Genomic DNA, 57,671 nt, shown 5'->3' with positions numbered 1-57,671 from the left:
GTACATGGTCGGTCAGGGCAAGTCCGTGTGGTGTGACAAGTCTCCTTCGTATACCGAGGACATCGATGTACTTTGTCGCATGTTTCCAGACGCCCGTTTCGTGCATCTGGTGCGCGATGGTCGCGATGTTGCGATGTCCCAGCTGGCGATTAGCTGGGGCTCGAACAACCTGCCGCGGATAGCCCGCGACTGGCGCTGGCAAACCATGGTATGCCATAAAGTGGGGGCGGTGTTGCCGGCGGACCGGTTTATGGAGCTGCGCTATGAAGACCTGGTGCTCGAGCCGGAGCAGCAGTTGCGGCGCATTTGCCAGTTTCTGAACGTGCCCTTCGACCCGGGCATGCTCGATTACCATCGCTCCGCGGACAAAGCGGTGCCCCGGGAAAGCCTTCAGTGGCACAGGAATTCGGTCAGCAGGCCGAATGTGGAAAAAGTCCTGGCCTGGAAGACGACCATGCGTCGTTCCGACAGGGTTATCTTTGAACAGATAGCCGGGGACGCGCTGGCTTCCTTTGGTTACGAGTGTCTCCGGGAGCCGGCCGATATCCGCAGCCGCCTCAGAAACCTTTACTTCAATGTTATCGCCCGCTACTGAGCCCTCAGTGGGACCCCGCGGGTGGACTGACGACCATGACTGACGGCATATACAAGCATCTTGCCAGGGGCGCCGCGTGGTCCATTGGCATGAAATGGACTATGCGCCTGATCGGCATGGTCAACATCGTTATCCTGGCCCGATTGCTGACGCCGGCGGATTTTGGAATCGTGGCCATGGCCATGGTGGCGATTGCCTTCGTGCAGAGCTTTACCGAACTCGGTCCGGACCAATTGCTGATTCGCGATACGGACCCGGATACCGACCATATCAATTCCGCCTGGACCATAAAAATTTTACAGGGCGCCCTGGTCGCCTTGTTGCTGCTTGCGGTGGCTCCATTCGCGGCGGCCTACTTTGGCGACCCGCGACTGGTTGGCGTTCTGTATGTGCTGGCGCTGGCCCCGTTGATCGATGGCACCTCCAACATCGGTATCACGCTCGCGCGCAAGCAGCTGAATTTCCAACTCGATTTCTGGGCGGAGGTTGTGACGCGAATCATAACTTTCATTGTGACACTGGCGCTGGTTTTGTGGCTGCGAAGCTATTGGGCCCTGATCATCGGCCATGTGCTCAATTCGGTCGCCTACGTGCTGGTCAGCTTTCTGCTTCACCCCTGGCGCCCGCGGATTTGTTTCGCCTATTTCAGGCGCTACCTTGCCTTCGCGGGCTATATACTGCCGATACGTATCGCCAAGTTTTTCAACGGCCGGATGGGGACCATCATTGTCGGCGGGATGGGAAATGCGGGCCTGCTGGGGATATACAAGATGGCCGCGGATCTGGCGGAAATGGTGACCGGCCAGATCGCCACGCCGCTAAGCAGGGGCCTGTTTCCCGGCTATGCCCGACTGTCGAATGACCCACCGGCCCTGGCCACGGCCTTTCGCAATGTACTGGCAGCCTCGGCGATGGTGATGTTTCCGATTGCCACCGGACTCGCCGCCGTGGCGCAGGATTTCGTGCCGCTATTGCTGGGCGATCAATGGTTGGCAACGATCCCCTTGATGTCCTGGCTGTGCCTGTATGCAATGTTCAGTGCGATCAACCGCTTGATGACAACCCATATCCTGATTGTCGCGGGCAAGGAGCGCCACTCCGCATTGGTCGCCTGGTTTCGGCTGGCCATCCTGTTCCCCGCGGCCTATCTCGCATCCAGGGAATACGGAGTGATTGGCGTGGCGATAGCCTGCGCCGGCGTGTCCGTGTTCATGCTGCCGGTCTCGGGGTGGGTGTTGTCCAGGGCGATACCGCTGGGCTTTGGCGGCGTGCTCGCTGTCCTTGCGCGGCCGGCCATTGCCAGTATGGCGATGTACTGGTGCGTCGCGCATTGGTTGGTAGCGGTGCTTGAGCCCGGTTTGTTCCGGTTGGTTGCGGGCGTTGTTCTTGGCGTGGGCATCTATGCCGTGATCATACTGTTGGGCTGGGTAAGTGCCGGTCGACCGAGCGGGGTCGAATCATTGTTGTTGGCCGCTACCAGAAAGTACGCCAGACTGGGTTCTGGCCAAAGCGGTTCTTAGCAGGGAAGCGGCGATGCCTCAGCTGTTCATTCATATCGGGTTGCATAAAACGGGAACGACCTTCCTGCAACGGGAGGTATTTCCCCTGTGGAAGGGGGTCAATTATCTTGCCCAGGACAAGCTGGAGTACCTCACCCGCATGCGGGAGGGTGAGCGTTACCTGCTGTCGCGGGAGGGTTTGTCCGGCGTCAACTGGGCCCGTTCGGCCGACCGAATACGCAGTATCGAAAACCTGGGACGGCTTTTCCCCCAGGCCCGCGTGATTATCAGTTTCCGGCAGCACGCCGGGTATATCGCCTCCTCCTACAACCAGTACCTCCAGCGCGGCGGAAGCCTGTCTTTTCCCGAGTATTTCGAGCCCGTAGGGGGTGGCGGGCTGTTGAAAATCGAAGACTTTATGTACCGGCCCAAGTTGGAGGCGGTGCGCAGGGCCTTTGTTCACGAACCACTTGTGCTGTTGCACAGCGATATCGTTAGCGATCTCCCCCTTGTACTGTCCCTGCTTGAGTCTTACGTCGGTGGGCGGGCGCCGTCCGTCGACGCGATCCGCAATCGCCGGCACAACCAGAGTGTGTCCTACTATCCGGCGAAAGCGCTGCGCTATCTCAATGCCCGCAGCCAGTCCGCATTGAATGCCGAGGGGCGTTGGCCCCTGTATCATTGGCGCCTGCAGAGGCTCGGCCTGGATCCACGAAGCATTTGCCAGGCGTTGAGTCGGCGCCTTTTCACCCGGCCGCTGCTTGTCGCCAGCGACCTCGACGGCGTGGACGATCTGTTCGCGGAGGATTGGGCCTACATCCGTGATCAGGCGGAGACCTGGCGTTCAGCGGTGTCATGATACCCTGGGCACTGAAACAGGGAGTGGCTAGGTGGCTGCGACGGTGGCCGTTTCGGCAGCGTGACTTCACGCCGTGCTATGACGTGGACTTGCAATCGCTCGGCGGTGATTGCGGAAAGCACGAATCTGGCAAGGAACCGTCACAGCGGGTCGCGAGCAGCGCTCATGAGTCGCTGCCACTTGCCCGTTGTTTCCACAGTGTGACCGGCATGCGAGGCTGGTTGGAGCAGGCGAAAGTCCGCCATCCCGGGTGGCTGCAACGCGCCGCAAACCAGGCCAGGGCGGACCTGGAAGAGAGTCTCGCGCTCTACGGAATTGATGGGCCCGCACTGGAGGCGGGGTATCCCTGGGGCGGGGCCGTTAGCGGCGATATCCTGTTTCGTCTGCGTCCTCATCGTTTTTTTTTCCTGCCCTGTCATGCACTGGGCTCGCATCACGACCCTTCCCTGTTGCCGCGTATCGAGGCGGTGATCGATGATTGGTGCCGGGCCGCCGGGGGGGCGGCGAACAGCGTCGCGTTCGCGTCGGGGCTGTTGGTGTTGCAGCGACTGCTCGCCTGTCACTGGGCCTGGTTGTTCATCGCCGCGCACCCCGATGACCCCGTTGCACGTCGGATCGACGTCAAGCTGATGGCCGTAATGCGTGAGGATGTTCGCTTCCTGCAACGGCATCCGGAGTCATCGGCAAGCAATAATCACCTGTTGGCGGACCGCTTTGCCGATTGGTATTGCGGCGCCGCGTTCGGGCCCTGGCTGGAGGATTCCCCGTCGCGCGAGCAGCTGGAGGCGCGCTGGCTCGATGAGCTTCGCCGCCAGGTCGATGAGTCGGGGTGGACTTTCGAGGCCTCCCACCACTATCACGAATTTGCCCTCGACATGGCATTGATCTACCTGCGGATAAAGCAGGTTCGCGATGAGCCGCTCGCGGCGGATTTCCTGGCTCTTTTGCGGGCGATGCTGCGGGTTCAGGTGGATACCGCCGGACCATCGCTGGTGGACTGTTGCATTGGGGACGCCATCGAGGACAACCTACTGCCACTGGGTATCCACCGCGGCGCCGGCGCCGGGTTTTACCGCGAGGCGTATCGCCGCCTGTTCGAGCCGGCCTTGCAGCCAGCCCCCGTCGACGTCGCGTCTGTCGAGGTATGTTTCTGGTTGCTGGAAGGGCTGGCGGAACCCCCCTCGTCTCTCCCGGCCGATCTCCCGGCCGATCTCCCGGCCGACCAGTCCGGCGAGGCTTTGCCGCCCACCGAAGGCGGGCTCGTACAGTTCCCGGCCAGCGGTATTCATGTCTTTGCCGATGCACACAGCGCTGCAAGGACGGTGTTTCGCAGCGGGCCCGCGAAGGGCGCGGCCGTGCATGGCGGCCACATGCACAGTGACTGGCTGTCGGTCATGGTGTCGATCGATTCGAGGGCGCTGCTGGTCGACCCCGGCACCTACAGCTACCGCTCGCGTGAAACGGGCGCCGGCGACAAGCAGTCCTGGCGGGACTATTTTCGCGGTCGCGGCGCGCACAACGCCCTGACTCTCCGGGGAAGTGTGTTCCCGCCCCTCCTGCAGGGGGACTTCGGGCCGGCTGCTTACGTAGAGCGAATAACAACCACCAGGGCCATTGCCGCCGACAAACTCCGCCTGGTGGAGGCCGGGTTTGACGGGGACGGCGGATACAAGGGCTATCGGCGCGGCGTGCTGCACCTGTCGGGTGAGTACTTTCTGGTCTACGACCTGCTGCCGGACAGGCATGAGGGCGGGACGGTAAGCTATCAGTTCGCCGAGGGTTGGCAGCTGAATCGGCGAGAGGGCGGATTTCAGGTAGTGTCCGATCAGGGAGATACCGGCGGGTCGCTCGTCTCGACACTGGCTACCGGGGCCACGAGCGAGGCAGCCAGTGTACTGCTGGGCAGTGACTGTCCCCGGGGCGGATGGGTTTCCACGGAGTATGGAAGGAAAGTGCCGGCGCCGCAGCTGGGCCTGGCGGTCCCGGCACACACCGACTGCGCGGCTACATTGATTGCCCCGGGTCGCGAGCTGTGTGGCATATTACACATGAGCCGCGAGCCCGATCATGTGGCGCTGTTGCTGGAAGCGGATAATTTTAGCGATCACTTTTTTATCGCTTCGGAGGCCGGTCGTTCCGGGATTCGGGGAGCACAGATATCTGGCCGCTTCGGCGCGGTATGGCTGCGGCGTTGGAAGAGCGGGGCGATTTCGCTGCGGGGAGCGCAGGTCAGCGACCTGGACGTGCCGGATATCGTCAGTGTTTCATTCGCGCGCTGCGAGCCGGAGCTGTCCGTTGAGCAGGCTCCCGGTGAGGAGCCGCGGCTGACTACTTCGCGCGGCTAGTGGGCGGGCGGTGGTGGATTGTATGAACACGAAGCAGGACACTGTAATGGCCACTTTCAGCCAGCGTTTCATCAGCGCGGTATTGCCCAGGGTTCTGGGCACGGATTCGCCGCGTCGATTGTCGATACTGCTCTATCACCGGGTGCTGGCAGAGAGGGATCCCTTCCTTTCCCAGGCGCCAACCATCGCCGAGTTCGATTGGCAAATGCGCTTGCTGGCCAGTCATTTCGCACCGCTGCCCCTGTCCGAGGCGCTCGAACGAGTCGAGGCCGGGACGCTGCCCCGGCGTGCCGTCGCGGTTACCTTCGATGACGGTTATGCCGACAATCTGCTCAATGCCCTGCCGGTACTGAATAAATACGGTGTCCCGGCCACGGTCTTTGTCTCCACACGGTTTATCGATGGCGGTCTGATGTGGAACGACGCGGTAAGGGAAAGCCTGCGCGGGATGCCCCCCGGGCGACTGGAGCTCGCCGACTTGGGCCTGGGGGACTACAGCGTCGACGACATCGACTCGCGCAGGGCGGCAATCAGGGAAATCACCCGGGAGATCAAGTACCGCACCCCGGCCCAGCGCCAGGCCGTTGTCGACGCGCTTGCCGCCAGGGCCTCCGAGCTGCCCAGCGACCTGATGTTGAGCCGCGCGCAGCTACAGGCGCTCGCCGCCGCGGGGGTTGAAATCGGCGGCCACACGGTCAACCACCCGATACTTGCGACGCTGGAGGCGGATGAGGCTGAGTGGGAAATAGCGCAGGGGCGCAGGGATCTCGAGGCCTTGCTCGGGAGTCCGCCCGGGCTGTTCGCCTATCCCAATGGCAAGCGCGGGGAGGATTTTCTCGATATCCACGCCGACCTGGTCAGGCGCGCCGGCTACAGCGCCGCGGTAACGACGGATTGGGGAGTGAGTACCGCCGCCAGCGATCGCTACCTGCTGCCCCGGTTCACCCCCTGGGACGCGACTGCGCAGCGGTTCCTGCTGCGCATGCTGTTGAACGAGCGGCACATGCGATAGCCGCGGCCGGGCCTACCAGGCGCCTTTTTGCTGTAGCTGATTCTTGAGTCCCGGCAGGGGAAAGCCGTTGGCGTACAGTTTGGTGGCGTAGCTTTTTGCGCGCTCCAACTGCCCCAGGTCAACGAGCAGCAGCGACATGTTGTACATTACCTGCGGATTCTCCGGGGCCAGTTCGTGGGCGGTTTCATAGGCCTCGAGCGCCTTGTCGCGGTGACCGGTCTTGTGCAGGTAGATGGCGTACAGCAACGTGGCGGTGGCGTCTTTGGGGCTGTAGTTCAGCGCGCGCTGGAAATAGCATTCCACCGGGGAGTAGGGCGGTTCGCTGCGCTGCTTCCTGTGGAATTCCAGGCCGTATCGCGAGATTGAGTTGAGCGCCCGGTGGTGGTTGGGCCAGGCGCGCAGGGTATAGTCGAGGTCGCCCTGGATTTTCCCGGTGGAGCCCCCCTGCAACAGCTCGACCTTTTGGGTGAAGTGGCTGCGTTCAACCAGCATGAGCTCATGGCTATAGGAGAAGCGCTGGGTGTAGTCATAGGGGCCGTAGCCCTGGGGTTGGCCGGTGCACGGCCCGCCCGCAAGCGTCTCGCCCACCCAGGGGGCCCCCTGGGCGAGGGCGCCGGCGGCGGACAGCAAGCCGGCGACGAGGGCCGCAAGCCGCGGCAGGTTCCTGATTGCTGTGGAGCGATTGTTCATCGGGTCATGGCCATACCGACCTCTAACATCGATACAGCTTAGCAGAATGTGATCCCGGCGACAGAATCCGGGTGCTGAAACTGTGATTTATCGCAAACCGCCGGCTTTGCACCCATAATGGGGGCATTGACCTGGATCGATCCCGGAGAAGATCCGTTGAGCTTGAAACACAACCTGCTTGCTTGCGCCAGACTGCTGGGGCTGTTCCGGATGGCGCGTTGGCTGACCCGGGGTCGCCCGCGCATTCTCGCCTATCACGGTATTTGGCTGGGCGACGGACATTTCGGCAACCACCTGTTCATGTCGCCGCAGCGCTTTTGCCGGCGGCTGGAGCTGCTGGCTCAATGGGGCTACCCGGTCGTTTCCCTGGAAGACGCCGTTTCGGCGTCGACCCCGATTCCTCCCGCCGCGACGGTCATCACGATTGACGATGGGTGGGTGGGCACGTATCGGCATATGGTGCCGGCGCTGGCGCGGCACGGTTATCCCGCCACGGTATATCTCGCCACCTACTACAGCCAGAAGCAACGGCCGGTTGTGGACGTGGCGTTGCAGTACCTGTTTTCCGGTGAGTGTGATCTGCCCCCGCATATCGACATACCCGGCGCCACCGCCGGTTCGGTGCCACTGGGCACGCCACAACAGCGCGCGGAGGCACAGAGCCGGGTGGAGGCCTTGATGGCGGCGCTGCCGGACGATGACCAGCGCCAGGCCCTGCTTGAGAGCCTGGTGCGGGAAGCCGGGCTCGATTGGTCGCGGGTATGGAAGGACAGGTGGTTTCACCTGATGTCCGCCGAGGAGGTGGCCGACGCCGCCAGTCGTGGTATCTGTTTTGAATTGCATACACATCGACACCGGGTGGTGAGCGCGGGTCACAGCTGCCTGTCGCGGGAAATCGCCGACAACCGGGCCGTCATTGTCGCGGAAACAGGCAGGGAGCCGAGGCATTTCTGCTACCCCAGCGGCATCTATGACCGGTCGATGTGGTCCGAGCTGGAGTCGGCCGGAGTCGCCTCGGCGACGACCACCGCGATGGGCTTGTATCGCCGTGGCGATAATCGTTACGAGATACCCCGGATTATGGATGGCGAAGCGGTCAGCGAGCTTGAATTCGAGGCCGAAATGTCCGGCGTGCTCGAATTGCTGCGCCTGCTGCGTCGGTCTTTGCCGATCGGGGCCGGGGTTTCTGGCAGTGGCGTGGAGGCGGAGCGCGCATCGTCGCCTTGAAGTCAATGTCGATAGTCAACGCCTTCAAAAACGTCGGTCGAATGCTGGCCACCGAAGCGCGAGAGACGCGGCGGCCTGTCGCGGCGTTGTGGCTTGAAGTGGCGGAATTCTGCCTGCGGACCAGGCTCGGCCCCCGGTATTTCGTGGTGGCCGGCATGGCGCGGCCGGATTTTCCCCGGCACGAGCGCTGGCATCACATTTCCGACGCGCAGTTTCATCGTGCCGTGGACATACTCAACCCGCCCGCATACCGCAAACTGACCCAGAGCAAGCTGGCGGAGAAGGGGCTTTACGAACTGCTCGAAATTCCCTCGCCGAGGATGCTGGCGCACTACCACCCCGAGACCGGCTACGCCCGGGAGTTCGGCGCCCTGTGCAGCCCGGAGGCATTGGATGCGTGGTTGCTTACGCAGGTGGGGCGCCGCCTGTGTGTGAAACCCCTGGAGGGCTGGGGTGGCAGGGGGGTGCTGGCGGGGGACGTCGAACTCGATCGCAATGGTGCCGCGATGGTGGGAATCCTGCATTCCAGCGAGCGAATCGCGGCGCGGGAACTGGTGGACAGATACGCCGGAAACGGGGGGATGTCCAATTTCCTGGTGGAGGCGTATTTGCGGCAGTCGGTGGAGTTTTCGCGATTCAACAGCAGTAGTCTCAATAGCATCCGCATTTGGGTTATCCAGCAGCGCGGGGAGGTGCGCGTACTCGGCGCCTACCTGCGCGTTGGGAGAGCCGGGGCCCTGGTCGACAATGGTTCCGCCGGCGGGATAATGTTTCCCATTGACTGCCGCGATGGAACCCTGCTGCCGGGACTGTTGAAATCCACCCCTCACCGGGGGGACATTATCACCCACCTCGACAGCGGCGAGACCATCGCCGGGGGCCGGCTGCCCGACTGGGACCTGATCGGGGACTTCGCTTGCGAGGCCCTGCGCAAGCTCCCGCACACGCGCTTTGCGGGTCTGGACGTTGCGGTGTCGCACGGTGGCGAACCCATGCTGATAGAGTGCAACCCGGTGCCGGACAAGGACGGCGCCGCGCACGCCCGCATTCCCTCTATCGAGTTGAAACGAGCCGCCCGGCTGCAGCGGAAGGAAAGCGAACAATGACGACCGACGTACCTCGAACAGACCCGCCACGGCCTCTGAATATAGGCAACTGCGAGGAACGCGTCGAGGAAGCGTCGCGCCGTTATCGGGCTTCGGTCGACGGCGAGATAGTCGAAATTTCACTGCCACTCGAGCATCGCCTGTTGACGCCCGGAGATGCCTTCCTGGCGTTTGCCCTGCTGGATGCCATGGTGTCCCGCAGGGAGATCCACCTCGACGATACGCTGCCCGTCAACTCGGCCCTGCTCGATGGCCTCGGGGACCTGCAGCGGATGTACCATATCTGGAACCGGAAACTGCAAGCGGTTGTCATTCGGGCGCAGAGCCAGATTGACAACGCGGTCCGCGAGGGTTGCGCGTGCTTCTATTCGGCGGGAGTCGATAGTGCCTACAGCCTGGGATATTACCGCGACCAGGTCACCCATCTCGTTACCATGAACAGCTTCGAGGGCTGGCGCGATGAACAGCAGTGGTCGCGCTTTATCGATCGCCAGCGCTCCCTGGCCAGCAGTATCGGCGTCCAGTTGGTAACTATTAGCGGCAACTTTCGTTTGTTTGCGGAGAATCGTGGAATATCCCACCATTTCCAGCACGGGCTGGAGCTGGGGGGGATCGCCAGTGCCCTGGGCTTTCGCCGCACATTGATCCCTTCGTCTTTCGCCGCGGACTCACTGCATCCCTGGGGAAGTCATCCGCTGACCGATCCGCTCTGGGGCGGTGGGGGCCGGGAGGTCATCCACCACGGCTGCCAGGCTTTGCGAGTCGATAAAACGCGGTTTCTCGGCCAGCACCAGGATCTGTTGGATAATTTGCAGGTTTGCTGGGCGCGGACCGACAGCAATTGCGGCAACTGTTCCAAGTGTTTGCGGACGCGATTGGCGCTCGGGCTGTTGTCCCTGCACAGTGCGGCCCTTCCCGATCTGACGGACTACTCCGAGGCCCGCCGCCTGAAGGTGCCAAACCATTTCGCATTGCCTTTCGCGCGTGAGCTGGCGGATCTCGCGCGCGATATGGGGCAAGAGCGACTGGCGCGTACCCTGGCGGGGAAAATCCGGCTGTTCCGGCTCAAGAGTTTGAGCACCGACCTCGTCAATGTGGCGACCAACGACCGCCTTCGCGTGCTGTATCGACGGATTCGCCGCTGGGAGTGGGCGCAATACCGGGTCACGATGACGTCGGGAGAGAGTGCGAATTGACAGGTAATCGACTGCTGCGCGGGCTCTGTCTGGGGTGGCTGGCCCTCGCTGTTTTTTCCCTGCCCCGCGCGCTGGGCGCCGAACCGGCGAAGGGGGCCCGGTGGAGCTGGTTTGAAGTGCCCGACTCTGCAATGGACAGTGTCTTCGATCCCGGGGTCGACGAACAGTGGCGCGATCGGGACGGGCGCAAGCCGGGCAATAGCTGGGGGGCGATCCAGTATGCCTGGAGCGGGGGCGCGGTGTCGCGTGACAGGCTGTACGTCACGGGCGGAGGTCACGGCGACGGCGCCCACAACGGCGTACTGTCGGTGGATGGCTGCGGGCGCTGGCGCCGCGTGACCGAACCCTCGCCCGTCTGGGAGCCTGGAGCCTGTCCCGATGGCTACTGCCAGTCCCCCGCTGGCCGGTGCCGCTATAGCCGGTGCACCACCTTGCCGGATGGCGCGCCGGCCGCCATCCACAGTTACAACGGCCTCGCGGCGGACGACGCTTTCCTGTACCGCAGCGGCGGTTCGATCTGGTCGCATGGCAACCTGGGCGACGGCCCCGTGAACTGGAGGCTCGATCTGGCCAGCGGGGAATGGCAGCCGTTTCCGGAGTCGGGGCTCGAACGCATCATGACGAACCTTGTCCATGTGGATGGTTACCTCTACCAGGCATCGTCGCGTGGGTACGGGGTGTTCAATATCAAGCGCGACCAGTGGGTCGGCAAGATACAGCGCGGCGGCTTCAACGCTAGAAAGCGCATGGTTTACGATCCGGAGACGGACCGGTTTTTCGTATTCGGTGATGGCATGGCGGCCTGGCAATCCCGCAATCACTACGGCAAAACCTGGCAGGATATTGCCGACCCGCCCTCGATCGTCGACGAGCGCTATCTCGGCGTGGCCAGGTGGCGGCGTTCCATCTTTCTGTGGCACGCCGGGGCGGAGTTGATTCGCTACGATATCGATACGGGAAGCTGGCACGCCTTGCAGACCGACGGCGACCCGGGGGATGAGGCCGGTGTCGGTACTTTCGGGCGGCTGGCGGTGCTGGATGATCGCCTGGTTCTGGTCAACGGTGTGAACAGGAACATGCTGTGGTTGCTCGGGCCCGGGGAGCAGCCTCCGGCTTCCGCGTGCCAGGTGTCGTCGAGGTAATGAAGGTCGCTATGCGCAAGCAATCCCGCCCGGAGCATCGCAACGGAACCATTCCCGTCCCTGGCCGGCGCCATGGGGCGCTGTACCTGTTGACGCGCGCGCTACGGCGCTTGATTCCCGGCGTCTCCATTCGCTATTACTGGCTGGTGGTGCAAGCGGTTGCGGATTCGCCGAGGCTTCCGCGGAAGGCGTCGTCCAGGGGCCTTGGTGTCGAGGTTGTGCCCCAGTCCCAATACCAGGCCCAGTGGTTTCCGCGCTCGGAAAAAATAGTCGCTTCACGCTATGCCCAGGGCGCGGTGTGTTTTGTCGCCTTTGCCGGGGACGGACAGGCGGCCGGCTGTATATGGATCGTGCCCGGCCGCTACGATGAAGATGAAGTTCGCTGTCGCTTTGTACCCGCGCCCGAAGGCGAGTCGGCCTGGGATTTTGATGTCTTCATACACCCGAAGTATCGACTTGGCAGAACATTTCTGTATCTGTGGGACGCGGCGGATGACTGGATGCGCAATAGGGGAATCCACTGGAGCGCCAGCCGCATCGATGGATTCAACGCCGAGTCACTGAAGGCCCACCGGTCGATGGGGGCGCGGCGAGTGGGGCGCGCATACTTCCTGTGTATCGGCAATCGCTATCTGAGCACGGGCGACAATGGCTGGCAGCTGGCTTTCCTGCCGGGCTTTCCATGGATTCACTGTTCCCGCACACGCAGGCCGGAGGTCTTGGTGGATGCCGGGCGGGACGGGTAGGCTAGAAATCGACCCCATGGCTCTGCATCCACAGCTCCAGCACCGTTAGAATCCACACCAGTTCGCCATAGTAGGCCGCGTGACGACTGCGATGCAGTTCGATGGTGTTATCGATGAACTCGGGGCGAAACAGCGGCCGTCGTTTGAGCTGTAGCAGGGTGTCATAGGCCAGCTCGCGCAAGGGAGCGTATTCCTGCATCCACACCCCAAATGGCAGTCCGAACCCCTGTTTTTTCTTGCGCAGTGTCTCCTGGGGGAGCCAGTCGGCCAGCGCGTTCTTGTAGAATTGCCGCAGCTTTTGTCGCGGCAGCTTCCAGTCGTCGGGCAGTGTGCAGGAAAACTCCAGCAGGTCGTCATCCAGCATCGGAAAGCGCACGCCGATGCCTGCCAGGGCACAGGTGTGGCTGACCTTTCTCAGGTCGTTGTCGGCGAGCGTGATCTGCCAGTCGAGGTAGAGCATGCGGTCCAGCTCGGTCGCGTTCGCAGGCCGCCGATAGATCGCGCGCAGCAGTTCCAGTGGTTGGTTGGTGTCAATCCGTGACAGTACATCGCTGCCGAACAGCTCTCCGGGATCGTGCCGGTGCAGGAAGTTGTAGCTTTGCAGGCGGTCGGGGAGTGGTGTTGTGGCCTGGTCGACATAGCTGCGGGCTTTTCCCGCCAGGGGCGTGCTCGCGGGCAGCGCGCGCAATACCGGCTCGAGCAGCTGGTTTCTCAATACAGACGGAAGCTGGTGATATACCGAGAAGACTTTCTGGCGGGCGTAGCGCTCATTGCCCGCGAACAACTCGTCGCCGCCATCACCCGCGAGCAGGCAGTCGATGCCGTGATTGCGGGCGACGCGGGCGCAAAAATAGGCCGGCAGGGCGGAAGAGTTGCCAAAGGGCTCCTCGAAGCTGCCGGCAATCAGCGGCAGGGCCTCGACCACATCGTCGGGTGTTACATAGTATTCATGCAGGGTTACGCCAAAGTGGCGCGCGGTCGTGCGGGCATAGGCCATTTCATCGTAGCCTGGTGCGTCGAAGCCGATGGCGAAGGCGGGGGCCTTGCCGCCGGTGGCCTCGGCCAGGAAACCGGTGACCGTGGAGCTGTCGAGGCCGCCGCTCAGGAAGGACCCGGTGTTCATGTCGGCCGCCATGCAGCGCCGCACCCCGGCGCGAAGCCGCTCGCGCAGTTCCCCGCAGTTTCGCTGGTAGTCGCTCACTTTCCGCGGGCGGTTGAAATCCGGCTCCCAGTGACGCTGCCTGTGGATACCCGAGCCGTCAATGCGCACAACCTCGGCCGCCTGCAGTTTGCCGATACCACGGAAGATGCTGCCGGGGCCGGGCACCATGTGGAAGTAGCAATAGTTATACAGGCCCTGGATATCGGCGGTGGCCTCGAAGCCGTCATCGTCTAGCAGCAGCGTGGGCAGGCTCGACCATCGAACAACGCCGTCTTCACCGCAAGTGAAGTAGAGCGGGTGGGACGCGTATTTGTCCACCGCCAGGGTCACGCTATTGTTCGCCGGATCAACAACGCTCAGGCAGTAGTCGCCGCCAACACCCTCGAGGAAGCGGTCCCGGTCGCTTTGAAAGCGCGCGGCAAGCGCGTGGAGGGTATCCTCGATGGAGGTGGCGCAAGAGGCGGGTAGTCGCGGGTTGCCGCACAGGGCCAGGCCCAGGCCGCCGATGTCGCTTGCGCAGGAGCCGGTCGAGGCCAGCGCCAGCTTGCCAGCCTGCCGCTGGGTGAATGCGGGCGCGGCGTGACCAGAGAGCCGCGACAGGGGCAACTGGGCCGCGGTGCCCCCGGGCAGCAAGCAACCGGCGATCGCGGGAAACTGGAACTGGTTCACAGAAGCGCCCGACCCCGGTTGTGGAGCATTGTCCATTGCTTCCAGATCATTTATTTCTTTCATGGCGTGGTGCTATCATCCCGTGGTTTGACAGGGCCTTCGCCCCGGAAAGCGCCTGCTCGATATTACAGGAGATTGAGGATGGTTACACTTGAGGATATCAAACGCATCGTTGGCGACGTCCTGCAATTGGGGGATCGTACCGATGCCTTGACCGCCGAGAGTGGCCTGCTGGGCGAGGTACCGGAGTTTGATTCGATGGCGGTGGTTTCTGTGCTCACCGCCCTGGAAGAAGACCTGGGCATTACTATCGAAGACGACGAAGTCAGTGCGGATATATTCCAGTCTATTGGCCAGTTGCACGAATTTGTAGCGAGCAAGGCTAGCTGACACACGCGGTGCCCGGGGATCGCCATGCCTGTCACCACCTGTCAACTGGCGGGCCCTGCCGGCAAGCTGTTTTCCACACTCTACCTTCCCGGGCGCGATGATCTTCCCGCGCGCTGGGTGGTGCATGTGCCGGCGTTTTGCGAGGAAATGAACAAAAGCCGGCCCATGGTGGCGGCGGCGGCGCGGGGCATGGCGGCCAAGGGCTGGCATGTGCTGGTACCCGACTTGCACGGCACCGGCGACAGTGAGGGTGAGTTTTCCAAGGCCAGTTGGTCCACCTGGCGCGATGAAATCGTCTATCTCGTCAATACACTCCGCGCCGCCAATGCCGTCGAGGTCCGTCTTTGGGGGCTTCGGCTGGGTTGCCTGCTCGCCCTGGACGCAGCGGCGTTGCTCGGGCAGTCGGTGCAATCCCTGATTCTATGGCAGCCCGTCACCAGTGGGGCGCAGTATCTCAAGCAGTTTCTTCGCCTGCGGGTGGCCGCCCGGCGGATGCGCGGACTGGATGAGTCGGTGTCGCAATTGATGGCGAAGCTCGATGCCGGGGATTCGGTCCGGGTGGCCGGATATACCTTGCCGTCGCGCATGGCCCTGGAGCTTGCCGCGCTGGAAATGCCGGCGATGGCGCCTGGCGCCGGCCAGCAGGTACATTGGCTCTCGGTACGCAATACCGGGGGCGGGTGCACACCGGTCGAGCAAAAAGTCATCGCGGCCTGGCAAGCCGCGGGGGTGGGCGTCGAGGCGGAATCGCTGCCAGGCGAGAGCTTCTGGGCCACCACCGAAATCAGTATGGCGCCGGAACTGGTCCAGCGTACCGCGGAACTGTGTCCGCCGGCGACAGCGGCCAGTGCCGGCAACGGGCCGATCATCCCGGGAGGAGTTGCTTGCAGTGACGAGCAAGGCGTCGCGTTTCAATGCGACGGCGATACCCTGCTCGGCGTTATCCATCGGCCTCCGCGGGGGATTGAGCGCGGGGTTCTCATTGTCGTTGGCGGGCCGCAGTACCGTGTCGGAGCCCACCGGCAGTTTGTCAATCTTGCCCGGCACCTGGCCGCGGCGGGTATCCCCGCCATGCGTTTTGACTATCGGGGGATGGGGGACAGCGAGGGGAATTTCCGCGGGTTTCAGCACGTGTCGCGCGATATCGGTGCCGCCATGGACGAGTTTTTCGCCCGGTTGCCGCAGATGAAAAGCGTCGTCCTGTGGGGGCTCTGTGACGGTGCCACGGCGGCAGCCTGTTACGCCGTCGACGACCGCCGGGTTAGCGGCCTCGCGCTGGCCAACCCCTGGGTGCACTCGGAACAGGGCCAGGCCAGGGCCTTTATCAGGCATTACTACACCGCGCGTCTGTTCAACCGTGGCTTCTGGCGTCGTTTGCTGCGAGGGGAAGTGGGGGTTGTTCAATCGCTGAAATCGCTGCTGGCCAATTTCCTCAGGTCCCGGCGACCGGGGGGCGCGCAGCGGCAAACGCAGGCGCCGGAGACCTCCCCGCGCGGACAGGCGCTGGAGTCAGCCGGTATTTCCGATGACCTGGTTGGGGCGATGGAGGATGCATTGGTGCGTTTCCCGGGTAAATTACTGTTGTTACTGAGCGGCCGGGACCTCACTGCCGCTGAATTTGCCGATGCCCTCGGGCGCTCGCGGCGCTTGCGCAAGGTGATGGCCAGCGATCGGGCGCGGCGTTGTGATTTCGCCGAGGCCGACCATACCTTCGCGGCCTCCGCCAGCGAGAACAGTGCCAACGAAGCCACCGCGAACTGGGTGCGTGCGCTGTGAAGTCGGTGCTATTGATCGCTTTCCACTTTCCGCCGGTACAGGTCAGCAGTGGCTTGCAGCGTACCCTGGCGAATGCGGCCTATCTCCCCGAAAACGGCTGGCGGCCGCTGGTGTTGTCGGCCGCGCCCCGCGCGTATCCGCGGACCAGCGACAACCAGCTGAACGACATTCCCGAGGGCACCGTGGTCGAGCGCGCGTGGGCGATGGATACCGCCCGGCACCTCAAGGTTCGGGGGTGGTATCCCGGCTGGCTGGCCCTGCCCGACCGCTGGGTAGGCTGGGCTGTCGGGGGGCTGGTTTGCGGTTGGCGTTTGTTGCGGCGATACCGCCCGTCCATCATCTGGTCGACCTACCCGATCGCCACGGCCCATCTCATTGGTCTCGGGCTGCACAAGGTCAGCGGCCTGCCGTGGGTGGTGGACTTTCGGGACTCGATGACCGAGGACGACTACCCTCCGGAGCCGCGCAAGCGCCGTGTCTATCGCTGGATAGAGAAACGGGCCATGCGCCATTGCAGTCTTGCCGTATTCACCACGCCGAGCGCCGCGGCCATGTACCGGGAGCGTTACCCCGAGCTGCCGCAGGACCGCTTCCTGGTGATTCCCAACGGCTATGATCATCGTATTTTCGACGAGGTGGAGGGCGATGTGGCGGCAAGCCCGGAGCCCGAGCCGTCGCGCGGCAATTGCCTGCTACTGTTGCACAGCGGCGTGATCTATCCGCAGGAGCGCGATCCGGAGCCGTTCTTTACCGCACTGTCGATGTTGAAGCGGGAGGGTTTGATTGATGCCGGGTCGGTGCGCGTGCGCCTGCGCGCGCCTGGCCACCGCTCTGTCTTCGAGCCGATGCTGGGGCGACTGGATATCGAGGATATGGTGGAGCTGGCTCCAGCCCTGCCGTACCGGGAAGCCCTGGGTGAATTGCTGCGGGCCGACGGCCTGCTCGTGTTCCAGGCGGCCAATTGCAATCACCAGATCCCGGCCAAGATTTACGAGTATTTCCGCGCTCGAAAGCCTGTCCTGGCGCTGACCGACAGCGCTGGAGACACCGCGTCGGCCTTGAGGCAGGCCGGCATCGACAGTATTGTACCGCTGGATAATGCGCAGGCTATTGCCAGCGGGCTGGTGGAGTTTGTCGCCCGCTTGCGTGATCGGACCGCCGGTATCGCCGCGGAAGAGGCGGTTGCCCAATCCTCGCGAAAAGCCGGGGTTGCGAAGTTGGCGCGCGCCATGAATGCCCTGGTTGATACCCGCAGTCGCCCCGGTTAAACGGCAAGGCTTCGCTGTTGCGCTTGTCTTTCCCGGCTTCCCAGGCGCAACCCCGCGATGCCCGAGAACAGGAAGAAGTGGAACAGCCATGAGACTCTGGCGCTGATCAGGGGGCTCTCCACCAGGCCGTAAAGGCACAGCGCGCAAACCGCGCTCAGGTAGACCGGCGCCAGGGACCGCCTGGCATGCGGTTGAACGGAATTGCGCACCAGCATTGCGATCATGGCCAGCATCAGCGCCAGGCCCAGCCACCCGTACTCCAATATCCACTGCAGGTACATATTGCGCGTTTGTCCGGGATAGTTTTCCGGTGCGTCAAGGTAAAACCAGTGATCGAACCCGTCTGAAAACGAGCTGTTGCGCAGGCGATTGATGTCGTTGAGCGTGAGCGCGATAAAGTCGATTTCCACCGCGCCGCTGTCGGATATGTTGGCCACGGTTAGTTCCGCGGGCCAGAGACTGAGATTCGGCGTGCCGCCCACGTTCGACGAGTTCAGTTCCAGGTCCAGCGCGGTGAATTCCCCGGGATCTGCGGGCACCGTGAGGTTTGCGAAAGCGCACTGCGCCTGCCTGTCGACTTGCCCGGCGAGCCCGCGGTTACACAGGCGCAACGCGAGCGTGCCCCCGCTGGCGGAACGCGCGCTCAAAATCAGGTTGTAGGGGGTCTGTGGCTGAATGCGCAAGCGCTGGCCAATACGCAACGCGGGGTTGGCGGGCAATTGAATGACGCTGCGCGGAGAATTGTTGTGCACCAGGAAGTCGCTGGGGGAAAGGTGGCTCGAGGGAGCGGCATTCACGTAGTGCAGGGCGGCGCGTCCAGCTCCGGAGCCGGCCATCAATGGCCCGCTGTTGCTAAATGCCGCTTGCCAGCGCTCGTAGCGCTCGGCCATGGACAGCTCGCGCCCCTGGTCGAGCAGCAGTACTCCGAGGCTTATGGCGAGACATGCCGCGGCCAGGGACAGAAAGGCGGTACGCGGCGCCAGGGGCAGGCGCCATTGCCGGCGCAGTTGCGCGCGACCCTCCAGCAACAGGTACAGGGCGGCGGCGACCGTCGCGCCCACCATCACCAGGGCATCGCCCAAAACCAGCATCGCGCCGATGAGACTGGCGGTGCCAAGCCCCCCCAGCCAGCGCGTCGCGCCACGGCCATGGTATGCCCCGTGGAGCGTTGCGGAGACCAGCAGGGGGATGAGGGGCTGCATCGGGTCGATCGGCCTGGCGGCCTCCGCCATTGGGCCGACCCCCGACAGCAGGCTCAGCAACACGGCCATGCCGGCCAGCGACAGCCCGCGTACCAGCGCGTCGACGCTCGCTCCCTTGTTGGTGGCCAGCGCGTGCCCCCACATGGGGACCAGCAGCAGGGCCCAGAACATGCCCTTGGCAACGGCATAGCCGTAGTACTCCGTGAGCACCGGATTGCTGTACAGGGGCCCCGGCGGCGCGACAAAGGCGTGCCAGGCGGGAAAGCTCAACGACACAATGGCGAGCAAGCCCGCCAACAGGGCGATGACCGGCGTGGGGCGATAGACTTGCAAACGAAAGCGGTGATACATCAGCCCCGCGCTGACCGTCAGCAGGAACAGGAAGTCGAGTTCATTGAACAGCACGCGACCGGTCAGTGGTTCCAGGCCGAGAACGACGGTGCAAAGTGGCAGCAGGTAGATCCACAGCCGTGGCAAAAAGAGCAATAGCAGCAGGTAGCCCACCCCCAGCGGCAGCAGCCAGAACTCGAGTACCGGATAGCGGAAGAAGGGTGGCACGGTGAGCGACAGCAGGATCCAGCCGGCTAAAAAGCGCACCACGTTTTCCGGCTTCGGGGAAAATACGCCGTTGTTCTTCCAGCGCTCGCGGTTTGGCGTGGACATTGTTATTTTCCCCATATCCTTTTGGTGGATTCCTATGGGCTATGCTCTACGCGGAAGGGGATTATGTCACAATTCCCCGGCGGATCGTGCGATTTGGTTCACGTGAGCGGTGTCGCGGGCTGTACTCACCCGCATCCTCGTGCTAATTATTGTATTTTCGGTAGCAGCGAAGCAAATGGTAAACCAAGTCCACGAATTGATAGCGCGCCAGGCCGCTTTGCGGCCCGACAGTCCCGCGCTTTTCCACCGCGATGAACGGTGGAGCTATGCCCGCTTGTGGCAGGCCAGCGAGAAATTCGCCGCGGCCTTGCTGTGCGCTGGCGTGGGGCCGGGAGAGCGGGTGGCGACTTACCTGCCCAAGCAGCCCGAGCTCGTGGTGGCGTTGATGGGCGCGTCGGCCGCGGGGGCGGTGTTCGTGCCCGTGAACCCGCTGCTCAAGCCGCGCCAGGTGGGTTATATCCTCGGGGACTGCGACGTAACGGTTCTGGTGACTTCCGCGGCCCGCCTGAAACTGCTTGCCGATGTACTCGCCCAGTGCCCCTCCCTGACCCGGGTGGTCGTCGTGGATGAACAGCCGCCCGCGGAGTTGACGCTCGGTCTGGGCGTGCAGGCCTGGGGTGAATTCTGCGGCCAGGCCGCCAGCTGCGCCCCGCACCGGCGTATCGATGTCGATATGGCCGCCATACTCTATACCTCCGGCAGCACCGGCCAGCCCAAGGGGGTGGTGTTGTCGCATCGCAATATCGTTGCCGGAGCCGAGAGCGTCGCCAGCTATCTGGAAAACACCGAGGAAGATCGCGTATTGGCGATACTCCCCCTCAGTTTCGATGCCGGTTTCAGCCAGTTGACCACCATGTTTCATGTCGGTGGCAGCGCGGTGCTGATGGACTACCTGTTGCCGGCGGATGTCCTCCAGGCTTTGGAGCGTTACCAGGTCACCGGACTGGCCGGGGTTCCCCCGATCTGGAACCAGCTGGTTGGCCTGGAGTGGCCCCCGGCGGTCGTGGAAAACTTGCGCTACATCACCAATACCGGCGGCGCCATGCCCACAGCCACAACACGGGGCCTGGTGGATGCGCTGCCCGGTACCAAAGTCTTCCTGATGTACGGCTTGACCGAGGCCTTCCGTTCCACCTACCTGCCCCCCGAGCAGGTATCGGTGCGCCCGGATTCCATTGGCAAGGCCATTCCCAATGCCGAGATTCTGGTGATCAACGAGCGCGGCGAGGAGTGCGGCCCGGATGAGCCCGGCGAGCTGGTCCATCGCGGCGCGCTGGTGGCCATGGGGTATTGGAACGCGCCGGAGCGCACGGCGGAGCGTTTTCGCCCCCTGCCCAACCGCGGGGATGAGCTGACAATACCGGAATTGGCGGTCTGGTCGGGGGACCGGGTTCGCAAGGACGGCGAGGGCTACCTCTATTTCGTCAGCCGCGAAGACGAAATGATCAAGACCTCGGGTTACCGGGTGAGTCCGACCGAGGTGGAGGAAGTCATCTACGCTGCCGGCGGCGTGGCCCAGGTCGCCGCCTTCGGCGTGCCGCACCCGATGCTGGGGCAGGCCATCGTGGTGGTGGTCAGCCCCGCGCAGGGCGCTGACGAGGGGGAGCTTGATAGGCGGCTGGTTCAGTACTGCCGGCGCGAGCTGCCCAACTTCATGGTGCCCCAGGCGGTGCTCGTGAGTCGCGATATGCCGCTCAACCAGAATGGCAAACTCGACCGCAAGGCCCTGGCGAATCAACACACGGCGTATTTCCAGGAGGGGAAATGAGCGGCGAGGGCGAATCATTGAATGCATCCGCGGCACGCTTTGGCAGTGACGACAACCAGTTGCTGGTGGGCGGCCACACGCTCGGCGACCTCGCCGCGCGGGTGGGGCAGACGCCATTCTACGCCTATGATCGCCGCCTGATCACCCAGCGCGTGGCGGAGTTGCGTGACGCCATTCCCGCGTCCCTGCACTTGCACTACGCGATCAAGGCCAATCCTATGCCGGCGGTGGTGCAACTGCTGTCGGGCCTGACCGACGGCCTGGACGTGGCCTCGGCGGCGGAAATGCAGGTGGCCCTGGACACCGGCATCGCCCCGGAACTGATCAGTTTCGCCGGGCCGGGCAAGACCGATACCGAGCTGGCCGCGGCGGTCGCCGCCGGCGTTATCGTCAATATGGAATCCGAGGGCGAGATGCGGCGCCTGGCGGCGATCGGCGACAGGCAGGGGCGCCGTCCGGTGGTGTCGATCCGGGTCAATCCGGCCTTCGAGCTCAAGACCTCCGGCATGAAAATGGGGGGTGGCCCCAAGCCCTTCGGCGTCGACGAGGAGCGCGTGCCGCGGATGCTGGCCGAACTTGCCGCGCTCGACCTCGATTTTCGCGGCTTCCATATCTTCGGCGGTTCCCAGAATCTGCGGGTCGAGGCGATTGTGGAGTCCCAGCGCAGCACCCTGGAGTTGGCGACGCGCCTTGCCGCGCACAGCCCGGTGCCGATGCGCTGGTTGAATATCGGGGGCGGCCTCGGCATTCCCTATTTCCCCGGCGAGAAGCCCCTGGACCTGGCGCCCATTGCCGACAACCTGTCCGACCTGTGCGAGCGCGCCGCTCGGGAACTGCCGGAAGCCACCCTGGTCATGGAGCTGGGGCGCTACCTGGTGGCGGAGGCCGGCATCTACGTCAGCGAAGTGGTCGATCGCAAGGAGTCGCGGGGAGAGGTGTTCCTGGTCACCAATGGCGGCCTGCATCACCATCTCGCCGCTTCCGGCAATTTTGGCCAGGTGATCCGCAAGAACTACCCGGTCTGCCTGGGCAATCGCCTTGTGTCGCCGGACACCGAGCGCGTCACCGTGGTGGGCCCGCTGTGCACCCCCCTGGATATCCTCGCCGACAAGGTGACGCTGCCCCGGGCCGAATCGGGCGATCTGGTGGTGATCTTCCAGTCCGGTGCCTACGGTTACAGCGCCAGCCCCCACCTGTTCCTGAGTCACCCGGTCCCGGCGCAGGTGCTGGTTTGATCGTCGGACGGTATCGCAACCGAGGGTTGCCCGGGAGAATGCCTTGCGCACGGTAAGCCTGTTCAACCACCATGTGCACGCCGTCTACTACCTGCTGGCCCTGGTGGAGTTGTTGCTGTTCTTCGCGGCGTTTCACCTGGGGGCACAGCTGTACTTCGTGCAGCAGCAGGAACTCATGTCGGACCACGTCGCCTCTGTACTGCCGCGGGCCGCGGTTTTTTCCGCGGTGACGGTAGCCGCCATGGCCGCCATGGGCTTGTACAAGCCGCAATTGCGAGAGGGCTCCAGTGGCATCCTGTTGCGCCTGATGAGTGCCTTTGTCATCACCATTCTGGGCATGTCGCTGGTCTTCTATTTGCTGCCCGACTTGCACCTGTGGCGCGGTGTTTTCGCCCAGACAGTCCTGGTGGCCTTTATCTTCAGCCTGATCAGCCGCTGGTTGTTCATGCGCGTGGTGAACAACGAACACCTCAAGTCCCGGGTGCTGGTGCTTGGCGCCGGGCAGCGGGCCAAGGCCGCCGCGGGCTGGTTGCGCCGGGGGACGGACCGCCGGAGTTTCACCTTTGTCGGTTTTGTCCGTTCCAACGGCGAGCCGGTACAGATTGAAAACGAGGCCGTGGTGGATTTGGACGGGCCGCTCGATGAGTATGTCGAAGCCAAGAAGATCGACCAGATCGTGGTGGCGCTTGACGACCGCCGCAAGGCGCTGCCGGTCGACGAGCTGGTCAAGTGCCGCCTGGACGGCGTCGAAGTGCTGGAGGTGGCCACCTTTTTCGAGCGCGAGTCCGGCAAGCTGATGCTGGACTTCCTCAGTCCCAGCTGGCTGGTATTTTCCAATGGTTTCGGCATGGGCAACTGGCGGGCTTTCAGCAAGCGCCTGTTCGACATCGGCGCCAGTCTTTCCCTGTTGATGGTGGCCTGGCCGCTGATGTTGGGCACGCTGATCGCGATCTGGATCGAGGATGGCTTTTCCGCCCCGGTCATCTACCGCCAGCGCCGGGTGGGCCTGTACGGCAAGGAGTTCGACCTGCTCAAGCTGCGCAGCATGCGGGTGGACGCCGAGGGTGACGGCAAGGCGCGCTGGGCGGCGCAGAACGACAATCGCATTACCCGCGTTGGCGCTGTTATCCGGCGCCTGCGCATCGATGAGTTGCCGCAGGTGCTGAATGTGCTGTACGGCGACATGTCACTGGTGGGGCCGCGGCCGGAGCGCCCCGAGTTCGTCCATCAGCTCGAGCAGCGCATCCCCTACTACAGCGCCCGGCACCAGGTGAAGCCCGGTATTGCCGGCTGGGCCCAGCTGCGCTACCCCTATGGCGCGAGCGAAGAAGACGCAAAGCAAAAACTGCAGTATGAACTCTACTATGTGAAGAACCACAGCCTGTTCCTGGATTTCATGATCATCCTGACCACGGCCGAGGTGGTCCTTTTTGGCGAGGGTGTTCGCTAGTTTTATTCTAGACATGCCAGTTGGCTGTCAACTAATTTAACACCAGCTACTTCGCATCGTCGGAGATGCTTGCTACTATTCACGTAACTGCTTGCGCGGAAGCGGCTTTCCACTTCCGGCACAAAATTTGCTTCGTTCTAAATAAGAAAAGCTAGGCCAACGAGAGCGCGGGTCACGGACTTCGCACTAACAGCAATAAAGCAGACAATCGGGGACGGTCGGCACCATGGAAGCAGTCGTCTATATGCTGGGTGGCATGGGGGTAACAGCACTGTGCCTATCGGCTTTTGTGTTCGTTACCGCGGCGCGTTTTTACGTGTCGGGTGATGGCGGCGCGGCCGGCGGGGGGCGTGACCCACGCTATTTCGTCAAGCGCTCACGCAGTGACCGACGCCGCCGCGCGTGCCACAGCTTTCCTTTTGAAATCAATGGGGTAGTGGTGGAACGGGATCGCCGTTCCGGCCGCGAGCGGCGCCTTTTCACCCACTGATACGCTTTTTAAGGGCGGTTTGCGCAATGCCCGGCCCGGGTAGGCTGCGAACTGCCCCACAAATTTTCATCAAATTCCTGCAAATTTCCCCAAACCGTCTATGCTTCTAATCCCACTCGCAATCAGCGGACGATGCAGGGGAAGGATTAATATGAGAGCAGTCAGTGAAACGCTGCCCGGCGTGGGTGGCGGCAAGACAAACAATGTATTGAAACGGCGGTATAAGCGGCCAGCGTTGATGGCGCTGTTGCTGCTGGCGGTCTACCTGTTGTTGCGCTGGGTTCCCCTGGAGGCGGCCGAGGGCCAGGAGGGAGGTATTCGCCTGGAGCTCGTGCTGTTGTGGTGCCTGGGGGGAGTGGTGACACTGGTCTTCCTGGCCATCGCCGGACGCCGGTCCTGAGTTTTCCGCGGGGGCGCCTGCCGCCCCCCGTCTTCATGTATTCCGATTGAACGCCCCGTTCCCTCCCGGCTAGCCGGCGGACCGGGGCGAATCCAGGCATTGGTATCGCACCCGGGGGGAAGCCGGTACACTCCGTCCTTGCCCTCATGGCTCCGGGCTGTCCCGGTAGTCATCACACGATGCCGTTTATGCGCGACAAGGACATCACCACCGGCCTGCTGGCCGGCATTGCCGCCTTCCTGTTCTGGGGAGTGGCGCCCCTGTATTTCAAGTTGTTGGAAGGTATCCCGGCGCCGGAGATCCTCGCGCACCGCAGTATCTGGGCGCTGGTGTTGGCGCTGCTGGTGCTGGCCGCCATCGGCCGCTTGTCCGACCTGGGGGCCACGCTGCGCGATCCGCGGCGCATGGCGACCCTGACGCTTTCGACCCTGCTGATCGGCAGTAACTGGCTGGTGTTCATCTGGGCCATCACCAACGCCCGGATCGTGGATGCCAGTCTCGGGTACTATATCAACCCGCTGATCAATGTACTGCTGGGCGTCGTGTTCCTCGGCGAGCGCCTGCGTGCCCTGCAGCTGCTGGCGGTGGCGCTGGCCGCCACCGGAATCGCCCACGAGCTGTGGCAATTCGGGCGGCTTCCCCTGGTGGCCCTGTATGTCTCGCTGTCCTTCGGTTTCTACGGGCTGGTGCGCAAGCGCGCGCCGGTGGAGAGCCTGACCGGCCTGGCGGTGGAAACACTGTTCATGTTGCCCCTGGCGCTGCTGTACCTGTGGTGGAGCGACAGCCCCACCAGCAACCTGGCCACCAACGACGCCGCCTTCAATGGCCTGTTGATGCTGGCGGGGCCGGTCACCCTGGTGCCTCTGCTGCTGTTCAATATCGCCGCGCGGCGCCTGAACCTGTCCACCGTGGGCTTTTTGCAGTACATGGCGCCCACCATCATGCTGTTGCTGGCGACCGGCCTGTTCGGGGAGCCGTTCAGCGATGACAAGCTGGTGACCTTCGCGCTGGTGTGGTGCGGGCTCGTGATCTACAGTGTCGATGCAGTACTGCAACGCAGGCGTCTTCGCGGCCAGCCAGCCGCGCCGCTTTAGCGCCGGTATTGGCCTCCCTGCCGGCCCCCCGGCGCGGTCGGGTTCGCGCCGGCTCGCCGCCGCTGCTGGCGTGCCCGGGAATGATTTTGGCGTCTCCGGCTATTTCGGCGGGCGGCCATCGACTCTAGCCTTTCTGTAACAACTTTCGCCGGGGCCGCCATTGCTGTCCCCGGACTCCGGCTCCGGGCAGGGCCGCTCGCGGTGGCAATTGCATCTCGGCAAGCGTGCGCAAAGCACGTAACATGCCGGTAGTCGGTGTGATTGGAGCCGGGCGGCGCCCCGGGCCGACGAAGGTCCTCAGCCAATAACATAATATCGGGAGCCCCAATGTCTAACGCCCACACGGCGACCGCCGGCCCTTCCTATACCGGGGAGGGCTTCGGTACTCCCGCCTACCGCAATTTCGTACTGTATAGCCTGACCCTGGTCTACACCCTCAACTTTATCGACCGGGTGTTGATCGGGGTGGTGGCGCAGCCCATTATCGAGGAATTCCGGCTGCAGGACTGGCAGTTCGGTCTGCTGTCCGGCTTCGGCTTCGCGCTGATGTATACCCTGATGGGCATTCCCATCGCGCGGCTGTCGGAGCGCTACAACCGTGTTCGTATCATCGCCGCCAGCGTCGTGCTCTGGTCGGGAATGACAGCCCTGTGCGGGGTCGCCGGTGGATTCCTGGCGCTGCTGGTGTTTCGCATCGGCGTGGGTATTGGCGAGGCCGGCTGCACGCCGCCGGCCAACTCACTGATTGCCGATTACTTTCCGCCTCGCAGTCGGGCGCGGGCGCTGGCCGTCTATTCGCTGGGGATCACCATCGGCGGGGTACTGGCCAACGCCTTCGGCGGACCGGTGGCGGAGATGTTTTCCTGGCGCGAGGCTTTCCTGGTGCTGGGCATTCCCGGGGTGATCATTGGCATCGCGGTGCTGTTTACGATCAAGGAGCCGCCACGGGGCTACGCGGATCCCCCCGGCACGCCGGTGGTGGCGCCACTCAGTTTTCGCGATACCCTGGGGGAGCTGGCAGGCAAGCGCACATTCTGGCTCAACACGGTGGCGGCCTCCGCAGTGGCCTTTGTCGGCTATGGCCTGATCAACTTCCAGGCCGCGTTTTTCCAGCGCGTGCACGACATGTCGGTGGGCGAGGTGGCAACCCAGGTGGCGGTGCCGCTGGGCCTGGCGGCCTCGCTGGGCGCCTATGCCGCGGGCTACCTGACCGAGCGCGCCAGCCTGCGCTACCACAACGCGGTGGCCTGGATTCCCGGTGCCGGGCTGCTATTGTCCGTGCCCTTTTACCTGCTCGGCTTGAGCGCCGACGGCCCGTGGACGGCGCTGGGTTTCATGCTGGTGGGCGCGGTTCTGCACTACAGCTATCTCGGCGCCCAGTACACCATCTGCCAGGGCGTGGTAAGCACGCGTTCCAGGGCCACCGCGGTGGCGGTTTTCCTGTTCATCGTCAACCTGATTGGCTATGGACTGGGACCCCTGGGGGTCGGTGTGCTCAGCGACCTGCTGATGAACGCCCGGCTCGCCGCGTCCAGCTTCGCTGCCGAGCTCACGATGGAAGCCTGCAAGGGGAGTGAGTATGCCCTGGTCACGGCCCTGGGGCAGGCCAGGGCCGAGGCCTGCCTGGCGGCGAGTGCCGGCGGGCTGCGCCAGTCGCTGACCACAACGGTGTGCATCCTGGGGGCCGCGGGCTTGCTGTATCTCTACCTGTGCCGTGGCCTGCAGCGGGACCTGGTGGCGAAGATGCACTGACCGCCGCGCTCCCGGCATGCCTGGACGCCAGCTGTTGTTCGACACCCGGCTATCGCCGCAGCTCCGCCCTTACCGTGGCGAGTAACTCGGTAAAGATACGGAAGCTCTCGTCGGCGGCGAGCTTCTCTTCGATCAGCAGGCCGTAGGCCCGTACCTCCAGCGCCCGCAGTTCCTCGAGAAGGTCCTCCGCCGGTTCGTGGTAGGCGCGTTCGCGCACGGTCAATAGCGCGCTGTAGAACGTATCGATGCGGTCCTTCTTGCGCAGGCTGCGCCAGCGAACAAAACCGGCCACGCCGGTTGCCGCGAGGATGCCCAGGTACACCAGTAGATTGATGGTCTCCGCGTAGCGTTCCAGCGGACCCGGTTCGTCCCGTTCCAGGTAGCGGCGCGCGCCCTCGTGCAGGGGGAAATTCAGCTGCTCACGGTCAAAGTGCTCACTGACCCAGCTGAAGATGTCGGGCTCCAGTGCCGCAAACAGGGCCTTTTGTTCCACCAGTGTGCGGGTGAGGTGATAGACCTGTGACGCCGATGCCTGCTTGCGAGCGACCAGCAGGGTCGACACCTGGAGGGATTGCAGGGAGCGCTCGTTGCCCGGCAGGCGATAGGTCAGGGGGGGAATGGTGGTGGCCTGCATCTGCGGGACCAGCAGGGAGATGCCCTCGCGCAGAAACTCGGCCGCGGTGGGGCCGGCATCCGCCAGTGAAGCCAGGTGGTAGCCCGGTTGGTACCAGGGCGTTGTGCTGGGGTTGATCGGGCCGAAGTACACGATGGCCTCGGGTTCACCCTGCACCAGCGTGTCCAATACGCGCACATTGTCCGCCAGGATCCTGGTACGTGCCGCGACAAGGTCGACGAAGGTTCTCCCGGCGTGGGAATCGTTGACCACATAGATGCCCACTTCCTCGCCCGAATTTCGGAGTTGTTCGAGCGAAACATCGTCCCGGACAAGCAAGTGCAGTACGCTTTGATACAGTGGGATGACCGTGCGAACTCCCCGTTCAAAGGGCGTGCTGTTCTCCACGGTGGTCAGGTCCGCGAAATCACCGGTGAGTAACTGCAAGGGGGGCATGCCGGGAGCCAGCTCCACCGGAATGATATCGAAGTCGTTGTTATCGATGGCGCCGCGTAGCTGCGCGACGTCCAGGTGCTGGTAGGCGAGTGCGTGCATTCGCAGCGGCGCCTCTGGATCACTGCACCCGGCCAGCGCCACTGTGAGCAGCAGGTAAACCCACACGCGTATTGGTGTTGCCTTCCCCAGTTGCCCGCTCTCCCCGGTTGTTGGCTGGTGCGAATACTCCCGCTGTCGCCGAGCATACCCCATGCGGTCGCGGTAGAACACCACGGCACGAGCGGGCCGTGACTCACGACACTAGCGCGAAGCGAGCGATAACCCGGCGAAGGGGTTGGGGGCAAGTCCACCGGCGTGGGGCGCGGTGTCGAAGGCGCCCGTCCGCTTGATCCACTGGTGATCGAGTACGCGCGTCAGGCTGGCGTGGTGCAAGGGCGAGGCATTGGTGAAAACCCGCGCAAATTTTCGCGTCGCCTCGGATATGGCCGCTGGCACCTTGTCGCTCTCCGATACCACCAGCGCCACCCGATCGCCCTGCTCGAAGCGGAATTCCATGTAGGGCAGGGTGGGGAAGGCCCCGCGCAATAGGCGCCTTGCCGTGGACGGGGAAGATTGCAGCACGCTGCGGTCCCCGCCGTGGTGGCTGGGTATTTCGCTGAAGGCCCGGTGCAGGCATTCCTCGGCGGTCGCGCGGCTGGTCCGCAGCGGGGAGGGGACGGTCACGAAACCGCGCAGCAACCAGCGGTGCCCGTTGTAGCAGGTATTGGCCAGGGCAATGGTGCGCGACATGATGCGGCAGCTGTAGCCAACCTTGACCCGGTCGGCCACCAGTTTGCCCGTTTGCCGATCGTAGGCCTGCAGCAGGTAGATGCCCGCGCCGAGCAGCTCGCAGGCCGGTTCGGCGATGAACCGCTCCTGGTTAATTGCAATTGGGGCGTCGTCGATGCGCGCGTCGGCGTCGCGCCCGATTGGAGCCACCACCAGCGCCTGGCGGCGTACCGGCCGTGAGCCGCCCTTGTGGTTGATCGGCGCCTTGTCGCTCCCGACGGCATGGGCCACGCGCATTTGGCGTGGCCTGAGGCGTTGAAAGAAGTTCATGTTGGTTCCCGGAAAATTAACGGTGCCATGGTTGCACAGGCCATGGCGAACTGATTTGCCAAATTGATGAATGATGTGGGGGCTGATTACCTGATTGGGGGTGTTTCAGATTTGCGCTCCCCTACGAGTCGACGGAGGATGGAAAAACCTGAATACCAAAGGCCCGTTTTGTGACGTGGTTCGCTTTGGTTTGCGTGATGCGTCGTGTCCTGCCCTGTCGGAAACCGCGGGGCCAATACCGGAACCGAAGAGGCGCGGCACGGCGTCCGCGGGCCGTGCCCGGGTGCGGGAGCTTACTGGGCGGCTGTCCGCGGGTTGGTCTCCCCGGCCAGCGTCCACAGGTCATTCATCACCGTGTCGGCGTGCAGGAAGCCGGCGCTGTAGATGTTGCGGATGCGCCCCGCCTTGTCGATCAGGTAGACCCGCAGGATGTGGGACATGCTGCCCGCGTAGCTGCCGTCCTCGCGGCGGATTTTCAGGCGCCACTGTCCGTAGCCCTCGAGGATAGGCAGCAGCGCGGCCTCGGAGTCGGTGGTGAGGAAGCGCCAGTCAACGTCCCGGTGTCGAAAATGCCGCGCGTACTCGCGCATGGCCGCGGGCGTATCCAGTTGCGGGTCGAAGCTCAGGCTCACCAGTCGAACCTGGTCCCGAAGCGCGGGTTCCCGCAGCAGTCGTGACTGCACCTGTTTCATCACGTGACTGGCCAGGGGGCAGCCGTTGACATCGGGGCAGTGGGTGTAGATGAAGCCCATCAGCACCAGGTGGCCGTCCAGCACCTGGTGCAGGCGCAGGGCCTGCCCCCCGGCGTCCCGAACCTGCCCGTCCACCGCCGCCCCGAGCGGGGGCAGGGCGTAGGTGCCGGGGGCGGGGGGCTCGTAGGCCAGCTCCCCGTAACCCGGTGCCAGCACCGTGGCCTCTCCGCGGGCCAGCGTCGCCTGGCAGGCGATCAGCAACAGCAGTAGGCGTATCACCGCTGGCCGACCCGGTCCCCGTACAGTGCATAGGCGCCAAAGCGCATCTGGTGCGGGGCCCCGAGTTGCTTGGCGATGAAGTCGATGGCCAGGGTCTGCTTGAGGCTTTCACCGTCGAAGTCGTAGACCTTGAGGTACTGGAGATCGGGCCCGCGGGGTTCCTGCTTGTCCCAGTTGGCCAGCAGGGAGGAGGTGTAGTACACGCGTTCGCCGTCCCAGCTCTGGGAAACCATATTGACCTGGGTGCCGATCTTCTTCTCGAACAACTGCCTGGGCTTGTGCGGGTCGCTGATGTCGTACAGGCGGGTCATCCCGTCGTTCCAGGTGTCGACCCACAGTCGCGTGTCGTCGTTGGAGATTGAAATGTCCACCGGCAGCGGGATATTGGCGGCGTCGCCGATATCCGCCACCGGCTTGGCCTGCCACTCGCCGCCGTCATCGAGGTACACCAGCCACAGCTTGGAGGTGAGCGCGGTGGAGGTAAAGCAGTAGTCGTGCTCCGGTTTCCAGGCGCAGCGGATCTCCAGCGGCGCGCCGGGCACGTCCAGCACTTTCTTCGGCTGGCGGGCGTGCATGTCCCACACCACCATGGTGTTGCCAAAGGCTTTCATCGCCTCGGCATCGGACATCAACGCCCCCATGTTCATCATGTAGTTGTTCCAGCCGGTGAAGGAGGAGGTGAGCATCAGGTTGCGGCGCGGCAGTACCCGGACGTCGTAGCCGTAGCCATCGGCGTACTGCCCGGCTTTCTTCGCCCCACGCAGTTGATCGTCGGTGGGCATCCAGTGGGTGGCTACGTAGTCGCCGGCGTTGGTGTATTCGACCAGGGCGGTGCGTCCGCCGTGGTCGCGGTTGTTGGACAGGCCGGTCAGCATCATGCGGCCGGGCAGGGCATAGAAAGTGTGCGGGCCCACGACGCCGCCGCTCTTGTCGACGAAATTATCGACGGTGCGGTGCAGGCTCGGCTTGGCCGGATCGCTGTGAATGTCGAAGATGAATACCTTGCTGGTGTCCAGGCCCCCGGCCCAGAGGTAGCGCCGGTCATCCGTCAACCCGGTGTGGTGGGCTTCGTTGCGGCCGCCCACCGACAGGCTGGCCACTACCGCGCCGTAACTGTCCGAGGCCGGGTTGACGTCGACCGTGACCAGCTTGTCCTGCTCGTCGCCGACACCCGCCACCCCCAGGGTCCAGACGTAGACAAAATCTTCCTGGCCTTCGATCTTCGCCATGTAGGGCGACATACAGGTTTCGTCCGCCAGTGCCTGGGTGGCCAGTAGCAGGCCCAGCGCGAGTATCAAACGCATGGCAGCTTCCTCCGGTGATGGAGTTGTCAGTGAAAGCTTAGACGCTGTGTCCGCGGCTGCAAGCGGGCCGCGCGGGTGTCGCCGGGCATCCGGTGACGGCCCACTGGCTCCCCGGATGCCCGCCGTTGGTGCTACGATGGTCCCCTGAACAGCCGGCCAGGCACCGGGCCAGTCTCATCAAGGACCACAAGCACTTATGAAAAAACGCATTATCGTCGGCCTCAGTGGCGCCTCGGGGGTTATTTACGGCATCCGGGCCCTGGAGCACCTGGCCCGGATGCCGGAGGTGGAAACCCACCTCATCCTGAGCGAGGGGGCGGCCACCAACATCGCCGTCGAGACCCGCTACGCGCTGGAAGAGGTCAAGGAGCTGGCGGACGTGGTGCACAACAATGCCAACCTCGCCGCGACGCTGGCCAGCGGCTCGTTCCAGACCGACGGTATGCTGGTGGTCCCCTGCAGCATCAAGACGCTGTCCGGAATCGCCAATTCCTACGCTGACAATCTACTGGTGCGCGCGGCGGACGTGGTGCTCAAGGAGCGGCGCCCCTTGCTGTTGGTGGTAAGAGAGGCCCCCCTGCACAAGGGGCACCTCGAACTGATGGCGCGGGCGGCCGATTACGGCGCGGTGATTTACCCGCCGATGCCCGCGTTTTACCACGACCCCCAGAGTATCGAGGATATTCTTGACCAGACCATCGGCAAGCTCTTCGATCACCTGGGTCTGGAGCACCGCCTGTTCCGTCGCTGGGGCGAGGGCCGGGACAGCCGGGGGCGGTAAATCAAGTGCCGGGCCGGCGGCGTTTCGGCCGGCAAACGCTGGAGTATATGCAATATGATATCCAATACCTGGCTTGTCGCCGCCGGGCTAGTGGCCCTGCTCTCGCTCTCGGGTTGTGCCGCGACGGCGACCGATGGTGACGGTTCGAGCGACGATCGGGACGCGGAACCAGACCCCCTGGAGGAGCTGCTCGGGGGCTCGCGGAACTGCGTCCAGCTGAACCGCATCGCGCGCACCGAAGTGGTGGATGAGCGAACCATTGTGTTTCATATGAACGGCGGCGATCTCTATGCCAACCGCCTGCCGCGGCGCTGCCCGGGACTGCGCCGGGATAAGACGATTATGTACAAGACCTCGATGAACCAGTTGTGCAATGTCGATCTCATCACCGTACTTGACGACATGGGTTTTGGTTTCACCCGTGGTGCTACCTGCGGCCTGGGTAGTTTTGTGCCGATCAATGCCGGGACCGTCGAGCTGCTGCGGGAGTAAAACGCCCGCCGGGGACCGCGTCAACGAGGTCCGGCGGAGCCGTGGCGCGCGTGCCATGGCCGCTGCCGTGGCGCCCATGTTGTCGCTGCTCGTTGCCGCACTGCTGTTTGCGGTTCACGCCGGGGTCGCCGCGCCCGACGCCAACCAGCGCGAGTCGGCGCGGCACGGCGGCGCGGCGGACCTGCTGGCATTGATCGAGTCGCCGCCCCTGGGCTTGCCGGCGGTTCCCGTACCACACGGCAATCCGCCGACCCGGGCGGGCATCGACCTGGGGCGCAAACTGTTCTTTGATCGTCGGCTGTCCTTCAACCGCACCCTGTCTTGCGCCATGTGCCACGTGCCCGAGCAGGGCTTTACCCAGCGCGAGGTGCGCACGCCGGTGGGAATCGAGGGGCGCTTCGTCAAGCGCAACGCACCAACCTTGCTGAATGTGGCCTACCGGCGTTCGCTGTTTCACGATGGCCGCGAATCCACCCTGGAAAACCAGGTCTGGGCGCCGCTGCTGCGGGACAACGAGATGGGCAATCCCTCGATCGGCTTCGTGCTACAGACCCTGCGCGAGGCGGGGGATTACCGCGGGTTGTTCGAGAAGGCCTTCGCCGACGGCCTGACCGCCGCGAACGTGGGCCGTGCCCTGGCCAGCTACCAGCGCGGGCTCCTGGCGGCGGACTCGGCTTTTGATCGCTGGCACTACGGCGGCGAGGAGGGGGCCCTGGGGGAGCCGGCGCGGCGTGGCTGGAAACTGTTCCAGCGCCTGGGTTGCATCGGCTGTCACGCGGCGGGTGACAGCGATGCCCAGTTCAGCGACGGCAACTACTACGACACCGGTATCGGCTTCGCCCGCAGCATGGGGCCGGCCAGGGTGCCCGAGCGCATTCACCTGGCGCCGGGGGTGCAGGTGCGGCCCAGGGTCGGGTTTGCCTCCCCCCGTTTCAATGACCTGGGACGCTACGAGGCCACGGGGCAAAGCGCCGATCGCTGGTTGTACCGGGTGCCCACCCTGCGCAATGTGGCGCTCACCGCACCCTATATGCACGATGGTTCCTTTCCCGACCTGGCGGCGGTGGTGGCCTACTACGACCGTGGCGGCGTCGAGCATCCGGGGCTGGACCCGCGTATCCGGCCGCTCGATCTCGACGAGGGGGAGCGGGCGGACCTGGTGGCGTTTCTCGAGTCCCTGACCGGCTCCGGCGTCGACGCCCTGGTGCGCGACGCGCGCAGCGAACCGATCGGGGACACCCGCTAGCGGGCTATTGCAACCAATCCCGCGTCGCGGCCTGGGCAATGCCGGCAGCCTGTTGTCGGAACGGCACATGCTTGATCGTTGTAGGGCCGAATTTATTCGGCCATTGATGTCGTGAGCGCCTTTATTGGTCGAATGAATTCGACCCTACAGAGGGCAAGCCACCCTACAGAGGGCAAACTCCTTGATCGTTGTAGGGCCGAATTTATTCGGCCATTGATGTCGTGAGCGCTTTTATTGGTCGAATGAATTCGACCCTACAGAGGGTAAATTACCCTGTTTTTCACTTAGGTATGAGCCGTTTCCCTGTTGCCGGTTTTGGAGGCGGGCCTTATTGCTCCGGCTCGCCGTGCTTGCCCGCGCGCCAGCCCAGGCTCTCTCCCACGAGCCGGTCCGCCCGCTCTGCGGGAAGGGGTTCCAGCGTGGTGGCCATGGTGTCGTTCCAGCGGTTCAGGTAGCCGAACAGCGCGATAGCGCCGACGATTTCCACGATCTCGGCCTCGTCGAAGTGCGCCTTGAGAGTGTCGAATTCCACCTCCGTCACCGCATTGGGCACCTGGGCGGCCTTGTAGGCCAAATCCAGGGCCGCGCGCTCGGCGTCGCTGAAGTGTGGCGAGGTTTCGTACAGGAGAATATCCGCGATCTTCTCGTCGGGCGCCTCGTAGATATGCGACAGATTGGTCATGTGCGACTGGCAGTACAGGCAGCCCGAGGACACCGAGCTGATCAGGCTGATCAGCATCTTGAGCTGCCGGTCCACGCTGCCCTCGTACAGCACCGCCTGGTTCAGGGCCATGAAGGCCTTGACGATATTCGGGCGCCTGGCCATGGTCCGTATGGAGTTGGGCACGAAGCCGCGGGTCTGTTCGTAGTGCGCGAAACGCTCGAGGATAAAGTCGTCATCGATATCCTCGTTCTCCAGGGGGGGCAGGAATGCCATGGCCTTGTGCTCCAGGTTGTTTGGGGGTTCACCTATCACTGTAGACTTATCACCGTAAACCAGGGCGCCGCGGACTACAGGTAGATGATCAGGGTCCTCTGCGGCGCTTCGGGATTGATCAGGTTGACGCGCTTGTGCCGGATCGCCCAGCCGTCCCCGGTGGCCACCAGGTGGTGTTCGTAGGTGCCGGCGTAGACCCGTTGCTCGTCGCGGTACCACAGCACCACATGGAAGTTGGACGTGACCTTGAGGTCGCCGCGGTCGGTCTTGCCGGCCAGGCGGATATTGCCGATCAGGTGGGAGGCGCGCACGCCGCTGTCCTTGGACGAGGCCCTGGGGTGCACGAAGTTGCGCCGCCGGATTTCCATCATCACCCGGTCGTCGTACATGTGCGAAATATGGTTCAGTGGATCGGTCTGATCCTCCGCCGCCGGCATCCAGTAGGTGCCGTCCTCGGTGAACAGTTGCATCCAGCTGTCCAGGTCGGGGCGGTCCAGCAGGGCGGCCTCCCGGTACAGAAAGTCCTCGATAGCCCTGATGTCGATGTCGCTCATGCGAAGACCTCCCCGCTCATGTATGCCTTCCAGGCCTTGTACTGGGTGCGCATGTCCAGGTCGCCGGTGCCGCCACCAACCACCCGGTCCGCTTGCTGCTCGTCCTTGCCGTACTGGCGGTGGAACTCCACCCAGTCGCTGGCGGTGGATTCCAGTCCTTCCTGGGTGCGCCGGTAGACCTCGAGGTCGTCGGGTCCCACCATCCCCGCCGAGGAATTGATCAGCCGCGAGTAGAGCAGGGTGCGCTGCAACATCTCTTCCGGTGCGCCCTTGAGGCGGAATGACCAGGTTTCCACCACGAAACGGTCCACCGCGATGGGGCGCACCACGCGGATGTTCTGCACCGCGGTCTTGATCGTCAGGGAGGGGTAGTACAGGGTGTTGTGGGTATTGAAGGAGTAGATGTCCCGCGTGCGTTCCTCGCCGTAGGCCTTCACCATGGCCTCGTGATAGGCGGGCATTACCGTGTACTTGGCGTGGATGCTGGTTTTGCCGCCGTCGTAGTGGTGGCCGTAGGGAAACCCGGTGATCCCCGACTCCTCGAAGTTCTCGTAGGAGGAGCCGAAGGGCAGGATGATCTCGGCCTCGCTGCGTTCGCGGGTTGCGCTAGCCGGCAGCGAGTCGATGTAGTCCTTGGCCGCCTGCACCACCGACTGGTGAACCACCATCGGATGCATGGTGTCGTTGAGGTTCTCCAGGATGAATTTCCAGTTGCACTCGTGTTCGTAGCGCAGCACGCCGCCGGCGACCTCCACCTCGCCCTCCGGGGAGCGGTCGCAGAGATTGTCCAGGCAGTCGATGGCGCCGCCGAGCCAGGTCTTCAGGTCCGGGGCATCGGCCGAGAGGGTGGCGAACACAAAGCCGCGGTAGCTGCCCATCTGCGCCACTGGCTGCATGTTGTTGCAGGTGTCGTTGATGTCGAAGCCGGTGCCCTCGTAGCCCGCCTCGTTGGGGATCTTGATCAGGGTGCCGTCGTGTTTGTAGCTCCAGCCGTGGTACGGGCAGCGAAAGGCGCCGCGCACATTGCCCTGGCGGTTCTCCACCAGCTTGGCGCCCTTGTGCGCGCAGCGGTTGTGCAGCACGTGCACCTTGCCCTCTTTATCGCGCACCATGATGACCGGCGCCTTGTGGGTGATATTGGTGGCGAAGTAGTCGCCGACCTTGGGCACCTGGGACTCGTGGCCGATAAATATCCACGCCTGCCCCCAGATACGTTCCATTTCCAGCTCGAAAATGTCCGGGTCGGTGTACAGGCGCTTGTGCAGGCGGGTGGGTTCGACCAGGCTGTCGAGCTCCTCGTGACTGATGGTGGTACGCATGGGGGAACCTCCGGGGTGATATTATAGTGAGAGCGAGCCGAGGCTGGCGCCGCCGCAAACCATCAGGGTTTGCCCGGTGATAAAGCCGTTGTCGGGATGGTTGAGGAAGCAGACCGCGCGGGAGACATCCTCCGGCTGGCCCAGGCGTTTGACCGGGATGCTCGCCGCCATGCGCTGCATCTGTTCGCTGCCGTCCTCCACCACCTTGTGGAACATCTCGGTGGCGGCGATGGGGCCCGGTGCCACGGTGTTGACGGTAATGCCGTGCTCGCCCAGCTCCAGGGCCCAGGTGCGGGCCATGCCCATCATCCCCGACTTGGTGGCTGAGTAGCAGGTGCGGGTCTGCAGGCCGAGGGCGGCGCGCGAGGTGATCAGGATGATGCGACCGAAGCCGCGCTGCTTCATGTTCGGCAGGAAGGCCTGGCTCAGGCTGATGGCGGCCCCGATATGGACCTGGTTCAGGTAATCCAGGTCCTCCAGCGCCACCTCTTCGAGCCCGCTGGCGCGGATCAGCCCCGCGTTGTGCACCAGGCCGGTGACCGGGAACTGGTCGGCGGTCTCCCGCGCGACGGCGGCGGTGCGCTCGCGATCACTGAGGTCGAGCGTGACGTTGTGCAGGGCGGGGTGATCCACCTCGAGGGGGCGGCGGGCCAGGTTGACCACGCGGTGGCCTTCATCCAGCAGCTGCTGGCAGATGGCCGCGCCGATGCCGGTGCTGCCGCCGGTGACGACCACTGTATCGTGTTGTTGCGTCATATTAGATTCCCTCCGGCTTTTCCGCCGGGCTGGTCAGTTCCAGTTGTTGCGCAATGGCCCGCCGCTGGCCGCGCTCGGCGATGGGCGTGTCGGCGCTCACCGCGATCAGTACCGCGTTGCGCGAGGCGTCGCTGTGGCTGAACACCGCGACGCGGGTATCGGCGGGCAGCGAGGCGGCGTCTTTCGCGGGGAGCGCGGAAAAGGTGTGCAGCGCCAGGTGGGCAAATACCGTCACTCCGCAGTCCAATCGAACCGACGCCACCGGCCAGGGCGCCTGGGCGATGCGTCGCTTGAAGAACTCCCACAGGCTGTGGTGCAGGTCCACCCCGGCCAGCAGCGTGCCCCCGGTCTCCGCTTCCCGCCACACCAGGGTGGGGCACAGGCAGTCGCCGCAGACCTCCCGGGGCGGGTACTGCGCCGCGCCGCAGGCGCTGCAGTGTTGCAGGGACAGGGCGACTGGAAGATTGGCGGCGGTGAAATCCATGCCCACGGGCGTGCGCTGGCGCGGCGGGCGGGCCAGGCGGCGCCGCGACGGGCGGTTGAGCTTGAGGCGCTGGCGCATGGTCTGGCGTTTGCTCATTGCTGCGCGCTCCCCAGAATCGCCGCGGCGCTGCACAGGCCGCGGTCGTAGTTGATCATGCCGAAACCGCTCACCATCGCATGGCGCGCCCCGCTGACCGGGTTGTGCGGCGCGCGCCCGGTGAGCTGTCGGATGCTCTCGACGATGCCCATATAGCCCGCCGCGGAGCCGGCCTGGCCCACCGACAGCTGGCCGCCGGAGGTGTTGTGGGGCAGTTTGCGCGCCTGTTGGCCGCTGCCGTCGAAGCGCAGGTCGGTGTCGCGCACGAAGGCCGGCCCCTCGCCCTTGGCGCAAAAACCCAGGTCTTCCATTTGCAGCATGCTGATGACCGGGTAGTCGTCGTAGGTCTGCAGCAGGTCGATATCCTCCGGTCCCAGTGCCGCCGCCTGGTACAGCGCATCGGCGTATTCGGTCCAGCCGCCGCGGAACTGCACCGGATCGTCGCGGTGGGCATTGTGCAGCTCACCGGCGGCGAGTATGTGGCAGTAGGGCAGGCCCAGGTGGCGCGCGCGGTCCTCGCTCATCATCAGGAAGCCCTCGCCACCGGCGCAGGGCATCACGCAGTCGAACAGGTGCAGGGGCCCCGCGATGGGCCGCGCGCCGAGGTACTGTTCCAGCGACAGTGTTTTGTGGCCCAGCAGCGCGGGCGGGTAGTGGTTGGCGTTGTAGCGCTGGTCGAGGGCGACGCGCGCGAAATCCTCCCGCGTGGCGCCGAAACGCTCCATATAGTGGCGGGTAATCAGGGCAAAGGCGGTGTTGGGGCCGCCGGCGCCGTAGGGGAAGGAGGCGTCGATGGTGAAGTTGCTGAAATTGGCGGCGGTGCCCTCGAAGGCGCGGTGGGCGGCGCCGTCCCCGCCGATACAGGCGACGATCTCGGCGTCGCCGGCCTGGACGGCGCGCGCCGCGCGGCGCAGGGCGACCAGTCCCGCGGCGCCGCCGTAGGGGAGCTGGTCGATCCAGCGCGGGCTCATCTGGAAATGCTGGGTCAGGGTGATGGCGGAGTCGGCGCCGAGGGAGAAGCTCGACACGGCGAGGCCGTCGACATCGTCCTTGGCCAGGCCGGCCTGGCGCAGCATCTCTGCCAGGGTGCAGCCAATAAACCAGTTGGCGCCGCGCGGGCTCTGGCGCGCGTAACCGAAACTGACCGGTGCCGCCAGGACAACGCCCGCGTAGTCCTTCATGACGCGGTCCGCCGCTTTTTCAGCTCGCGGGTATCGATACACTCGCCCGCGGCCACGCGGCTCCTGGCCAGCGTTTTCACGTCACCGCGACGGGGCTTGTTGGAGGCCGTGCGCGGCAGCGACTCGCAGAACAGCACGTAGCCGGGTGCTTTGTAGTAGGCCAGCTGGTCCATGCAGTGCGCCACCAGCGCCGCCGCCAGCTGCGCGTCGCCCGGGGCGCCGTCGGCGAGCACGGCGCAGGCCGCCACCTCGTCGCCGCGCAATTCGTCCGGCACCGCGGTCACGATCACTTCCGCCAGCGCGGGGTGGGTGAGCAGGGCGGCTTCCACCTCGAGGGCGGAGATGTTTTCGCCCGAGCGGCGAATCACGTTCTTGCGCCGGTCGACGAAGTGCAGGCTGCCATCGGGCCCCTCGCGCACCACGTCGCCGGTATTCAGCCACCCGTCCTGCCAGGCTTCGGCGGTGGCTTCGGCATTCTTCAGGTAACCGGAAAAAAAGCCGCGGGCGGGATTGTCGCCTTTTGCCCGCACCCGCAACTCACCTTCCTCGCCCGGGGCAACGGGCTGTTTGTGCTCGTCCACCAGCTGAACCTCCAGGTAGTCGGGCGCCTTGCCGAAGCAACAGGTGCCCACGTGCCGGGGCTCGGTATTGGCGATGATGCTGCCGCCGACGCCGGACTCGGTCATCGCCCAGGCCTCCAGCAGGGGAAAACCGAAGCGCGCCTCGAAGCGCGCGTGGTGCTTGGGGTTGACCCCGGCGCCAAAGCCGAACTTGACCTGTCCGCCGACGTTGTCCTGCGGTGTCTCGGGCAGCTCCAGCAGGATGGCGGGCAATACGCCCAGGTAGTGGACGATGGTGGCGCCGCTGTCGCGCACACTCTGCCACCAGCTGCGCGGGTGAAAGCGGTCGAGCTGGATGATGCAGCCGCCGCTCTGGATCATGGCCATGGTGGAGACCGCCATGGCGTTCATGTGGGTGAGCGGCAGGGGTGTCAGCAGGCGCTCCACGCCCTGCTCGATGGCCGCCAGGCCGCCGACCTCGTTGTACCACTGCCCGGCGAACAGGAAGTACTCATTGCTGAGAATACAGGCCTTGGGTTTGCCGGTGCTGCCGGAGGTGTACAGCAGCGCGCACTCGGTATCCTCCGCGGGGGCCTCGTCGCTGCGTCCGGTCACCGCGGGCAACTGGTCCAGCCGTTCGCAGTCGACCACCGGCACCTCGCGTTCCAGCATGGCCTGCACCGGCGCCAGTTCGGGCACCGCCTCCGGCAGCGCGATCACCACCGCGGCTTCGCCGTGTTCGAGGAAGTAGGCGATCTCCTCGGCCTGCATGTCGCGGCTGACCGGGATCACGCTGCAGCCGAGGCTGTTCAGGGCCAGCCAGTGAATGAAAAACTCCGCGCGGTTGTCCAGCACCAGGGCGGCGCGCAGCGGGTGGCCGAAATCCCGGGCCGCGTATTGCGCGGCGCAGGCATCGATACGCGCCAGGGCTTCTCCATAGGCGAGGTCGACGGGACCGCTGGCATAGGCTTTCGCCGCCGTGGCGGGGATGTGCAGGAAGGGCTGGTCCGCCGATCGGCCGGCGGTGCTTGCGAATACCTGATATACGGACGACACCTTGATCTCGCTCGGTCAGAGGGAGTCGGGCTGGAGCCGAAACCCGTGTTAATGTTTTAAATGTAAAATATCGGCATTACCGATGCCTGTCAAGCACTCCTGCCATCGGCCGGGGCCGTTCGCGAGGCTGTTGTGGCCGGGTCCCGTCAGGCCAGTACCTCGGCGAGGTAACTGACGAATAGCCGTACCTTGGCGGACAGGTGCCGGTTGTGGGGGTACACGGCCCAGACCGCGGTGTCGGTCGGGTTGTAGGGCTCGAGTACGGTCTTCAGGGTTCCCGCGTCGAGGGCGTCCCGAACGTAGAAGTCGGGGAGCTGGACCAGTCCCAGGTCTGCCGCCGCGGCATGTGCCAGCGCCCGGCCATTGTTGCTGCGCCAGTTGCCGTCCACGGTGATGTCAAAGTTGCGCTGGCCGTCGCGGAAGCGCCAGGTATTCAGCGTGCCCACCAGGCAGTTGTGATTGACCAGCGCGTGAATGTCCTCCGGCTCGCCATAACGCGCGAGGTAGGCCGGGGAGGCGCAGGTGACCAGGCGGCGGTTGCAGATTCGGCGGGCGATCAGCGAGGAGTCCTGCAGCGTGCCGGCGCGGACCGCGAGGTCGTAACCCTCGGCGATGAGGTCCACCAGCCGGTTGTTGAAATCCAGCTCGATGGCAAGCCCGGGGTTCTGGCTCATGAAGTCGGCCGCGGCGGGGGCGATGAACTCCTCGCCAAACGCGCCGGCCACGGTCATCCGCAGGCGGCCGCGGGGTTTTTCCTGCAGGTCCAGCACCGCGTCCTCGGCCTCCCTGAGGGTGGCGAGTATGTCCTGGCAGCGCAGATAGAAGGCCTGGCCGACCTCGGTCACGGCGAGACTGCGCGTGGTCCGCACCAGGAGCTGGGCCGCGAGGCGCGATTCCAGGGCGGCGATCTGCTTGCTCACATGGGACTTCGATACCCCCAGGTCCTCCGCGGCGCGGGAAAAACTCTGGTGGTGCACCACGCTGACAAAGGCCTCGATCGCTTCCCACTTGTGCATGACGTTACCCTGTCGCCCATGGCGAGCAATTATTTCTATACAGAAAAAGTATTTATATATTACGGCTATTAATTCTTTTAAAGAAACAAAATATAGTGCCCCCGAATCAGCGTTGCAACAGGTGGACTGGACCATGAAGACACGAGCAGCCGTCGCGTTCGAGGCGGGCAAACCCCTGGAAATCGTCGAGGTGGACCTCGAGGGGCCGAAGGCGGGCGAAGTCCTGGTGGAAATCAAGGCCACCGGGGTGTGCCACACCGACGCCTTTACCCTTTCGGGCGACGACCCGGAAGGGATTTTCCCGGCGATTCTGGGCCACGAGGGCGCGGGTGTCGTGGTCGACGTGGGCCCCGGCGTCAAAAACCTGCAAAAGGGGGACCATGTCATTCCCCTGTACACGGCGGAGTGCCGTGAATGCGATTTTTGCTTGAACCCCAAGACCAATCTCTGCCAGGCGGTGCGCGCCACCCAGGGGCAGGGTGTGATGCCGGACGGCACCAGCCGTTTCTCCTTCGAGGGCAGGCCCATTCGGCACTACATGGGGTGCTCGACCTTTGCCAATTACACCGTGCTGCCGGAGGTGTCCCTGGCCCGGGTGCGCAAGGACGCCCCCTTCGACAAGATCTGCTACATCGGCTGCGGCGTCACCACCGGCATCGGCGCGGTGGCCTTCACCATGAAGGTCGAGGCGGGCGCCACCGTGGCCGTGTTCGGCCTGGGCGGCATCGGCCTGAACGTGATCCAGGGCGCGCGCATGGTCGGCGCGAGCCGCATTATCGGCGTGGACCTCAACCCGGCCAAGGTGCCCCTGGCGAAGCAATTCGGGATGACGGATTTCGTCAACCCGAAGGAGGTCGACAACGTGGTGGAGCACATCATCGAGTTGACCGGCGGCGGGGTGGATTACAGCTTTGAGTGCATCGGCAACGTCAATGTCATGCGCCAGGCCCTCGAATGCTGCCACAAGGGCTGGGGCGAGAGTTGCATCGTGGGTGTGGCGGGCGCCGGCCAGGAAATTTCAACCCGGCCCTTCCAGCTGGTGACCGGGCGCTCCTGGCGGGGCACGGCCTTCGGCGGCGCCCGCGGGCGGACCGACGTGCCCAAAATCGTTGACTGGTACATGGACGGGCGCATCAACATCGACAACCTGATCACCCACACCATGCCGCTGGACGATATCAACAAGGCCTTCGACCTGATGCACTCGGGCGAGAGCATTCGCTCGGTGGTGTTGTACTAGAGGCCAGGGCCCGCCCGTCTTCCCGCGCCGGGCGGGCCGCGCAACGCCTATGGCTCGACCGGCTGCACGCGGCCTTCCAGTACCGTGCCCCAAACCCGGATGTCCTTGATCGATTGCGGACTGACCTGGAAGGGGCTGTCTTCCAGGACAGTGAAATTGGCGCGTTTGCCTGGCTCTATACTGCCGACTTCACTTTCCAGCCGCAGCGAGTAGGCCGCATCCAGGGTTACCGCCCTCAGCGCCTGCTCCACCGTGAGCGTCTGCGCGGGTCCGGCGGTGCGCCCGGAAAACGTCGTCCGATTCACCGCGGCCCACATCAAAAACAGCGGCTGGGCGGGCGCCATGGGCATGTCGGAGTGCAGGGAAAAGGGCACGCCCGCGCGGGACACGTCTCCCAGCCTGACCATGTCATTGGCCCGCTCGGGTCCGATACCGAAGTCGCTGTACTGATTCGCCAGCGCCACCGTGTAGTACGGGTTGGCGCTCACAATCGCTCCCAGCCTGGCGATCCTGTCGATTTGCCGGGGGCTGGAAAAGCCGAAGTGAACGATCGTGGTGCGGTGATCCCGCCGGGGGTTGCGCCGCATGTTTTCCTCGAGGGCATCCAGTACGCGCTCCAGACCCCCGTCGCCGTTTTGGTGAATGTGGATTTGGTATCCCGCGTCCCAGTAGGTACGGAACGCCGAATTGAACACTTCCTTGTCCATCATCCACTCGCCCTTATGGCCGTCCAGGTAGCCGTCTTCCATTTGCATCAGCTGGCTGAAGATCGCGCCGTCGGAAAATAGCTTCACCTGCCGCGGCAGGAATGCCGTATGCCCCTGGGCGCCGTTTTGTACCCCTTCCGTTGCCGCCAGGAGGTCGGCCCCGCGATGCTCCAGCGCAAGTGAACGGCCGTCGGGAATAAAGTAAAAACGGAATGGCGACGCGGTGTTACCCAGAACGGCGATCTGCTGTGGGTAGAAGCCCGAGACGCCGCCGGGTTCCGCCGCGGTCGTGACACCCGCGGCATGCAGATAGCGCGCGCTCAACTCCAGCCCGGCGCGTAACTGTGCGGGTTTGCCTATCAGCGGCAAGATATGCGGCGATAGAAACTCCAGGGCGCCCCGCTCCCAGAAATGGCCCTGTTCGAAATTTATCTGCTCACGGACCGCCTGCTCGGTGCGGGCGACTTGTTCCCGGGTGACACCGGCAAGCCCGAGTGCCGCGGTATTGAGGATGAATTCGTGGCCGGAACGGTGCCAGATAACAATCGGCCGGGAGGTGGATACAGCGTCCAGATCCGCGCGGGTGAGTTTACCGTGAAAGTAGTGGTGAAAACCCCAGGACACCAGTGGCGCCTGCGGGTCGCGCATGCCGGCCTCCACCTGCCGCAAACGGGTCATATACGCCTCGCGGGAGCGTGTCGCGGGGTAAGTCCGCCCGGGCAATACCCAGTCCTCAATGGCGATGATCTCCGAGGTCAGTGTCAGTGCGGACAACACGGGGTGGACATGCTGTTCGATCAGGCCGGGCACGATCACCTTGTCGGCGAAAGTCCGGTCGATGCTCGTGGCGTCGCCCGCGAGCGCCCGAACTTCGTCCAGCGTGCCGGTCGCCACAATGCGGCCGCCGGCAACCAGCACGGCTTCGGTTCGCGGGCGGGCGGGGTCCATGGTAATGATTTCGCGGGCCGGATAGATAACGCCGTTGCCGGCAGTCTCATCCGGTGGGGGGGCGCTGGCGCCGACTTCCGCGCCGGCCTGTATGGGCAAGAGCAATGCCAGCCAGCAGAGGCCGGCCAGTGTTGGTTTTATCTTTCCGGCTCTCATGTGCGTGCCTCCGTGGGCGGCTGAGCAAGGACCCTTCTGCCGGGATAGCGCCACTCAATACGCGCGGAATGCTCGACCGCAACGCGACGACTCCCGATCACGTGTATTGTCCCGGCAGGCTTAACGCAGGGTGCACCGTATTATGCACAACGGAAAATCCATCGACCAGCTGTCGTGTGGTGACGGTCGTTCGGCAACAGCGGTTAAAGCAGTTGCCTCGCCACCAGGTAGCCCGAGCCGCCGCCCAGGCCGGGGCCGGGGTGGGTCGCGGCGCCGATGTGGTACACGTTGTCGACACAGGTGTCGTGGTTGCGCGTGCCGGATAGCGGCCGGAAGAGCAGGTTTTGGTCGAGGGCGCAGTCGCCGCAGTAGGGGTCGCCGCCCACCAGATTGCAATTCAGTTGTTGCAGGTCGGCGGGGGAGAGCACGGCGTGGGCCAGCATGTCCCGGTCGAGGTTGACGATATGCTCGCGCAGGCGTGCGAGGATGCGCCCGGCGTAGGCCTGCTTCAGCGCTTCGTTCCAGCGTCCGTCATCGGGGATATCGATCTCCCTGGCGGCATCGCCCAGAACCCGTGCCGGGAGTTCCTGCAGTTGAATCCATAAAATCCACTGGCCCGCCGGGGCCCGCGAGGGGTCCACCGCGCAGGGCTGGCCAACCACAATGGTGGCCCGCGCGGGCAGCAGGCCGTTGTCCGCCTCGGTGACGGCGCGGGCCAGGGCGTCGGTGCCATCGCACAGGTGAACCATGGCCACCCGGTCGAGTTCGCGCTGTCGCCACTGCGCCGGGGCGGACAGGGCGATATGAATTTGCATGTCGGCGCGGCCAAAGCGGTAGTCGGCGGCCTGCCGGGCCAACGCTTCGGGCACCACTTCCGGCGGCAGCAGGTGCCCGTACAACTGTTGCGGGGTGACGCTGCAGATTACGTTGCGGGCTTCGATGTAGCTGCCGTCGGCGAGGTGCACGCCCCGCGCGCGGCCGCCGCGCACGGCAATGCCCTCGACCAGGGCGTTGCACTGGATGTGCCCGCCGTGTTCCTCGATCAAGGCCTGGAAGCCTTTTACCAGGCGGTCACTGCCGCCGCGCACGACGGGCAGGCCCACGGCTTCGAGGGTAAACAGCACCACCTTGGCCATCAGCGCCGAGCTGGGGCTGTCCGGCCCCAGGCCCACGTGCAGTACCCAGGGCGCCACGCAGGCCTGGTAGGCGCGGTTGTCGCCCGCTTTTGCCAGCCAGTGGCGCACGCTGCCGAGGGCGTCGCCGGCAAACTGGCGCAGCCCCCGCAGGCCCATGCGCCGCGCGCATTTCAGCAGCAGCACCGCGAAGCGCCAGCGCTGGAGTTGCTGTGACAGCAGCGCGAACACCAGCTCCGCGTTGCCCTCGATCTCGGCCATGGCGGCGCTGTACTGGGCGGCGGCGTCCGGCCCGAGGTCATTGCACACCCGCTCGCGGGAGCGGTGCAGGACAAAGGCCTCGCCGCTGCCGGTCAGGCCGGCGGTGGGGGTGTCGGTATAAGCGAATTCCACGCCGTGGCGCGCCAGGTCCTCGCCCAGGCTCTGGAAGGCGGGGGAGGTCACGAACAGGGGATACCAGCTCGACAGCAGGTCGTGCCGGAAACCGGGCGCGGTGATCTCGCCGGTGAGGATGCAGCCCCCGGGACCGGGGTTGCGCTCCAGCACGCACACGCGTTTGCCGGCCTTGGCCAGCAGCGCGGCGCACACCAGGCCGTTGATGCCACTGCCCACGATGAGGTGATCAAACTGCGCCATTGCACGTCCCTTATTGTTTGTCTTGCCCTGGACAGGCTTTTATAGCGATACCGCACACTTGCGCGCAATCGCCGGCGGCTCGCCGGTGCACAAACATACAGCCGCTGAATAATTGCCGCGCTCAGTGAATATCCCCGCGGGGCCGGCTATTCCTAGAATGTATCCAGCTGCATGCCGCTAGCCGGGCTGCAAACAAGTCGAGCAGATAAATATTCAAACGCACTATCGACACGAGGAAGATAACAATGGCTGAGAACATTGCGGGCCGTGGCCCGATCCCCCACAGGGACAAGATCCTGGTTGCCGCGGTTGGCGCGGCGCTGACACTGGGCACGGTACAGGCCAGCCAGGCTCAGGCCCAGGGCCAGCGCAGCTGGCAGCTGGAAGAGGTTACCGTGACCGCGCGCAAGCGCGAGGAGAGCCTGCAGGATGCGCCGATTGCCATCTCCGCCTTTTCCGGCGACGGGCTGGAGGCCCGCGGCATCACCCGCCTGATCGAAATCGGCGATATCACCCCCAACCTCACCTTCCAGAACAACCCCAGTTTCGGCGGCGCCAGCTCCGCCGCCGCGGTGTACATCCGCGGCATCGGGCAGAAGGAGTTCCTGCCCACGGTCGAGCCGGGGGTGGGGATCTACGTGGACGGCATCTACGTGGCGCGCTCGGTGGGCGCCATCTTCGACCTGGTGGAGGTGGAACAGGTGGAGGTGTTGCGCGGCCCCCAGGGCACGCTATTCGGCCGCAATACCATCGGCGGCGCCATCAGCATCACCACGCGCAAACCCGAGCAGCAGTGGGCCAGCAGCCTGGAGGCGACCATGGGCAGCGATTCGCGCCTGGACCTCAAGGGCATGGTCAACGTGCCCTTTACCGACAGCCTGGCCGGCCGCTTCAACCTGGCCAGCTTCCAGCGCGACGGCTATGTCACCCGGGTCCACGACGGCAAGGACCTTGGGGACGACGACACCCTTACCGGGCGCGCCGCCTTTTTGTGGGACGTGACACCGGACCTGGAGGTGAACGTCTCCGCCGGCTTTACCAAGGACAATGAAAACGGTTCACCGGTCCGCCTGATCGGCATCAACTACGCCGGTCCGATCGACCCCGACACCCCGCCCCTGGCCACCATCCACAATGTGGGAGCCTCCCTGGCCGCGGGCGGCCCCGAAGCGCCCTGTATTATCCCCGGTGTCACCGGGACCGTGAACACGGCCGTGCCGGCCTGTTACGACGACCGCTACCTGGGTTCGGGGGATCGCAACTACGGCACCGCGCCGACCTACGCCAAGGTGGACCTGTACCACGCCGATACCACCATCAGCTGGCACCTGAGCGAGCGCCTGCAGTTGAAGTCGATCACCGGCTACCGCGACCTCGACAGCCATTTCGCCCGTGACGGCGACGGCTCGCCCTGGCGCGTGACCCAGTTTGTCGATGCCCTGGACCAGCAACAGTTCACCCAGGAGTTGCAGTTTTTGGGCAACAGCGAGGACCAGCGCCTGAACTGGATTCTCGGGCTGTACTACTTCGACGAGAGCGGCGAGAACACCAACACCCTGGATTTCTCGGTATCGAAATTCGTCAGCGGTGGGGCCTACGACAACCGCAGCGCCGCGGCCTTCGCCCAGGTCAGCTATGACCTGAGCGAGTCGCTCACCCTCACCGGCGGCTTGCGCTACACCGACGAGCGCAAACGTTTCCTGCCGGACCAGTACATCATCCAGAACTATTTCGCGGGCACCGGCCACCCCATGCTGGACGCGCCCTTCATGCAGGCGGGCAGCCGGGTGCTGCCGCACCTGGAGAAACAGATCGAGATCGAGGAAACCACGCCGATGTTGAACCTGCGCTGGCAGGTTACTGATGGCACCATGCTCTACGCCACCTATTCCGAGGGCTTCAAGAGCGGTGGTTTCAGCCAGCGGGTGTTTCCGCCCCAGGTCGCCGGCGCCACCGCGCCGGCCGGCACCGCGGATATCGATTTGATCCCGTCCTTCGACCCGGAGTACGTGACCTCCACCGAGCTGGGCCTGAAGTACAGCAGCGATGACAACACCTTGCGGGTCAACGCCGCGATCTTCGATACCCGTTACGAGGATTTCCAGATCCAGGTCTTCACCTCGGTGGCGCCGGTCACCAAGAATGCCGCCGAGGTCGGTATCACCGGCGCCGAGCTGGAAGTCACCTGGCTGTTCGGCGACGGCTGGATGCTGGAGACCGCCGCGGGCTTCCTCGATGCCGGTTACGACGACATCGACACCAGCGAGACCTTCGTCGACGCCGGCAACGACCTGGAACGGGTGCCGGACACCACCCTGAGCGCCTCGATTTCCAAGGATTTCAACCTCGACAGCGGGGCCCTGTTGAGCGCGCGCCTGGACTGGTCCTACCGCGCCGACCAGGAGATGGATACTTTCAACACCGCGCAGATCGCCCAGGAATCCTACTCCCTGCTCAACGCCAACGTTAGCTGGCGCTCTTCCGACGAGCACTACCAGGTCACCCTCGGCGGCACCAACCTGACCGACGAGGAGTACCTGGTCTCGGGCATCATCGGCGATGCCTTCCAGTCCTACGAGGGCGTGTACGGGCGCGGCACCCAGTGGTACCTGACCCTGCGCTACAACTATTGATCGTTAAGGAGGTAACAGCGTGATTGACCTGACAGGAAAGGTGGCGATCGTCACCGGCGGCGCCGCTTCGATCGGCGCCGCCATCAGCGAAAAACTGCATCAACTGGGGGCCGCGGTGGTGATCGCCGCGCGCAGCGCCGACAAGGGCGAGGCCATGGTCGCGCGCTTGGGCGAGCGGGCGCTGTATGTGCAGACGGATATCACCGTCGATGCCCAACTGGAAGCGCTGGTCGCCGCCGCCGTGGAGACTTTTGGCGGCATCGATATCCTGGTCAACAACGCCGCCAGCTACGACGACGACGGCGCGGCGTCCAGCCGCGAGCAGTGGCTGGGCACGCTCAATGCCAACGCCGTGTCGCCGGCCATCCTGGGGGAGCTGGCGCGGCCGCACCTGAAGGCCCGCAAGGGCTGCATTGTGAATGTCGGTTCCATCTCCGGCATCGCCCCGCATATCGGCCGTTGGACCTACCCGGTGTCCAAGGCCACCATGCTGCACCTGTCCAAGACCCAGGCGGTGGAGTACGCCCAGGACGGCATCCGCGTGAACATGGCGCGCCTGGGGCATATCTGGTCGGACCCCTTCGAGGGCCTGACCGGCGACAACCGCCAGCACGCCGACAAGGTGTCCGAGCCCTATAACCTGATGGGCCGGGTGGCGGACGCCGAGGAGGTGGCCAATGTGGTGGCCTTCCTGGCCTCGCCCCTGGCCAGCTACGTCACCGGCGCCGAGTACCCTGTGGATGGCGGCTACAGCGCCATGGGGCCGGAGCAGCACTACCCGCTGATGCCCCTGCTGATGGAAGGGCAGGGCTGATCGGCCATGGTCGGCGGCCTGCGCGCTGCAAGGGGTTTTTGCCTTCTCGGTTCGACGGGAGTACATTGAGCCAGGCAGCAGTGCAGGTGGGCCAATGATGATACCGCTAAGAAACCACACCCTCGTCAACACCGCGCAGGTCGAGCAGGCCCGGCAAGTGATCAGCGGTGTTTACTGTGATCACAAGCTGGCGCCGACCGGGACCGCCGCCCGGCGCGAGCCCTTTCACGCGATTCACAACTTCGTGCCGCTGGGGGATGTGTCGCTCAGTTACATGGCCTATTCCAGCGAAGTGGCGATCAATCCGGGTTACCTGCAGGACTTCTACCTGTTGCAGCTACCTCTGCAGCAAAGCCGGGCGCGCATCGCCACCGGCGCCGAGGATTTCGTCAGCGAAAATCGCAGGGCCTCCCTGATCAACCCCGAGGACAAGACTTCGATGGTCTGGTCCGGCGGCTGCCGGCAGTTGATGGTGCAGATCCGCAAATCGGCGGTGGAGGAGGAACTGGCGCGCCTCACCTGTTCCGAAGTGAAAAAACCCCTGGCGTTTTCCCCGCTGATTTCCCTGGACGACAACCCCCGGATGGACTCCTGGTGGCGCTACGTGCAGTTCCTGGTGGCGGACGTCGACCAGGGCAGCTTCATGAGCTTGGGGCCGGCGGAAAAACAGAACCTCAAGCAAACCCTGATCGGCAACCTGCTGTACGCCGCCCACCACAACTATTCCCAGCGCCTCGATGAAGGCGGCTGCACCGTGGTGCCGCGTCAGGTCAAGCGCGCCGAAGCCTACATGCTGGAAAACCTGGCCAACAGCATTTCAATCGACGACCTGGTCGCCGTCAGCGGCGCCAGCGCGCGCTCCCTGTTCGAGGCCTTCAAGCGCTACCGGGGCCTGCCGCCGATGAAGCGCCTGCAACAGTTTAGGCTGGAGGCGGCGCACCGGGAATTGCAGTGCGCGGCGGCCGGCGAGACCGTCACCGATATCCTCAGTCGTCTCGGTATCAGCCAGCAGGGGCGCTTTGCGGCGCTGTATAAGCACAGTTTTGGTGAAACGCCCTCGCAGACCCTCAAGCGCTCTTAATCCTATCAGTTGTAGAATTACTTGGCGGCAAAACTCCAAGGTGACTACTTTTTATAGTCATTTTGTTGGTGTATAGTGATGACTATATAGGGTGACTATGTTGAGTGGTGGAACATGACTCAAGAACTTATTACCAAATCCCAGTTCAAGGCGCGGGCATTGGAGTATTTTCGTCAGGTTGAGACATCTGGACATCCCGTGGTCGTTACCGACCGCGGCCAGCCCACGGTTGAAATTCGGCGCTTTCGCAGCGACCCCCGTTCTCCATTGGAGCGTCTGAAAGACAGTGTTGTTGAGTTAAAGGAGCCCACGGCACCGGTCGGGGAAGACGACTGGGAAGTGCTGCCTTGATTGTGCTCGATACCCATGTGCTGGTCTGGTGGGTAAATGGGGACAGTCAGCTATCCAAAAAGGCCAAAGCGACTATCGACAAAGAGCTGGCATCCGAAGATGGCGTCGTCGTGGTCTCATCCATCTCAGCCTGGGAAATCGCCATGCTGGTCAACGCTGATCGGCTGATCCTTACAATGGGTGTGGATGACTGGCTTGCAACCGTGTCGGAAATTGAAGGTGTACGCTTTACCTCCGTTGACAATGAGGTGGCCGTCGAATCAACAAGGCTTCCAGGGGCATTTCACAAAGATCCCGCAGATCGGATGATTGTTGCACTCGCCCGGCACTTGAATGCCGCGCTGATTACGGCAGACAACGCAATACGAGGGTACAAGCACGTCAAGTCGATTTGGTGACAGTACCCTGCAAGCCAGCAGACATCTCCCTATCTACTGGATAGCACGTTCCTGAAAGGCCGACAGAGGCGCTGTCGCTCTGTCGTTTTGCTCGCGACCCACAATGTGCCTTCTGTGCTTCTCCTGCAGACGCGGCAGTATCCCCGCATAGTCGCGTGGATCGAGGGCGCCAAACCACTGTTTAAAGCGGGTCGCCGCGCCGAGGTTCATGCCCATATCGTTCAACAACTCGTCGATATGGTGAATGGAGAAGGGGATGATGTTGGTGCCCTTGGAGTGCTTGCCGTCGGTCCTGGCTTCCATCCACGCCAGTCGTTCATCGGCATAGCGGTGTTGCTCGCCAATGGCGGGCAGGCTGACGTCGCCGTTCAGGTAGTCCGCCAGCCACAGCGCGCCGACCTCGCAGTTCAGCTGGCTGAAGAACGAGGAGTTGTAGCCGTTGAAGGCCAGGCGCGGTACCCCGATCGGTAGCATTGACCGGTACAGGCGGAAATTTCCCTGCTCGTCGGTGACATTGGCCATGATGTCGGGATCGAGGAAAGGGCAGACCTGGCGCCAGCCGGTGCCGCAGACAATGATATCGGCGGGGATGGTCTTTCCGTTGGACAGTTCCGCTTGGTTGGCGTACAGGCGCACGATTTCGCTGTTTTTGGCGACCCGTATCTGTCCCGCCCGGATTTTTTCGTAGAAGCCGTCGGTCACCAGGCTGACGGTGCTGCGGGCGATGGTTTCCAGGGGCTTTTGTGGGTGCAGCCCCAGTGATTTGAGGTGGGTCTGTTTCTCGATAACAAACTGCACGCTGCCCAGCATGGCCTGGCGCAGGGGGTTGCCCCAGGTGTGGAAGAACTTGTCCGCGCCCTCCAGGCGAATATAGCGGAACAAGGCCTTGCTCGGGCGTGCTAGGGCCAGAAACGACATATAAGTATTGACCCCTGGCTATGAATGGAAACCGTGAGTCCTGAATGTGCCGCTGCTTCCCGATATCACGGTGACTATTGATTACCTTGATGCGCAGGAAATTGCTCTCCGGTGGTGGTGCGAGTGACAACACGCCCTTCTCGGCCAACGCTTTCCTGGCAGTGTAGAGATGTACTTGAATTTGGGGACTTGGGCTTTGGAGTCATTGATGGAGGTATATCCGAAGACACTGCCTGCGCGTTGATGGCTTAGCCAAAACGCTGACGTTCCGTCAACTTCTCGTTTCGGCCTTCGGGCATGACGCCGTTCCCCGGCACAAGAATCAGTGCAGCGTGCGGATGTATTGCTACGCCTGTGAATGTTGAGCTCGACTGAGCGCTCACCCTTAACTCAACGGGAAAGGTCTTTGTAAAATAAATTTTGCTGTATTCGTATAAATATGTTACAAATACAATAAATCTATACGAATACAGATAAATGGTTAGCTGCTGGAGGGGTTTACAAGATGATAATTGATAGCGGAAAACAGTTCGGCACTAGATGGATTTTATGCTCAGCAATTGCGATAGCTGTTGAATGCGAGCCATTGATGGCAAACGACAGTCATTCCACAATTGAAGAGGTTGTTGTAACTGCTCTAAAAAAGGCAGAAGGGACATCGGTTTTGGATACCCCTCTTTCCGTATCCGCCATTACTGGTACGGAATTGGAAGATTATGGTTTTACATCCGTCATGGATGCGATCTCTATTAACCCTGGTGTGAGTACTGCAAAAATTGGTAGTCAAGGTGAATCGATTCAGATTAGAGGTGTATCGGGTTCACTTGGCGACTCGCCAATCGGATATTACCTTGATGAGCTTCCTTATACTCGCGTCGGACAAAATGTGTCGCCCGACCTTAACCCCTATGATCTTAATAGGGTGGAGGTTCTGCGGGGGCCTCAGGGTACTCTCTATGGTTCGGGTTCAGCGGGGGGTGTTGTAAAAATAGTAACACAGGATGCTGTCCTAAATACTCTCTCGGGTAAGGCTACCGCTGGTATTTCCAATACAGAGCGTGGCGATGGAAATTGGAAAGCGCAGGCAGCAATTAATATCCCGCTTGTAGATGACGTTCTGGCTTTGCGGCTGGTGGGCTCGTATATAGACGACAGCGGATACATTGATCGTCCTCTCGAAGATATAAAAAACTATAACGACTCGAACGATAGTGCTTATCGCGCCAAATTATTGTACGTGCCGGACGAAGAGTTAGAGATAAAGCTTTCGGTCTGGCAAACAAAAAATGAAGTCTACACGCCATTTTCTGATAGTAATTTCGACGCCGCGCCAATCATTTACAATACCGATCCGGCCACTGGCAGTCCAGACTTTACCTCGTTTCGACCTGCAGACCATGAGCTATCCCTTGCAACGAATGAAACTGATCTCTACGGCTTGGTGGTCAACTATGAAGCTGATTATTTTCAGCTATTGAGCAGCACATCTTACATGGAAGGAGTCTCTACCCAAAAGTACGATGTGGCAGTTGTGGCGGGACAGGTTCTGGACTTCGATATGAAAACTTTCGGGCAAGAGTTCCGTTTTTCCTCCAGCGGGAGTGGGCCTTTCAGTTGGACTGGGGGGTTGATCTATCTAGATATGGAAATGACGCGTGGTCAGAATTTCTTGCTCTTCATTGAGGATGCGCCGGATCCGTTAGGCTTAGAGGTAGATCGGGCCACACAGACATCAGAGCAGTGGGCTGGCTATGGAGAGTTGCAATATCAGATGTCTGATACCTGGTCATTGTCTCTGGGTGCGCGCTACGCAGCGGATGAGCGCCAAATTGTAGATAAAAACCCTTCGGTAATGCTTGGTTTGGACTCTCTTGGTCTGGATATAAGCCGCAGCGAGAATTTCAACAAAACTACTGGTCGCTTTAACCTGGCCTGGACCCCAACTGAAAATTCCCTGTACTTCTTGAATATCGCTCAGGGGTTCAGGGCGGGGGCCCCAAATTCAGGTAGATCCCTAATAAAGGCTACTCAATTAGATACGAATATACCTACTATTGCCGAACCTGATGAAGTTGTTAGTTACGAAATAGGCGCCAAACTGTCTCTTTTGGAAAGTGGACTCAGTTTTGAAGCTGTGCTCTACCATTTAACTTGGGATGATATTCAGACCTTTGTTTCGACTGTAGATTCGTCAAATGGCGGATTGGTTTCGTGGAACGACAACGCTAGCTCTTCGGAAGGCTCAGGTATTGACCTGGCATTACATTACCGTGGAATCGATGGGCTTTTGTTGTCAATAAGCGGAAATTATTCTAACAGCGAGTATCAAGATAACGTTCCGTCGGCAGGTATCGCTGCAGGTGACACAGTGTTTCTCGCTCCCGACAAGACGCTATCGGCTTCGGGAACATATCGTTGGCCTCTGGGAAGTTATGAGGGGGTAGCTTTTTTCAGTGCAACATATACGGATGAGCGAAGTGACTATGCTCCGGGCTTTGCTTATACATCAGACGCGGTAACCATGCTTAACGCCAGGGTGGGCGTGGAAAATGATAACTGGAGCGCTTATTTGACAGGTGAGAATATTGGAAATGAAGATGGTGAAGTTTCCTCACTTGCGGCTTTTGCCCTGGTGGGTGCAAACCCGGTTCGGTATCGGCCTCGAACTATCGGCGTAGAGCTTACTTATAGGTTTGACTAGAGGCTGATTAACTCAAAGAAGCTGTATTCAGGCGGCTCTCATAAGAGTGCGCATGGATGAAAAAGAGTTAAGTAGTCATATCTTCATTCACTAAATAACATGGGGCAAAGCATTGTGAAAAAGTATGCGGTTGGTGATGAGGTATTTCTCCCAAGCGGCACTGTAGCACCATTCTCGGAAGCCTATATATCTGGGAGTCTCGTTTTTATTTCAGGTCAATTGGCTTTTGATAAGTATGGCGAATTGAATGGCGGTAAAGCGGATGAGCAAACTCTTATTTGCCTAGCTAATATCGACAGAATTTTATCGAAAATTGATTTGACTGCAAAAGACATTATTAAGGTTACAGCATGGCTAACAGATCCGGAAGATTTTGCAGATTTTAACAAAGCTTACGTTCAATATTTTGGCAGCCACCGTCCCTCTCGATCTACTGTGTGCTCAGGTTTGATGCTTCCAGGTGCGCGAGTGGAGATTGAGGCGATAGCTGCAGTTTAGTTTATGAAGCAATCACGTAGGTTCGAAAATATCCATAGATAGTAGATGCCGAAATTTAAATGGTGGCGGCTTTACTCCTGTCGAAGCAGGTGCTCAGTGAATGGTCGGCAGTTTGTAGATTCGAGGCCCCATAGCTGCTGTCATCTAGCTCAATGTAATGTGGCTAATAATCTAGAAGCTTATGTTCAGGGAGTCATGATTTCCTAAACAGCAAATTTCTACAAATTGTCACTAGTTACAATCTATACGCTCACTAAACGATACATTCGATGGCTTGGAAATAGATTACTAAAATGAAAAGTACGAAACATAAGACGATATCTATTTCTGCATGCGTCACTCTTTTTGCGCTTGTAATGGCGAACATCTCCTCGCTGTTAGACCGCTCGATAATGTCGCTTCTTGTTGATCCGATAAAAAGAGATCTGGAAATAAGCGATGTTCAGTTTGGACTGCTTCATGGATTGGCATTTGCCCTCCTTTATAGCGTCATGGGGGTTCCAATCGGAAGATTGGTAGACAAATACAATCGCATGCGCATTATTGCTTCTGGAATATCCGTGTGGTCAATTATGACCGCTTTGTGTGGAATGGCTTCTAGCTACATCACTCTTTTTCTGGCTAGGGTCGGTGTCGGTGTCGGTGAAGCAACTCTAAATCCTGCTGCGTATTCATTATTGTCAGACAGTTTTCCTCGTCAATACATAGCCAGAGCTATCGGCGTATTTATGATGGCAACCTATGTCGGTGTTGGCTTGTCATACATCCTTGCAGGTGCTTTGGTTAACTTCTTCGGTGGTC

The 57,671-nt window shown here is 62.8% G+C and carries 50 protein-coding genes (2 of these 50 only partly in view); 32 read left to right on the top strand and 18 right to left on the bottom strand.

From position 1 onward, the window contains the following. The 5 genes from JYP50_RS12585 to JYP50_RS12565 form a co-directional block, all read left to right on the top strand. Positions 1-595 carry the 3' portion of a sulfotransferase family protein gene (locus tag JYP50_RS12585; protein WP_206560884.1) on the top strand. It extends 308 nt beyond the left edge of the window, so the window shows 595 of its 903 coding nt (coding positions 309-903); its start codon lies beyond the left edge, outside the window; the stop codon is at positions 593-595. Between the two features lie 35 nt (positions 596-630). Then, on the top strand, positions 631-2,115 hold the full coding sequence (locus tag JYP50_RS12580) for a lipopolysaccharide biosynthesis protein (protein ID WP_206560883.1): 1,485 nt from the start codon (positions 631-633) through the stop codon (positions 2,113-2,115). 13 nt (positions 2,116-2,128) lie between these two features. Then, complete coding sequence (locus JYP50_RS12575; protein WP_206560882.1) at positions 2,129-2,953, top strand: hypothetical protein; 825 nt, start codon at positions 2,129-2,131, stop codon at positions 2,951-2,953. A gap of 83 nt (positions 2,954-3,036) precedes the next feature. Further along, entirely contained in the window at positions 3,037-5,298 is a 2,262-nt protein-coding gene (locus JYP50_RS12570) for a heparinase II/III domain-containing protein (protein WP_206560881.1), read from the top strand. Between the two features lie 22 nt (positions 5,299-5,320). Next, positions 5,321-6,310 carry a polysaccharide deacetylase family protein gene (locus JYP50_RS12565; RefSeq protein ID WP_206560880.1) on the top strand — a complete coding sequence of 330 codons (990 nt, stop codon included), beginning with the start codon at positions 5,321-5,323 and terminating at the stop codon, positions 6,308-6,310. 12 nt (positions 6,311-6,322) lie between these two features. Here JYP50_RS12565 and JYP50_RS12560 read toward each other — a convergent pair whose 3' ends face one another. Further along, positions 6,323-7,000, bottom strand: a complete 678-nt coding sequence (locus tag JYP50_RS12560) for a tetratricopeptide repeat protein (RefSeq protein ID WP_206560879.1) — start codon at positions 6,998-7,000, stop codon at positions 6,323-6,325. Positions 7,001-7,156: 156 nt separating this feature from the next. On the opposite strand from JYP50_RS12560, the gene JYP50_RS12555 reads away from it, so the two are divergent. From JYP50_RS12555 to JYP50_RS12535, 5 genes are read left to right on the top strand one after another with little or no spacing between them, the layout of a single operon-like run. After that, positions 7,157-8,227, top strand: a complete 1,071-nt coding sequence (locus JYP50_RS12555) for a polysaccharide deacetylase family protein (RefSeq protein WP_206560878.1) — start codon at positions 7,157-7,159, stop codon at positions 8,225-8,227. Between the two features lie 5 nt (positions 8,228-8,232). Next, positions 8,233-9,333, top strand: a complete 1,101-nt coding sequence (locus JYP50_RS12550) for a sugar-transfer associated ATP-grasp domain-containing protein (protein WP_206560877.1) — start codon at positions 8,233-8,235, stop codon at positions 9,331-9,333. Further along, positions 9,330-10,529 (top strand): hypothetical protein, encoded by a 1,200-nt coding sequence (locus JYP50_RS12545; RefSeq protein ID WP_206560876.1) that lies wholly within the window; start codon positions 9,330-9,332, stop codon positions 10,527-10,529. The genes JYP50_RS12550 and JYP50_RS12545 overlap by 4 nt, the downstream gene beginning before the upstream one ends. After that, positions 10,526-11,671, top strand: coding sequence for a hypothetical protein (locus JYP50_RS12540; protein WP_206560875.1), 1,146 nt, complete (start codon positions 10,526-10,528; stop codon positions 11,669-11,671). Before JYP50_RS12545 ends, JYP50_RS12540 begins: the two co-directional genes overlap by 4 nt. Before the next feature lie 11 nt (positions 11,672-11,682). Further along, the gene (locus tag JYP50_RS12535) at positions 11,683-12,417 is read left to right on the top strand and encodes a GNAT family N-acetyltransferase (RefSeq protein WP_206560874.1); all 735 of its coding nucleotides are present in this window, start codon (positions 11,683-11,685) and stop codon (positions 12,415-12,417) included. 1 nt (position 12,418) lies between these two features. Here JYP50_RS12535 and JYP50_RS21845 read toward each other — a convergent pair whose 3' ends face one another. Further along, a complete protein-coding gene (locus tag JYP50_RS21845; RefSeq protein ID WP_206560873.1) occupies positions 12,419-14,248 on the bottom strand; it encodes an asparagine synthase-related protein in 1,830 nt (609 codons plus the stop codon). Between the two features lie 141 nt (positions 14,249-14,389). On the opposite strand from JYP50_RS21845, the gene JYP50_RS12525 reads away from it, so the two are divergent. From JYP50_RS12525 to JYP50_RS12515, 3 genes are read left to right on the top strand one after another with little or no spacing between them, the layout of a single operon-like run. Continuing rightward, complete coding sequence (locus tag JYP50_RS12525; protein ID WP_206560872.1) at positions 14,390-14,638, top strand: acyl carrier protein; 249 nt, start codon at positions 14,390-14,392, stop codon at positions 14,636-14,638. 24 nt (positions 14,639-14,662) lie between these two features. Beyond that, entirely contained in the window at positions 14,663-16,414 is a 1,752-nt protein-coding gene (locus JYP50_RS12520) for a hydrolase 1, exosortase A system-associated (protein WP_206560871.1), read from the top strand. Continuing rightward, positions 16,411-17,682, top strand: a complete 1,272-nt coding sequence (locus JYP50_RS12515; RefSeq protein WP_206560870.1) for a glycosyltransferase — start codon at positions 16,411-16,413, stop codon at positions 17,680-17,682. Before JYP50_RS12520 ends, JYP50_RS12515 begins: the two co-directional genes overlap by 4 nt. Here JYP50_RS12515 and JYP50_RS12510 read toward each other — a convergent pair. Continuing rightward, entirely contained in the window at positions 17,679-19,547 is a 1,869-nt protein-coding gene (locus JYP50_RS12510; RefSeq protein ID WP_206560869.1) for an O-antigen ligase family protein, read from the bottom strand. The genes JYP50_RS12515 and JYP50_RS12510 overlap by 4 nt on opposite strands. 175 nt (positions 19,548-19,722) lie before the next feature. On the opposite strand from JYP50_RS12510, the gene JYP50_RS12505 reads away from it, so the two are divergent. From JYP50_RS12505 to JYP50_RS12475, 7 genes are all read left to right on the top strand, one after another. Further along, complete coding sequence (locus JYP50_RS12505; protein ID WP_206560868.1) at positions 19,723-21,315, top strand: acyl-CoA ligase (AMP-forming), exosortase A system-associated; 1,593 nt, start codon at positions 19,723-19,725, stop codon at positions 21,313-21,315. Beyond that, entirely contained in the window at positions 21,312-22,550 is a 1,239-nt protein-coding gene (locus tag JYP50_RS12500) for a pyridoxal-dependent decarboxylase, exosortase A system-associated (protein ID WP_206560867.1), read from the top strand. Before JYP50_RS12505 ends, JYP50_RS12500 begins: the two co-directional genes overlap by 4 nt. A 43-nt stretch (positions 22,551-22,593) precedes the next feature. Then, positions 22,594-24,000 (top strand): TIGR03013 family XrtA/PEP-CTERM system glycosyltransferase, encoded by a 1,407-nt coding sequence (locus tag JYP50_RS12495; protein WP_206560866.1) that lies wholly within the window; start codon positions 22,594-22,596, stop codon positions 23,998-24,000. A gap of 226 nt (positions 24,001-24,226) precedes the next feature. Then, positions 24,227-24,490 (top strand): hypothetical protein, encoded by a 264-nt coding sequence (locus tag JYP50_RS12490; protein ID WP_206560865.1) that lies wholly within the window; start codon positions 24,227-24,229, stop codon positions 24,488-24,490. 151 nt (positions 24,491-24,641) lie between these two features. Further along, the gene (locus JYP50_RS12485; protein WP_206560864.1) at positions 24,642-24,890 is read left to right on the top strand and encodes a hypothetical protein; all 249 of its coding nucleotides are present in this window, start codon (positions 24,642-24,644) and stop codon (positions 24,888-24,890) included. 188 nt (positions 24,891-25,078) lie between these two features. Then, positions 25,079-25,984 carry an EamA family transporter RarD gene (rarD, locus tag JYP50_RS12480; RefSeq protein WP_206560863.1) on the top strand — a complete coding sequence of 302 codons (906 nt, stop codon included), beginning with the start codon at positions 25,079-25,081 and terminating at the stop codon, positions 25,982-25,984. 327 nt (positions 25,985-26,311) lie between these two features. Next, positions 26,312-27,736: a spinster family MFS transporter gene (locus tag JYP50_RS12475; protein ID WP_206560862.1), complete on the top strand. Its 1,425-nt coding sequence runs from the start codon at positions 26,312-26,314 to the stop codon at positions 27,734-27,736. Between the two features lie 49 nt (positions 27,737-27,785). On the opposite strand, the gene JYP50_RS12470 is transcribed toward JYP50_RS12475, so the two are convergent. The 4 genes from JYP50_RS12470 to JYP50_RS12455 all read right to left on the bottom strand — a co-directional run bounded on the left by JYP50_RS12470 (position 27,786) and on the right by JYP50_RS12455 (position 32,178). Beyond that, entirely contained in the window at positions 27,786-28,904 is a 1,119-nt protein-coding gene (locus tag JYP50_RS12470; protein ID WP_206560861.1) for a TAXI family TRAP transporter solute-binding subunit, read from the bottom strand. Between the two features lie 201 nt (positions 28,905-29,105). After that, positions 29,106-29,903 carry a hypothetical protein gene (locus JYP50_RS12465; protein WP_206560860.1) on the bottom strand — a complete coding sequence of 266 codons (798 nt, stop codon included), beginning with the start codon at positions 29,901-29,903 and terminating at the stop codon, positions 29,106-29,108. Between the two features lie 293 nt (positions 29,904-30,196). Next, positions 30,197-30,874, bottom strand: coding sequence for an SCO family protein (locus JYP50_RS12460; RefSeq protein ID WP_206560859.1), 678 nt, complete (start codon positions 30,872-30,874; stop codon positions 30,197-30,199). Continuing rightward, positions 30,871-32,178: a selenium-binding protein SBP56-related protein gene (locus JYP50_RS12455; RefSeq protein ID WP_206560858.1), complete on the bottom strand. Its 1,308-nt coding sequence runs from the start codon at positions 32,176-32,178 to the stop codon at positions 30,871-30,873. Before JYP50_RS12455 ends, JYP50_RS12460 begins: the two co-directional genes overlap by 4 nt. Before the next feature lie 196 nt (positions 32,179-32,374). Between JYP50_RS12455 and JYP50_RS12450 the strand changes: the two genes are divergently transcribed. From JYP50_RS12450 to JYP50_RS12440, 3 genes are read left to right on the top strand one after another with little or no spacing between them, the layout of a single operon-like run. After that, positions 32,375-32,959, top strand: coding sequence for a UbiX family flavin prenyltransferase (locus JYP50_RS12450; protein ID WP_206560857.1), 585 nt, complete (start codon positions 32,375-32,377; stop codon positions 32,957-32,959). A gap of 54 nt (positions 32,960-33,013) precedes the next feature. Further along, on the top strand, positions 33,014-33,451 hold the full coding sequence (locus JYP50_RS12445) for a DUF6491 family protein (protein ID WP_206560856.1): 438 nt from the start codon (positions 33,014-33,016) through the stop codon (positions 33,449-33,451). Between the two features lie 55 nt (positions 33,452-33,506). After that, complete coding sequence (locus JYP50_RS12440) at positions 33,507-34,697, top strand: cytochrome-c peroxidase (RefSeq protein WP_206560855.1); 1,191 nt, start codon at positions 33,507-33,509, stop codon at positions 34,695-34,697. A 328-nt stretch (positions 34,698-35,025) separates the two neighbouring features. Here the strand turns inward: JYP50_RS12440 and JYP50_RS12435 are convergent, their stop codons facing one another. The 8 genes from JYP50_RS12435 to JYP50_RS12400 all read right to left on the bottom strand — a co-directional run bounded on the left by JYP50_RS12435 (position 35,026) and on the right by JYP50_RS12400 (position 42,656). After that, on the bottom strand, positions 35,026-35,634 hold the full coding sequence (locus JYP50_RS12435; RefSeq protein ID WP_206560854.1) for a carboxymuconolactone decarboxylase family protein: 609 nt from the start codon (positions 35,632-35,634) through the stop codon (positions 35,026-35,028). Positions 35,635-35,708: 74 nt separating this feature from the next. Continuing rightward, positions 35,709-36,188 carry an aromatic-ring-hydroxylating dioxygenase subunit beta gene (locus tag JYP50_RS12430; RefSeq protein WP_206560853.1) on the bottom strand — a complete coding sequence of 160 codons (480 nt, stop codon included), beginning with the start codon at positions 36,186-36,188 and terminating at the stop codon, positions 35,709-35,711. Then, complete coding sequence (locus JYP50_RS12425; protein ID WP_206560852.1) at positions 36,185-37,507, bottom strand: aromatic ring-hydroxylating oxygenase subunit alpha; 1,323 nt, start codon at positions 37,505-37,507, stop codon at positions 36,185-36,187. The genes JYP50_RS12430 and JYP50_RS12425 overlap by 4 nt, the downstream gene beginning before the upstream one ends. A gap of 21 nt (positions 37,508-37,528) precedes the next feature. Continuing rightward, positions 37,529-38,263, bottom strand: a complete 735-nt coding sequence (locus JYP50_RS12420) for an SDR family oxidoreductase (protein ID WP_206560851.1) — start codon at positions 38,261-38,263, stop codon at positions 37,529-37,531. Between the two features lies 1 nt (position 38,264). Continuing rightward, positions 38,265-38,843, bottom strand: a complete 579-nt coding sequence (locus JYP50_RS12415) for a Zn-ribbon domain-containing OB-fold protein (RefSeq protein ID WP_206560850.1) — start codon at positions 38,841-38,843, stop codon at positions 38,265-38,267. Then, positions 38,840-40,024, bottom strand: a complete 1,185-nt coding sequence (locus JYP50_RS12410) for a thiolase family protein (RefSeq protein ID WP_206560849.1) — start codon at positions 40,022-40,024, stop codon at positions 38,840-38,842. The genes JYP50_RS12415 and JYP50_RS12410 overlap by 4 nt, the downstream gene beginning before the upstream one ends. Continuing rightward, positions 40,021-41,640, bottom strand: a complete 1,620-nt coding sequence (locus tag JYP50_RS12405; RefSeq protein ID WP_347136782.1) for an AMP-binding protein — start codon at positions 41,638-41,640, stop codon at positions 40,021-40,023. The genes JYP50_RS12410 and JYP50_RS12405 overlap by 4 nt, the downstream gene beginning before the upstream one ends. Positions 41,641-41,786: 146 nt before the next feature. After that, positions 41,787-42,656: a LysR family transcriptional regulator gene (locus tag JYP50_RS12400; RefSeq protein ID WP_206560848.1), complete on the bottom strand. Its 870-nt coding sequence runs from the start codon at positions 42,654-42,656 to the stop codon at positions 41,787-41,789. Between the two features lie 133 nt (positions 42,657-42,789). Between JYP50_RS12400 and JYP50_RS12395 the strand changes: the two genes are divergently transcribed. After that, the gene (locus JYP50_RS12395; RefSeq protein WP_206560847.1) at positions 42,790-43,896 is read left to right on the top strand and encodes an S-(hydroxymethyl)glutathione dehydrogenase/class III alcohol dehydrogenase; all 1,107 of its coding nucleotides are present in this window, start codon (positions 42,790-42,792) and stop codon (positions 43,894-43,896) included. A 47-nt stretch (positions 43,897-43,943) separates the two neighbouring features. On the opposite strand, the gene JYP50_RS12390 is transcribed toward JYP50_RS12395, so the two are convergent. After that, on the bottom strand, positions 43,944-45,707 hold the full coding sequence (locus JYP50_RS12390) for an amidohydrolase (RefSeq protein ID WP_206560846.1): 1,764 nt from the start codon (positions 45,705-45,707) through the stop codon (positions 43,944-43,946). Positions 45,708-45,910: 203 nt separating this feature from the next. After that, positions 45,911-47,476 (bottom strand): phytoene desaturase family protein, encoded by a 1,566-nt coding sequence (locus JYP50_RS12385; protein WP_206560845.1) that lies wholly within the window; start codon positions 47,474-47,476, stop codon positions 45,911-45,913. Between the two features lie 245 nt (positions 47,477-47,721). Between JYP50_RS12385 and JYP50_RS12380 the strand changes: the two genes are divergently transcribed. The 5 genes from JYP50_RS12380 (at position 47,722) to JYP50_RS12360 (ending at position 52,753) form a co-directional block, all read left to right on the top strand. Further along, complete coding sequence (locus JYP50_RS12380; protein ID WP_206560844.1) at positions 47,722-50,109, top strand: TonB-dependent receptor; 2,388 nt, start codon at positions 47,722-47,724, stop codon at positions 50,107-50,109. Positions 50,110-50,128: 19 nt separating this feature from the next. Next, on the top strand, positions 50,129-50,923 hold the full coding sequence (locus JYP50_RS12375; RefSeq protein WP_206560843.1) for an SDR family oxidoreductase: 795 nt from the start codon (positions 50,129-50,131) through the stop codon (positions 50,921-50,923). A 94-nt stretch (positions 50,924-51,017) separates the two neighbouring features. Beyond that, positions 51,018-52,004 carry an AraC family transcriptional regulator gene (locus JYP50_RS12370; protein WP_206560842.1) on the top strand — a complete coding sequence of 329 codons (987 nt, stop codon included), beginning with the start codon at positions 51,018-51,020 and terminating at the stop codon, positions 52,002-52,004. A 114-nt stretch (positions 52,005-52,118) separates the two neighbouring features. Continuing rightward, positions 52,119-52,355 carry a type II toxin-antitoxin system Phd/YefM family antitoxin gene (locus tag JYP50_RS12365; protein WP_206560841.1) on the top strand — a complete coding sequence of 79 codons (237 nt, stop codon included), beginning with the start codon at positions 52,119-52,121 and terminating at the stop codon, positions 52,353-52,355. A gap of 2 nt (positions 52,356-52,357) precedes the next feature. Then, positions 52,358-52,753 (top strand): type II toxin-antitoxin system VapC family toxin, encoded by a 396-nt coding sequence (locus JYP50_RS12360; protein ID WP_347136787.1) that lies wholly within the window; start codon positions 52,358-52,360, stop codon positions 52,751-52,753. Between the two features lie 33 nt (positions 52,754-52,786). Here the strand turns inward: JYP50_RS12360 and JYP50_RS12355 are convergent, their stop codons facing one another. Beyond that, entirely contained in the window at positions 52,787-53,671 is an 885-nt protein-coding gene (locus JYP50_RS12355; protein WP_206560839.1) for a hypothetical protein, read from the bottom strand. 505 nt (positions 53,672-54,176) lie between these two features. Here JYP50_RS12355 and JYP50_RS12350 point away from each other — a divergent pair. From JYP50_RS12350 to JYP50_RS12340, 3 genes are all read left to right on the top strand, one after another. Next, complete coding sequence (locus JYP50_RS12350) at positions 54,177-56,372, top strand: TonB-dependent receptor (protein WP_206560838.1); 2,196 nt, start codon at positions 54,177-54,179, stop codon at positions 56,370-56,372. A 114-nt stretch (positions 56,373-56,486) separates the two neighbouring features. Continuing rightward, positions 56,487-56,870 (top strand): RidA family protein, encoded by a 384-nt coding sequence (locus JYP50_RS12345; RefSeq protein ID WP_347136781.1) that lies wholly within the window; start codon positions 56,487-56,489, stop codon positions 56,868-56,870. A 293-nt stretch (positions 56,871-57,163) separates the two neighbouring features. Further along, positions 57,164-57,671, top strand: the beginning of a protein-coding gene (locus JYP50_RS12340) for a spinster family MFS transporter (RefSeq protein ID WP_206560836.1). The gene runs 815 nt beyond the window's last position; only the first 508 of its 1,323 coding nucleotides appear in the window; the start codon lies at positions 57,164-57,166; its stop codon lies beyond the right edge, outside the window.

This window comes from Parahaliea mediterranea (assembly GCF_017255185.1).
Taxonomy (GTDB): domain Bacteria; phylum Pseudomonadota; class Gammaproteobacteria; order Pseudomonadales; family Halieaceae; genus JAFKCZ01.
This window is presented reverse-complemented; position numbering and strand designations above follow the sequence as displayed.

Bases quoted from the DNA above. Each gene is read 5' to 3' on its own strand.
- JYP50_RS12545 (WP_206560876.1), top strand. From the start codon at position 9,330: ATGACGACCGACGTACCTCGAACAGACCCGCCACGGCCTCTGAATATA.
- JYP50_RS12365 (WP_206560841.1), top strand. From the start codon at position 52,119: ATGACTCAAGAACTTATTACCAAATCCCAGTTCAAGGCGCGGGCATTG.
- JYP50_RS12435 (WP_206560854.1), bottom strand. From the start codon at position 35,634: ATGGCATTCCTGCCCCCCCTGGAGAACGAGGATATCGATGACGACTTT.
- JYP50_RS12440 (WP_206560855.1), top strand. From the start codon at position 33,507: ATGGCCGCTGCCGTGGCGCCCATGTTGTCGCTGCTCGTTGCCGCACTG.
- JYP50_RS12535 (WP_206560874.1), top strand. From the start codon at position 11,683: ATGCGCAAGCAATCCCGCCCGGAGCATCGCAACGGAACCATTCCCGTC.
- JYP50_RS12520 (WP_206560871.1), top strand. From the start codon at position 14,663: ATGCCTGTCACCACCTGTCAACTGGCGGGCCCTGCCGGCAAGCTGTTT.
- JYP50_RS12350 (WP_206560838.1), top strand. From the start codon at position 54,177: ATGATAATTGATAGCGGAAAACAGTTCGGCACTAGATGGATTTTATGC.
- JYP50_RS12550 (WP_206560877.1), top strand. From the start codon at position 8,233: ATGTCGATAGTCAACGCCTTCAAAAACGTCGGTCGAATGCTGGCCACC.
- JYP50_RS12575 (WP_206560882.1), top strand. From the start codon at position 2,129: ATGCCTCAGCTGTTCATTCATATCGGGTTGCATAAAACGGGAACGACC.
- JYP50_RS12465 (WP_206560860.1), bottom strand. From the start codon at position 29,903: ATGAACTTCTTTCAACGCCTCAGGCCACGCCAAATGCGCGTGGCCCAT.
- JYP50_RS12510 (WP_206560869.1), bottom strand. From the start codon at position 19,547: ATGTCCACGCCAAACCGCGAGCGCTGGAAGAACAACGGCGTATTTTCC.
- JYP50_RS12380 (WP_206560844.1), top strand. From the start codon at position 47,722: ATGGCTGAGAACATTGCGGGCCGTGGCCCGATCCCCCACAGGGACAAG.
- JYP50_RS12560 (WP_206560879.1), bottom strand. From the start codon at position 7,000: ATGAACAATCGCTCCACAGCAATCAGGAACCTGCCGCGGCTTGCGGCC.
- JYP50_RS12415 (WP_206560850.1), bottom strand. From the start codon at position 38,843: ATGAGCAAACGCCAGACCATGCGCCAGCGCCTCAAGCTCAACCGCCCG.
- JYP50_RS12385 (WP_206560845.1), bottom strand. From the start codon at position 47,476: ATGGCGCAGTTTGATCACCTCATCGTGGGCAGTGGCATCAACGGCCTG.
- JYP50_RS12395 (WP_206560847.1), top strand. From the start codon at position 42,790: ATGAAGACACGAGCAGCCGTCGCGTTCGAGGCGGGCAAACCCCTGGAA.
- JYP50_RS12505 (WP_206560868.1), top strand. From the start codon at position 19,723: ATGGTAAACCAAGTCCACGAATTGATAGCGCGCCAGGCCGCTTTGCGG.
- rarD (WP_206560863.1), top strand. From the start codon at position 25,079: ATGCGCGACAAGGACATCACCACCGGCCTGCTGGCCGGCATTGCCGCC.
- JYP50_RS12470 (WP_206560861.1), bottom strand. From the start codon at position 28,904: ATGCACGCACTCGCCTACCAGCACCTGGACGTCGCGCAGCTACGCGGC.
- JYP50_RS12485 (WP_206560864.1), top strand. From the start codon at position 24,642: ATGAGAGCAGTCAGTGAAACGCTGCCCGGCGTGGGTGGCGGCAAGACA.
- JYP50_RS12475 (WP_206560862.1), top strand. From the start codon at position 26,312: ATGTCTAACGCCCACACGGCGACCGCCGGCCCTTCCTATACCGGGGAG.
- JYP50_RS12400 (WP_206560848.1), bottom strand. From the start codon at position 42,656: ATGCACAAGTGGGAAGCGATCGAGGCCTTTGTCAGCGTGGTGCACCAC.
- JYP50_RS12410 (WP_206560849.1), bottom strand. From the start codon at position 40,024: ATGAAGGACTACGCGGGCGTTGTCCTGGCGGCACCGGTCAGTTTCGGT.
- JYP50_RS12450 (WP_206560857.1), top strand. From the start codon at position 32,375: ATGAAAAAACGCATTATCGTCGGCCTCAGTGGCGCCTCGGGGGTTATT.
- JYP50_RS12445 (WP_206560856.1), top strand. From the start codon at position 33,014: ATGATATCCAATACCTGGCTTGTCGCCGCCGGGCTAGTGGCCCTGCTC.
- JYP50_RS12390 (WP_206560846.1), bottom strand. From the start codon at position 45,707: ATGAGAGCCGGAAAGATAAAACCAACACTGGCCGGCCTCTGCTGGCTG.
- JYP50_RS12455 (WP_206560858.1), bottom strand. From the start codon at position 32,178: ATGCGTTTGATACTCGCGCTGGGCCTGCTACTGGCCACCCAGGCACTG.
- JYP50_RS12580 (WP_206560883.1), top strand. From the start codon at position 631: ATGACTGACGGCATATACAAGCATCTTGCCAGGGGCGCCGCGTGGTCC.
- JYP50_RS12425 (WP_206560852.1), bottom strand. From the start codon at position 37,507: ATGCGTACCACCATCAGTCACGAGGAGCTCGACAGCCTGGTCGAACCC.
- JYP50_RS12430 (WP_206560853.1), bottom strand. From the start codon at position 36,188: ATGAGCGACATCGACATCAGGGCTATCGAGGACTTTCTGTACCGGGAG.
- JYP50_RS12420 (WP_206560851.1), bottom strand. From the start codon at position 38,263: ATGACGCAACAACACGATACAGTGGTCGTCACCGGCGGCAGCACCGGC.
- JYP50_RS12500 (WP_206560867.1), top strand. From the start codon at position 21,312: ATGAGCGGCGAGGGCGAATCATTGAATGCATCCGCGGCACGCTTTGGC.
- JYP50_RS12370 (WP_206560842.1), top strand. From the start codon at position 51,018: ATGATGATACCGCTAAGAAACCACACCCTCGTCAACACCGCGCAGGTC.
- JYP50_RS12355 (WP_206560839.1), bottom strand. From the start codon at position 53,671: ATGTCGTTTCTGGCCCTAGCACGCCCGAGCAAGGCCTTGTTCCGCTAT.
- JYP50_RS12525 (WP_206560872.1), top strand. From the start codon at position 14,390: ATGGTTACACTTGAGGATATCAAACGCATCGTTGGCGACGTCCTGCAA.
- JYP50_RS12565 (WP_206560880.1), top strand. From the start codon at position 5,321: ATGAACACGAAGCAGGACACTGTAATGGCCACTTTCAGCCAGCGTTTC.
- JYP50_RS12490 (WP_206560865.1), top strand. From the start codon at position 24,227: ATGGAAGCAGTCGTCTATATGCTGGGTGGCATGGGGGTAACAGCACTG.